Here is a 46,522-nt window from a genome sequence, read left to right as displayed (position 1 = left end):
TCCGTGGGCGGGTAAGCGATACCCCCAGCGTGAGGAAACCCCGGCGTTCACGCCGGGGAGGATGTCATTGCCAGCCGTCGACGCCGAGAGATCTGTGGCCGGCGAGCAGGCCAGCGCCGTCCACGAAACCATGATACCAGCCACACGCTCCCGCCCGCAGACGATGGCGGCTTTCTGACCGTCGCGACCCGCTCGCAGACATCCGAGCCCCCGCCGTCTCCGACATCCACCCGAACCTGATCGCGCCCAACGCCGCCCTGGAAGACCTCCCATCGGTCGATGGGACCGCCTGTGCCGGCGACATCGTGGGGTGAACCGCCTCGGGCAGTCGGTTTGTCCCGCCCGTACAGCCGGGGCCGCTCCGGCGGATCCGGGTCGCGGCCGCTCCGGAACTCGGCAGAGCCGTCCCAACGGCTCCCAGCCGGCTCAGAACTCGTTTTGCACGATATTGAGGGTCTGCTCGCGGTCGTCCCACGCGACGAAGACCGCGACCGACGTGGCGGAGGTGATGACGTCGTGGATGTTGATTCCAGCCTCCGAGATCGGCTGCACGATGTCGAGGATCACCCCGGGTCGGTTGGGGAGTTCCCCGCCGGTCACCCGAATGACCGCGATCCTGTCCTCGACGGTGACAGACGACAGCGTCTGGTCTTCGACCACCTTCGAGTGCAGCAGGTTCTCGGCTTCCTTCGATCGCTCCTCGCTCATGTAGAACGTCACCGAGTCCATCCCCGAGGCGACCGCGTCGATGTTGACCCCGGCGTCACGGAGCACCTGCGAGAGATCCGCAAGGATCCCGGGGCTGTTCCGGAGCGACCGCCCGGCGACGGTGATACACGACAGGGCGGCCTCCTGCATGTCGATGAGGTTCTCGAACTCGCCCTCGATGAGCGTTCCTCCGGTGAGGAGGTCGCCGTGCTGGTAGTGGACCACCCGGACGCCCAACCCGTCGTCCTTGTACGACAGCGCGGAGGGAGCGACCACCTCTGCCCCGCGGAACGAGAGGTTCCGCAGCTCGTCGACCGTGATCCGGCCGACGTTGCGCGCGCCCTCAACCACCCGCGGATCGCCGGTCATAACGCCCTCAACGTCGGTCACGATCACGACCTCGTCGGCGTTTATATACCGACCGAGCATGACCGCTGTCGTGTCGGAGCCGCCGCGGCCGAGCGTGGTGATCTCGCCGGCGTGGTTCTGTGCCAGGAAGCCGGTGATCACGGGGACGACCGCATCGAGGTCGGCCGCAAGCTCCTGTGTGCGTCGTGTGGTCGCCTCGACGTCGACTTCCCCGAGGTCGTTGGCGATGATCGGCCACCCGTCGCCGCCGGGTTCGACGAAGGCGGCGTCGATCCCCCGGGCGGCCAGCGCGGCCTTGAGCATCCGGACACTGGTGCGTTCGCCCATCGAGACGATCTCCGCGCGATCCCGATCCTCGGCCTCGAACTCGATCTCCTCTAAGAGTTCGTCGGTGGTGTTGCCCATCGCGCTCGCAACCACCGCGATCTCGTGGCCCGCTTCGACCGCCGCCGCGATGGAGTCGGCGGCGCGGTTGATCCGGTCCCCGGTCCCCAACGACGTTCCACCGAACTTCGCAACTACGCGCACTGGCCCCCCCATCGACGAACGGGTCCGCCCCGCAAGCGGTGCTGTGTCATGGCCGATGATAGCGCGGGGGGGGTGTAAAATCTTGTCTCCCGTCGCCGCCGTCGCCGACTGCCGATATTCGGCGTCGTCCCCGCAGTTCTCGCGGCTCCGCCCCGCCGCTCCGCCGTGACGTGGCAGCGAACCAACACCACCGCCGGCCGCCGGGGTCGAGTGGTAATTTAAGTCTCGTCGGCCGAATACACACGTATGGACGTAGCGGTACGGGACGCAGTCGAGGACGACGCCGAAACCCTGGGAGCCATCGCCGGCTTCCCCGCCGACGCGGTCCGGAACGTCATCCACGACCGGACGGTTCGGATCGCGGTCGACCGCCCCGGCGACCCGGGCCCCAACGCCGACACCCCGACCGACGACGACGCCGAGTCCGTTCTCGGGTTCGTGGCCTTCGACGTCAGGGACGCCACCGTCCACGTGACGCAACTCGCCGGTGACCCCGACGCGGCCGAACACCTCCTCGCCGAGCCCGTCCGGTTCGCGGTGCGCGAGGGGTTCGACGTGGCGTTCGTGGTCCCCGACGCCGACGCCGACGCCGCTGCGGCCGCCGAGGCCGCGGGGTTCACCGCGGTCGGGTCGGGGCCACGGTTCGACGGCGACTCGACCACGCGGTACCGGTTCGACCCGGACGAGTGAGCTGACACCGACTCACCCGGACGAGTGAGCTGACACCGACTCACCCGGACGAGTACGCGAACTTCCGGACCGTCATATCGAGGGTGTCGAGGTCGAGGATCGGCGCGTGTGCCACGTCGGGATCGATGTTCACCGACTTCTGGAAGTCGGTTTGGGCCTGCCAGCACCCGGAGTTGACCGCGAGAACGTTGTGGTACTTCCCCCACCCGAGCTTGTGGACGTGTCCGGTGTGGAACACGTCCGGAACCTCCTCCATCACGAGGTAGTCCCGTTCTTCGGGCGCCAGTCGCGTCTTCCCGCCGAACTGCGGCGCGACATGGCGCTTCTTCAGGAGCTGATACATAGCCTTGTGTGGTTCCTCGTAGCTGGCTTTCTCCTCCGGGAGTTCCGCGATGACCTCGTCGAGGGAGACACCGTGGTACATAAGCACGTTCACCCCCTCAACGGTCACCAGCGAAGGATTCCCCGTGATCCGGGCGTCGTGGGCGGACATGATGTCGCGAAGGGTCTCGTCGAACCCCGGCTGGGGTTCGGCGAGTCGGACCGCGTCGTGGTTCCCCGGGATCATCACGACCTCCATATCGCCGGGGACGTCCTTCAGCCGCTCGGAGAAGGCCTCGTACTGGTCGTAGATGTCGACGATGTCGAGTTCCTCGTCCTGGCCGGGATAGACCCCGACGCCCTCGACCATGTCCCCCGCGATCAGGAGGTACTCCACGCTGGCGGCCGCCTCGGAATGGAGCCACGACGCGAAGCGGTCCCACGCGCCGGCCTCGAACTCCCGGCTCCCGACGTGGAGGTCCGACACCAACGCGGCCTGGACGTGCCTGTCGGCGGTGTTCGGCGTGTGCGTCCGCGGCACGTCGGGGAAGTACATGGAATCGACGAAGACGATCTCCCCGTCGTCCGACAGCGTCCCCTCGACCGCGACGCACTCATCAAGCAGGAGTTCCTCAACCAGGCCAGCGAACTTGCGGTCCTTCATAACGAGACACGGGAACGTCCCGGTGGTGTCTTCGAGTTCGACGATCCAGTGGCCGTTCTTCGTCGACCGGATGTCGTTGACGAGCCCCACGATCGCGGCGTCGCTTCCCCCACTCATCGACCCGATCGCCTCCGTGGGCCGGTGGTTCACCCGCCCACGGAGCTGTTTCGAGAGCTTCTCGTAGCGGTCCCTGAACACCGTCACGAAGTCGCCGTACTCACCGGTTCCGGTACTCCGGCCGGTCACGTCGCCGACGATGTCGAGCGACCGGAGCGACGGGTCGGCGGTCCGGTCCACGGCATCTGCGGCGTCTGCGGCCGACCCGCGGGCGGCTTCCTCGACGGCCCCGGGTGGTATACTGTCGGCCGTCTCCGCCACGGTTTCTGATCCATCCCGGAGTCCGGTTTTGTCGCCGGCCCCGACCGTTTCAGACGACTGATCTCCAGTTGAAACGAAGGGGTGTTCGTCGGGGTCGGTCCGGGGTGCGGTCTCGCCTGACGCAGCCTCCGCAGCCGACCCGCCAGCCGTTCCGTTCGCGGACCGATCCTCGTCCGCACCCGACTCCGCGAGGGCGGCCCGAACGTCCGCGGCGGTGATCCGAAGCGCGTCGTCGGCAGCGTGGTCGACGACCGCCTCGACCGCGTGTTCGGGGACCCCGGCGCCCGAAAGCAGCGTCACCGCCTCCTGTTCGGCGTTGTACCCGCGTCGAGCGAGCTCTGTCACGATGCGAACCGGCGTCTCCAACGGCACACCGCTGCGAACGGGGCTGGCGTAGAAAAGCGTACTGCACCGGGCGACAGCCCAGAAGGTTGAAACGCGGCGGCGCAGAACAACCGCCTGATGACGGACGAGTCGGGCGACCCGAACGCCCCCTCCGACGACGACCGGGACGGCTCGCCGGAGCCCCGACCCGCCTCCGGCGACCGTCCCGACGGGTCGTCCCCACTGGGACACGACGGCGACGGGGTCCGTGGTCGCGACGTCGACGGGCACTCCGGCGATCACGGTCGCGACGGCCGCAGCCGTTCCACACGCGCTTCCGACTCCCACCGAGAGTCCGAGACGCCCCCCACTCCGGAGCCTGGATCACGGGCCGCCGGGCGCGAGGAACGTTTCCTCACACGGTTCCGGACGGCCCGCAGTGGGCCGCTGTTGTTCATCCGGGAGACGCTCTACAGCGCCATCGGGGTGCTCGCGGTCGGGCTCCTGTTGTTTGCGATCAGCGGAGTCTGGCCCCCGATGGTGGCCGTCGAGAGCGGGAGTATGGAACCCGAGATGCAGCGTGGTGACCTGATCTTCGTCACCGACCCCGAGCGGTTCACCCCCGGCTACGCCCAGGCGGGGATCGTCACCGTCGAGGTCGGCACCCAGGAGGGCTACCGGAGCTTCGACGGCAACGGGTCGGTGATCATCTACGACCCGCCCGACCGGGCGGGTTCGCCGATCATCCACCGGGCGCACTTCCGCGTCGAGGCGGGTGAAAACTGGTACGACCGGGCCGACCCGGCGTACCTGAACGCCGACGACTGCGAGTCGCTCTCGAACTGCCCCGCACCGCACGACGGGTTCATCACGAAGGGCGACGCCAACGCCCGGTACGACCAGGCGTCGAACATCGCCGGGCCGGTGCAACCCGAGTGGGTCCGCGGGACCGCGCGGCTCCGCATCCCGTATCTCGGCTACATCAGACTGCGGCTGGCGGGACTGATCGCGGCGTGAACCGGGAGCTGACCCCCGATCGGAGCCGCGTGCCGTTCACTCGTCGTACTCGAGCGAGTCGACCGCGTGCCGGGGCTCCTCGTCGTCGTCGTTCTCGTATTTGTACGTGACTCCATCCTCCTCGTCGGCGGTGACGGCGTGGGAGCCGTCGCAGAACGGCTCGTCGTCCGACAGCCCACACGAACAGACGTAGATGTCGCCGTCGTGGTCGTCGGGGTCGATCGGTGTCGGGCCGGTGGCGTCGTGGGTAACTTCGCGTGCCATACGTTCTTTCGGGACCGCACGCGGATATATTTCAGGCGACACTAGTGTCACCTAAACCGTCGCCCGCGACGCGGGATCGACGCCGGACGGAACCGACGGCGGTGGCGGCCGGCTACGACCCGTCGAGTTCCTCGAGCGCGGCCGCGGCCTCCCGCGCCGCCGTCAGGTGGTCGCTCGCTCGCTGCGGCTCGTCGGTGTCGGCCGCCAGCTGGGCGTGTCTGGTCAGCGCCGCGAGCAGCGACTCCCGGGCGGTCCGCCGGGTCGCCGGCGCACCCCCGTTCCCCGCCGCCGGTCGCTCGGTGGTCGCTGGATCACCGGCGGCCGGCGCGACGGCGGTTCCCCTCCCGACGGTGCGGTCCCGTCCGGGAGAGACTGTGGCACCCGCGTCGGCGACGCCGTTTGACGGCGTGCCCTCGGCCGTCACCCTCGTTTCCGGGCCCGCACCCGCTCCGGTTTCGGCGACCGAATCGGTTGCGCCCGCCCCGCCGGTTTCGGCGACCGAATCGGTTGCGCCCGCCCCGCCGGTGTCGGCCCCGCCACTCGCGGCTGCCGGGTCGGCGCCAGCCGGGTCCTCGGCGTCTATGCCCGCTTGGCTCCCGGCATCCGTTTCGCGTCCGTCCTTGGCGTCCGCTCCGGCTTCGGTCCCGGCGTCCGCCCCTGTCGCGTGCTGACAGTTCGGACAAAACTCCTGGCCCTCGTACTGGAAGATGGGCGACCCGCACTCCCCGCAGTGGCGGTTCGTCATCGTCGCCCCCTTCAGCAGGAGTTCGCTCATCTGCTGAGTCTGTTTTCGGCTCTCCTCCTCTGCCTCGTACTTCTCCCGAAGCCGCTCCCGCTCGGCCTCGGCGTCGAAGTCGCTCATACGCGGACTACAGGCGTCGTACCTCGAAAAAGCCTCCGGACGTCGCTCCGGGTGCCCCACAGCAGCGTCCCCACGTCGCTCACAGCAGCGTCCCCACGTCGCTCACAGCAGTGTCCCCGCGTAGAGGTACAACCCGGCCAGTGCGACCTCGAATATCAGTGTTCCGGCCGCCGACAGCACCACGAACCGTCGGTCGCCCATCCCCGCAAAGCCCGCCGGGACGGTGAGCATCCCGCGGGTGAAAAGCAGCGCGTTGCTCACGGGGACGACCACCGGTCCCCACCGCTGGAACCACCCGTCGAACCGGTCGAGCTTCGACTCCTCGATCCGGAACCAGGATTTTTGAAGGAGGTACTCCCGGCCGCCGCGCTTTGCGAGTTTGAACAGCGCGAACTGGCCCACCGTTGCGCCCAGTACCGCGACGCCGACCACGGGCACGAGCGCGCCGTCACCGAGCAACAACAGCGACCCCGGCACGATGAATTCGCTGGGCATGAAATACATCAGCATCGCGCCCTCGAGGACGAACACGCCGAAAAGCGCGAGGAAGGCCCACTCGGATTCGAGCAACGCGAGCAGCCGCGGGGGCATTGCGTCGACCTGGAGAGCGGGAGCGGGCCACATCGCTACGGAGTACCCTTGACCCGCACAAACCAGTTTCGCTCCGTGTTGTTGCGGTCACGCCGACAACGCGAGCCCCGCCGACACGAGCGACTTTTTTCCGCTCGCTCCCGAGTACGGGGTATGAACCTCACACACCGACCCCGACGGCTCCGCCGCGACGGCATCCGGGAGCTCGTCACCGAGGTCGGTCTCGACGCCGGTGACCTCGTCGCCCCGGTGTTCGTCGACGCCACCGCCGACGACCGCGTCCCGATCGAGTCGATGCCCGGACAGGAACGCGTGCCGGTGGACGAGGCGGCCGACCGCGTGGCCGAACTCCGGGCGGCCGGCGTCGAAGCGGTCATGGTGTTCGGGATCCCCGAGTCCAAAGACGAACGTGGGACGCGCGCGTGGGCGAATGACGGTGTCGTTCAGGCGGCGGTCGGCCGGATCACCGCCGAGACCGACGCGTACGTGATTACCGACGTGTGCTTGTGTGAGTACACCACCCACGGCCACTGCGGGGTTGTCGAATCCGCCGCCGCCGCCGACCCGACGCTGACCGTCCGGAACGACGAGACACTACGGCTGCTCGCGAAGACCGCGGTCTCACACGCCGAGGCGGGCGCGGACATGGTCGCGCCGAGTTCGATGACTGACGGGATGGTGGGCGCGGTTCGGGAGGGTCTCGACGACGCCGGGTTTGCCCATGTGCCGATCATGTCGTACGCCGCGAAGTACGAGAGCGCGTTCTACGGGCCGTTCCGCGACGCCGCCGACGGGGCGCCGGCGTTCGGCGACCGGAGGCATTACCAGATGGATCCCGGAAACGCCCGGGAGGCGCTCCGGGAGGTCCGACTCGACGTCGAGCAGGGCGCCGACGTCCTCATGATCAAACCCGCGCTGGCGTATCTGGACATCGTCAGCGCGGTCCGCCGGGAGTTCGGCCACCCCGTAGCGGCGTACAACGTCTCCGGGGAGTACGCGATGCTCCACGCCGCCGCCGAGAAGGGGTGGCTTGATCTTGAGGCGGCGGCCCTCGAGTCGCTGCTCGCGATGAAGCGAGCGGGTGCGGACCTGATTGTCACCTACTTCGCCGAGACGTTCGCCGACCGGCTGTAGCCGGGTCCGGCTGGCGGTCCACCGGCGCCGCCCCCACCGACCACGCGCCCACACCCACCCGCGCGCGACTGAACCCGACCGTACTGGCAGTATTTGCTTGAACGTTCGTCCACTAATCTCACACAGTCCGTGTGGCTGTTCGGCGATCGTTCACCTTATACACCTAATATTATTCACCAAATCATACGAACGTCTGGATACCCCAACGTATTTTGGACGAAATCAACTCCAAAATTTATATACTATCAGTACCTGGCGTTTCTCCGTGATTCGAACCACAAACCACTGCGGAATCGGCGCACCATCGGACAAACGTTCATCGGGTGAGGTGGCTGTATGGTGATTCCCTTACAGCTCGATCCGACCGCGGTTGCCAACGGCGTCAACAACGTCTGGATCCTCGTGGTCTGTTTCCTGATCTTCTTTATGCAGCCGGGGTTCGCGCTGCTCGAGGCGGGGCAGGTGCGGGCGAAGAACGTGGGGAACGTCCTCATGAAGAACATGACCGACTGGACGCTCGGCGTCCTGGTGTTCTTCATCGTGGGGGCGGCGTTCACGTCGATCGTCGGGATGCTGACCACCCCCGACGTCCCGCTCAGCATCGGCGGCGCGTTCGCGTACATCAACGACCCGACCGCCTACATCGGGTGGTTCTTCGGCGCGGTGTTCGCTATGACCGCGGCGACGATCGTCTCCGGCGCGGTCGCGGGCCGGATGAGCTACAAGGCGTACGTCTTCGTCGCGGCGGCCATGACCGCGATCATCTACCCCGCCATGCCGGGGGTAGCGTGGGGCGGCAGCGGTCTGGTCTCCGGCGCCGGCTACCTCGGTCAGATCATCGGCGTCGGCTACCTCGACTTCGCCGGCGCGACCATCGTCCACATGTGCGGCGGGATGGCCGGCTTGGTCGGCGCGAAGATGGTCGGCCCGCGGACGGGCCGGTTCGACTCGAACGGTGACTCACAGGCGATCCCGGGCCACTCTATGCTCTTGGCCGTCCTCGGCACGCTGTTCCTGGCGTTCGGGTGGTACGGCTTTAACGTCGGCACCCAGGCGACTGTGCTCGCGGCCAGCGACGGCGCGGTCGCGTTCAACGGCGGCGCGCTCGGACAGGTCGTGTTGAACACCACGCTCGGGATGGGTGCGGGCGGCATCGCTGCCATGCTCGTGTCCTCCGCCTGGCAGGGTAAGCCCGACCCGCTGTGGGCCGCAAACGGGCTGCTCGCCGGTCTCGTCGCGGTCACCGGCGCGGTCCCGCACGTCACGTGGTGGGGCGGCGTCATCCTCGGCGGCATCGCCGGCGCCCTGGTCCTGCCGACCTACCGGTGGGTGGTCGACTCGCTGAAGATCGACGACGTGTGTGGCGTCTTCGCGGTCCACGGCTCTGCGGGCGCGATCGGGACCATCCTGATCCCGTTCTTCGGCGTCACCGCCTCCGGCGGGTACACGTTCCTCGGCGTTGACCAGGTAGTTATGCAGGTCGTCGGCGTCGCGGTCGTTGGCACGTGGACGGTCCTCGCCACCATCGCGGCGTTCAAGATCGCGGATGTCCTCTTCGGGCTCCGCGTCTCCGAGGAGGAAGAGGAGGAAGGCCTCGACCAGAGCGAACACGGAGTGTCGGTCTACCCCGAATTCGTTCCGAACCAGAACCGCGAGGGTATCGCCACCGACGGCGGCGACGTCCAGACCGACGGCGGGGAGCCCGTCGCGGACGCGGAGGTGACCACCGATGAGTAACGACAGCACCGAAATCAAACTCGTGATGGGGTACATCCGGCCGGACAAACTCGCGGACGTCAAAGAGTCACTCGCGGAAGCGGGGGCACCCTCGCTGACGGTGACGAACGTATCGGGGCGGGGCTCACAGCCCGCGAAAAAAGGGCAGTGGCGCGGCGAAGAGTACACCGTTGACCTCCACGAGAAAGTAAAAATCGAGTGTGTGGTCGCCGATATTCCCGCCGAAGACGTCGTCGATGCGATCGCCGAGGGTGCCCAGACGGGGGAAAAAGGCGACGGGAAGGTGTTCGTGCTCCCGGTGGAGTCCGCACAGCAGATCCGAACCGGCAACACCGGCCCCGACGCGGTCTAACGCCCCGTCGGCCGTTTGAGAGGCGACACCCCGGCGCTCGGCGTCCGGACGCGCGGCACTGTTTTCTCACCGGTGACACCGTCGAGATCAACCCTGATACCGAGTACTCTCAGTGCGAGCGAACCTCGGAACCCTCCGCTCGCGGCTTGCTTCCCGGTCGGCGTCAGCGCAGCCGACCGCGATCGGACCCGCTTGCCGGAGGGCGACCACCTCCCGATTTTATGTATTATGGGCGGATAAATCGGTGGTATGGGACTCGACACAGTGGTTGTTGCGGTCGGGAGCGGCGACGAGGACAGACTGGAGGAGATCGTCGAGGCCGCAACCGACCTCGCGGGGCCGGCAGGGGCGACGATCAGGCTGGTTCACGTCTTCGAGACCGACGAGTACGACCGGATCCGCGGCCAACTCGACATCGACGCCGCCGACGAGGTCTCGCCCGACGAGGTCGCAAAACGACACGTGACGATCCGAAAACTCGGCGACGCCGTGGACGCCGCGGGGCTCACGCACTCTTGGCACGGCCGAATCAGCGACGCGGGCAACCAGGGCGGCGAGATCGTCACGGCCGCGTCGGACCTCGGCGCGGACCTGCTGGTGGTCGGCGGCCGCCGCCGGTCGCCCACCGGAAAGGCGGTCTTTGGCTCCACCGCCCAGGACGTGATGCTGAACGCCCCCTGCCCGGTCACCTTCGTCCGCGCGGAGTGACGCTGTCGGCGACAACCTCCTGGCGCGGTTCGACACCGCGGCAGCGTTCGGGCGATCGGTGGCCAACCGACCCGCTGCCGCCTGGCGAGAGCGCCCCCACGAGGGCGTCTAACCGACCCCGAGCCCGGATGGGCCACCCCTCCGGGCCGCCGCAACGACCGAGCGACACGGCCGAACGGCGGGACTGGGGGGCGCGCTCCCCAGCGTGACCGACCGCGCGCGGACGAACAGAAACAAACCACAGGGAGCCGCGACTCCCGGTGTGGAACTCACTCCGTTCACCGCCGCCGGCCTCGTGGTCGCGCTCGTCGGGTTCCGCCTGCTCAACCGCGCACGCCGGGCGATCCGGGCGCGGCGCCCCGACTCCGCGCGGTCCGCCGAGCGCACGCGCCCCGCCGCGACCGACCTCCGGGAACACGCCTGGAAGTGGGCAATCCCGGTGTGTCTTCTCGCCCTGCTCGCCGCCGAGGGCCGCTCGCTCGCGTGGATCGGGTGGCGGATCGAGTCGCCGGCGGTCGCGCTCCAACAGGTCGGGGTCGGGGTGGCTGTGCTGGTGGGGCTGAACGTCCTGTCGGCGCCCGTGTGGGCCCGCGTCGGCGACCGCGGCGACAGCCTCGCTGCGGGGCTGGGGGCGTTCGCGGCGCTATCGGTCCCCGAGCGCCTGTTCGTCGCGGTCACCGCCGGCGCGACCGAGGAAGCCGCGTTTCACGGGTACGCGATCGAGCGACTGCTCGCGCTCACCGGGAGCGCACCGCTCGCCGGCGGGGTGGGGTTTGCGGCGTTCGCAGTCGGCCACCTCGGCGACACCTGGGACCGCCACGCGGTCGCCCGGATCGCCCAACCCGCGCTGGTGACGACCCTGCTGTACCTCCAGTTCCGGTCGTTGCCCGTGCTGATCGCGATTCACGCGCTCCACGACGCCGTGGCCCTCCTGCTCGCCGACCGGTTCGCGTCGCGGTCGGGCGACGGCGACTCCGGCACGGACGAGGAGGCGTCGGCCGCGGTCCGGTGGCTCGACGGCGAGTGACCGGCCGGTATCGGGGTGTCCCATCCCCCCGTCCGAAGCAACAAGCCCTTTTGACGCTCGGTCGAACCACCGCGTATGAACCACAACGAGTCGCGGGCGCTGTACGATCGGGCGTTGTCGGTCATCCCCGGCGGTGTCAACTCCTCTGTGCGGGCAACACGCCCGTACCCGTTCTTCATCGACCACGGTGATGGCGCCTACGTCGTTGACGCCGACGGGAACCGCTACCTCGATTACGTGATGGGGTACGGCCCGCTGTTGTACGGTCACGACCCGCCGGACCCGGTCCAGGCGGCGGTCCAGTCGTACGCCTCCGAGGGGCCGATGTACGGTGCCCCGACCGAGGTCGAAGTCGAACTCGCGGAGTTCGTCGCTCGCCACGTTCCCTCTGTCGAGATGACCAGATTCGTGAACTCCGGGACCGAGGCGACGGTGTCGGCGGTGCGGCTCGCTCGCGGCTACACCGGCCGCGAAAAGATCGTGGTGATGCAGGGTGGCTACCACGGCGCCCAGGAGTCGACGCTGGTGGAGGGTGACCCCGAGGGGGCGATGCCGAGTTCTCCCGGCATCCCATCGTCGTTCGCCGAGCACACCATCCCGGTTCCGTTCAACGACGCCGGCGCCGTCGAGGACGTCTTCGAGGCCCACGGCGACGACATCGCTGCGGTCCTCACGGAACCGATCCTGGGGAACACCGGCATCGTCCACCCGGTCGCCGGCTACCACGAACGCCTCCGGGAGCTGACCGACGCCCACGGCGCCCTCCTGATCTTCGACGAGGTCATCACCGGCTTCCGGGTCGGTGGCCTCCAGTGCGCCCAGGGGAAATTGGGGGTAACCCCCGACGTGACGACATTCGGCAAGATCGTCGGTGGCGGGTTCCCCGTGGGCGCCATCGGCGGGCGCGCGGAGATCATTGAAGAGTTCACACCCGCCGGCGAGGTGTTCCAGTCGGGCACCTTCTCGGGGCACCCGGTGACGATGGCGGCGGGGTACGAGTATCTGAACTACGCCGCCGAGAACGACGTCTACGACCACGTGAACCGCCTCGCCGACCGGCTCCGCCGCGGGATCACCGACATCCTCGCCGACCGCGCGCCGTCGTACACGGTGGTCGGCACCGACTCGATGTTCAAGACCGTCTTTACTCGGCGTGGCGCGCCCGTCGACGGCGACAGCGGGAGCGACGCCGACAGCGAGGATCACTCCCTCGACGTCTGCGAGGCGGGGTGTCGCCAGCGCGAGTCGTGTGCGAAGTACGACCACTGCCCCAAGACGGGCGCGGACGTCGCCGACGCCGAAGCCGAACGGTGGGAGCGGATCTTCTGGCAGGAGATGCAAGAGCGGGAGATCTTCCTCACCGCCAACCAGTTCGAGTCGCAGTTCGTCTCCTACGCCCACACCGACGAGGACATCGAGGAGACGCTGGAGGCGTACAAAGAAGTGCTGTAGCGAGGCTGTCCGTACATCCCGCGACGCCACTCCCCCGAGTTTTTGTACGATACCGGCGAAACCGAACGTATGACCCGCCCTCCACGCGACGACCCGCCCGCCGCGCCCGACGGGGACGGCCGGGACGCCGACTCAACGCCGGGCGCCGACCCGACGCCGGGCGCCGACCGCGACGTTCACAAGCAGTCCGGGCGCGGCGGCCCCGCCGACCACACGGACACACCGCCCGGGGGCGGCGTCGGCGACGACGCCGGCACGTCCGAGTTCGACGACCCGCTCGGCGACCTGCTCCCCCGTCCGGGGGTGGACTCCCGGTGGTGGTACTGGATCGCCGCCGTGCCGGTGTACGTCGTTGTCGGCGTCGTGCTCGGGGTGCTGTTCGCGGTGGTCGCGCTGGCTGGCTTCGGGTTGGGGATCGACGGCGGCCTCATCGGGGTTGGGTTGCTGTTCGTGGTCGTGCTCGGCCTCGGACTCGTTGGGCTGGTGCTCACGCTCCTGTTTCCGATCGCGACGTACGTCGACGCCCGCGCGGTCGCAGCCTCCGACGCGTCGTGGACCCCCGACCCCTTGGTGTGGGGGCTGGCCGCGCTGGCGACGGTGGTGCTGAGCGCGTTCACGCTGAGTTTCGTGATGGCGATCTACTACCTCTACAAGCGCCACGCCGCGGTCGGGACGCCCTGAGGCGGCGACGTTGCGGCGCCGCGGGACCGGCGACCCCGAAGAAGTGGTCTTTTCACCCGTCGCCGCCGACACACTGCTAATGACTACTCGCGGGAGCCTCCGACTGGCGACGCGGGGTTCGGACCTGGCGCTTCGGCAGGCCGCAAGCGTCCGTGAGGCGCTCGTGGACCGTCGCTTCGAGGTCGAACTCCACGAGGTGGAGACGCGCGGCGACCGGATCACCGACGATCTCATCCACCGGCTGGGCAGAACCGGGGCGTTCGTCCGCGCGCTCGACGAGGAGGTGCTTGCGGCCGACGCCGACGCCGCGGTCCACTCGATGAAGGACATGCCCACTGACTTCCCGCCGGATCTCGTCGTCGCGGGTGTGCCCGAGCGGGCGGCGGCGGCGGATCTGCTCGTGACCCCGGGCGGCGCGTCGCTGTCGGAACTGCCGAACGGCGCGGTCGTCGGGACCTCGTCGCTCCGACGGAAGGCGCAACTCCTCGCCGAGCGGCCGGATCTGACCGTCGAGCCCCTCCGCGGCAACGTCGACACGCGGGTCGAGAAGCTGTTGGCGACGGGGTTGCAGGCCGAACACGAGCGGCGGATCGACGCCGAGGAAGCGGAGTCGGACGGCGACGAGGGCGACGACACTGACGACGCGCCCGAGTTCGACCAGTCGGTCGAGGCGTGGTTCGACGGACTGGCGGAGATCGAGCGTCGCGCGCTCGAACGCGACGCCGGGACCGAGTACGACGCGATCGTGCTCGCGGAGGCTGGGCTCCGGCGGTCCGGCCTCCTCCATCGACTCGAGTACGAGCGGCTCGACCCAACCACGTTCGTCCCGTCGCCCGGCCAAGGCGCGATCGCGGTCACAACTCGTGACGATGGCGACGCCGTCGACCGGGTTCGTGAGTCGGTGGATCACCCGCGAACCCGGGTCGAGACCACCGTCGAGCGGACGGTGCTCTCGGAGCTCGGTGGCGGGTGCATCGCGCCGATCGGCGTCTACGCCACCCTCCAGGGGTCGTACGTCCACGTGACCGCCCGAGTGCTCTCCGGGGACGGGGCGCGGGAGGTCGCCGACAAACGGGACCTCCCGGTCGACGACCACGTGAGTGCGGCCGCGTCGTTCGCAGCGTCGCTCGCGGATCGCGGCGCCGCCGACCTGATTGACGAGGCGCGCGAGGCCGCGGAGGAGTGACGATGGGCGACGATGCCACAGCGGACGACAACGCGGTCGGGGTGGTTTCGCTGGTCGGCAGCGGCCCCGGCGACCCGGAACTCCTGACGGTGAAGGCCCGGCGCCTGCTCGACGACGCCGACGTGGTGCTCCACGACAAGCTCCCCGGCCCGGAGGTCCTCGACACCATCCCCGACGAGAAGCGGGAAGACGTCGGCAAGCGGGCCGGTGGCGAGTGGACGCCACAGGAGTACACCAACCACCGCCTGGTCGAACTCGCCCGGGCGGGCAACCACGTCGTCCGGCTGAAAGGCGGCGATCCCTTCGTCTTCGGCCGCGGCGGCGAGGAAATGGAACACCTCGCGAGCGAGGGCATCCCCTTCGAGGTGGTCCCCGGGATCACCTCCGCCGTCGGTGGTCCCGGGGTCGCGGGGATCCCGGTCACCCACCGCGACCACGCTTCCTCGGTCTCCTTCGTCACGGGCCACGAGGACCCCACGAAGACGGAGTCGGCGGTCGAGTGGGACGCGTTGGCGGCCACCGGCGGCACCATCGTCGTCCTGATGGGTGTCGGCAAACTCCCCGAGTACACCGCCGCGCTCCGGGCGGCCGGGATGGATCCGGACACTCCGGTGGCGCTGGTCGAGCGCGCGACGTGGCCCGGCATGACGGTCGCAACGGGAACGCTTGACGACATCGTCGCGGTCCGCGACGCCGAGGGGATCAACCCGCCCGCGATCACCGTGATCGGCGAGGTCGCAGCGACCCGCAAGCGGGTGCTCGAGTTCCTGCGTGACCGCCCGGACGGCGACACGGGGGCGACCGACGCGTGACCCGGGATGTCCGCGTCGCGGTCTTTCGCCCCGACGATGAGCGGATGGCGGCGGCCGTGGAACTGCTCGACTCGCTGGGCGCGACGCCGGTCCCGGACCCGATGCTCGCGGTCGAGTCAACTGGTGCGGTCCCCGGTGACGCCGACTCCAGATCGGATCCCGCTGTCGTCGTCCTCACCAGCAAGACCGGCGTCGAACTCCTCGCCGACGTGGGGTGGTCGCCGGGTGACGCCACCCTGGCGTGTATCGGCCCCAAGACCGCTGCCGCGGCCCGAGACACGGGGTGGACGGTCGATCTGGTTCCGGAGGAGTACTCCTCGTCCGGACTCGTCGCGGCGCTCGACGACGACGTCGGCGGCAAGCGCGTCGCGGTCGCTCGCAGCGACCACGGCAGCGACACCCTGACCGACGGGCTCGCAGACGCCGGTGCCGAGGTCACCGAGACCGTCCTCTACCGCCTCGACAGCCCCGAGGGCGCCGGCCAGTCGACGGTGATGGCGGCGGGCGGCGAACTCGACGCAGTCTGTTTCACCTCCTCGCTCACCGTCGAGAACTTCCTCGACGCGGCCGACGAGCGCGGCGTCCGCGAGGAAGCCGTCGGGGGGCTGAACCGGGCGATCGTCGGCGCCATCGGCGAGCCGACCCGGGCGACCGCGGCCGACTACGGGATCCGGGTCGACGTCGTCCCCGAGAACGCGACGTTTGAGGCGCTTGCGACCGCGGTCGTGGAGGAAGCGGCGCCGACGTATCACGAGTGAGGCTCCGGGGCCAACCCGAACGTGGATTTAAATCCGAGAACGACCCACCGTCGGGTATGAGCGCGGACACGACGACCACCGACGGGCCCGTCCCGGCGCTCCGCGAACGGGCGGCGGCGTGCGCGGACCGGCTCCGTGACGCCGATTCCGTCCTCCTGGCCTCGCACATCGACGCCGACGGGTTGACGAGCGCCGCCGTCGCGGCGACGGCGCTCCGGCGGGCGGAGATCCCCTTCGAGACCGTGTTCGCGAAGCAGTTGGACGCCAGCGAGATCGAGCGGATCGCAGCGACCGACCACGGGACGGTACTCTTCACCGACTTCGGGAGCGGTCAACTCGACCTGATCGCCCCCTACGCTGACGCCGGGGCGTTCACGCCCGTCGTCGTCGACCACCACCAGCCCGCGGAGCTCCCCGACGGGAGCGACGACCCCGATCACCACCTCAACCCGCTGTTGTTCGGGCTCGACGGCGCGTCGGAACTCTCCGGGGCCGGCGCGAGTTACGCCCTCGCCCGCGCACTCGAACCCCCCGGCGGCGACAACCGCGACCTCGCGGGGTTGGCGGTCGTCGGGGCGACCGGTGACATGCAGGCCACCGACGGTGGGCTCTCGGGCGCGAACCAGCGGATCGTCGATGAGGGCGTCGCCGCCGGCGTCGTTGAGGAGGCGACGGACCTGCTCGTCTACGGTCGCCAGACCCGACCGCTCCCGAAGCTTCTGGAGTACGCCAGCGACGTCCGGATCCCGGGGATCACGAACGACCAAGCGGGCGCGGTGGAGTTTCTCTCTGGGTTGGATCTGGAGTTGCAAGATGACGGCGAGTGGCGCCGGTGGGTCGACCTCACGATGGCCGAGCGCCAGACCGTCGCGAGCGGGCTGGTGAAGCGCGCAATCGCCTCCGGCGTCCCCGCAGCCCGTATCGACGACCTGGTCGGCACCACCTATACGCTGACCGACGAAGAGCCCGGAACGGAGCTCAGAGACGTCAGCGAGTTCTCCACGCTCCTGAACGCGACCGCCCGGTACGAACGTGCGGACGTCGGTCTCGCGGTGTGTCTCGGCGACCGCGACGACGCGCTCGACCGGGCGCGGACACTCCTCCGGAACCACCGCCGGAACCTCTCGGAGGGCATCGAGTGGGTCACCTCTGAGGGCACGACCGTCGAGACCAACGTGCAGTGGTTCGACGCCGGCACGCGAATCCGCGAAACCATCGTCGGCATCGTGGCGGGGATGGCTGTCGGAACCTCCGAGATCCGGGGCGACATCCCGATCCTCGCGTTCGCCGAGACGTCCGACGACGAGGTGAAAGTCAGCGCCCGCGGGACCCACACCCTCGTCCGGAAGGGACTGGACCTGTCGGCGGTGATGCGCGACGCTTCCCGCGCGGTCGGCGGCGACGGCGGCGGACACGACGTCGCGGCCGGCGCGACCATCCCATCGGGGACCCGGTCGGAGTTCGTCGCCGAGGCCGACCGAATCGTCGGTGAACAGGTGTCCGACGGGTGAACTCCGGAGGCGGTTGGTGCACTCGACTCGGCTCCGCCGGCCCACCGACCTCCGAACGCCCGATTTAATAACTGTACTAGTATCTAATGGTAAGGTTATTATATCCACATCCAAATTTAATATCTACAGATGAAACTCTCCAGGCGGCAGCTGTTGTCTATGGCTGCGGGGACGGCGGGGACGGGGATACTCGCCGGGTGTACAGGCAGCAGAACCACTTCCGGGTCGGAGTCGGGCACGACGACAGCGCGGGCATCCTTCTTCGTGTTCGGCGATATCACCGATCGCGTCGCCGGCGAGGCGGCCGCGACGGATCTGCTCGTTCCGGTCGGCCAGCACGGCCACGGGTGGGAGCCCGGGCCGAGCGTCCGTGAGGACATCCGCGACGCCGACCTGCTCGTCCACGGAATGCCCAGCTTCCAGCCCTGGGTCGACGACATCAAAACCGACCTCGAAGCCGACAGTCCGGACGTGTCGGCGGTCGACGTGAGTGCGGGACTCGACCTTCTGGCGGCCGGTGGTGGTCACGACGGTGAGAATACCGAGAAAAGCCACGACGACGGCCACACCCAAGAGAGTCACGACGACGGCCACACCCAAGAGAGTCACGACGACGGCCACACCCAAGAGAGTCACGACGACGGCCACACCCAAGAGAGTCACGACGACGGCCACACCCAAGAGAGTCACGACGACGGCCACACCCAAGAGCACCACGACAGCGACCACACCGAAACGGGCCACGACCACGGCTCCGGAGCGGACCCCCACTTCTGGATGGATCCACTTCGGGTCGAGTCGGCAACGGGGAACGTCCGACAGGCACTCGCCGACATCGACCCCGACAACGCGGACGCGTACGCCGAGAACGCCGAGGCCTTCCGCGACGAACTCGACACCCTCCACAAGCGGCTCGAATCGGTCGTCGCCGACGCGTCGACGGGGGTCGTCCTCGTTGCGGGCCACAACTCGGTACAGTACTTCGGCGACCGCTACGGGGTGACAGTCGAGGCGCTGACGAACGTCTCGCCCGACGACCGTCCGACACCGCGGGACATCGAGCGTGCCCAGGACGTCATCGAGACGCACAATCTCCAGTACATCTGTGCGGATCCGCTCGAGTCACAGCAGGCCGCGGACCAACTCGTCGAGGCGACCGACGCCGAGGCGGTGCTGCCCCTGACTGCGATGCCGGGACTCACCGACGAGTGGGACGACGAGGAGTGGGGCTACGTCGAGGTGATGAAAAGCGTCAATCTCCCGACGATAACACGCGCGCTCAACGCACAATGGCACTCCTCGAAGTCAGCGACGCCACCTTCTCCTACGGCGACCGCCCAGTCGTCGATCGGGTCTCGCTCGACGCCGAGGAGGGCGAGTTCCTCGGCCTCGTGGGGCCGAACGGGTCGGGCAAGACGACGCTGCTCGAGCTGATGATCGGACTCCGCCGCCCCGACAGCGGGTCGGTGACGCTGTTCGGCGACCCCGCACACGAGTCGAGGCACAGCGGACGGATCGGATTCGTCCCACAGGACGTGGCGACCACGAACGGGGAGATGCCGATCACCGTCAGGGAGGCGGTCCGTATGGGGCGGTATCCACACAAACTGGCGAGCCGGTTCACACGAGCGGATCGCGACGCTGTCGACACCGCGCTCCAGCGGGTCGAGATCGGAGACCTCGCCGATCGCCGTATCGGCCGGCTCTCGGGCGGGCAGCGCCAACGGGCGTTCATGGCGCGGGCGCTCGCGTCGAAGGCTGACCTCCTCGCGCTCGACGAGCCGACCGTCGGCGTCGATGCCGAGTCTCGCGAGGCCTTCTACGACCTCCTCCACGACCTGAACCGCGAGGGCATCACCATCGTTCTCATCGAACACGACATCGGGGTCGTCACGACACACGCCTCGGAGATCGCGTGTCTCAACCGCGAACTGTTCTTCCACGGTGATCCCGAGACGTTCGTCGAAACCGACGCGCTGGCCGACGCGTACGGCGGCTCTCAGTCCCTCGTCCACCACCATCACTGATGACCACACTCCTCTCTCCCGGACCGGCCACTCCGTCCGTGTTCGGCCAGGTCGGCTCCGTCGACGGGATAGTGCGCTTCCTCCTCGACGACGTGTGGGGTGCGGGACTCGACCTCCTGGCCGGACTCAGCGGGATCGATATGCTGGCGTCCCCGTTCATGCAGCGGGCCTACCTGGCCGCGCTCTGCATCGCCGTGATCGGCCCCCTCGTCGGGAGCTTTCTGGTTCACCGGGAGGTGGCGATGATCGGTGATACGCTCGCACACTCGGCGTTCGCCGGTGTCGCTGCGGGACTGTTCGTGAACGCCACGCTCTCTGTCACCGTCGCGCCGTTACTGACAGCCCTGCTCGTGGCCGCCGTCGCAGCGCTGCTCGTGCAGACCCTCGTCGACTACGCCGGCGCGTACCGCGACACCTCCCTTGCCATCGTCCTGACGGGATCGTTCGCGGTCGGGAGCGTGCTCGTGACCGCGACCGATGGGGGGATCGCGGTCGGGATCAACGCCTACCTGTTCGGGTCGCTCGCGACGGTTTCGCGAACGAACGCCGCGATCCTGCTGGTGATGGGTGTGGTGGTGACGGCCGCTGTCACCCTCGCGTACCGCCCACTCGTCTACGTGACGTTCGACGAGGTCGGCGCCCGTGCCGCCGGCCTCCCCGTCACCCGCTACAACCAACTGCTGGCAGTGCTGACGGCGGGCGTCGTCGTCGGCGCGATGCAGATCATGGGTGTCATCCTGGTCGCGGCGATGCTGGTGATCCCTGTCGCCGCGGCGACGTCCGTCCGCGGGTTCAAACGCTCCATCGGGGCAGCGGCCTGTGCCGGCCTTCTCGCGACCACGACCGGGGTCACGCTCTCGTATCTGTACGATATCGCCGCCGGCGGAACCATCGTCCTCGTCGCGATCGGGATCTACGCGGCGATCAAAGCCGGCGTCCGGGGCCGTCGATACGTCTCCCGCCGGCGACGAACCCCCGACAGGGCCGTCTCGGCCGCGACGGCCGCGACATCCGACGGCGGAGACGACAAGTAGCGGGCGGCTCACGCGGTGTCGATGTCCCTCCTATGGTCGGTCCGCGTCCGCCTCACGGACTCCGTGGAATACGTCGAAATCGCTGTAGGCCTATTCTATATATCGAAATACGATTGATGGGGTCGCCGCCCCCGGGTACGGTCCCGATAGCGAAGACGACAGGCACCCCGGCGTTGGAGCCCCAGCCATAGACCGAGCCACCGCGCGGAGAGATTGGGGTGGTGGCGTCGGACAGCCTCATCGGCCGTGTTCGTCGCGCTCGACGCGTCCGTGGTCACGCTGGCTGCGACGCTGTCCGTTCTTCGGCGAATTCGGCATCAGCGACAGTGTTTCCGGGGCGTACCACTGGCTGGACTACGCTGACTGCCCTCGACAGCCGTAACGAGCGTGTCATAGAATGGCTCCCGCGGTTGTCCACGTACTCGGAGCCAGTAGCCCCGAGACGAGCGAAACCGCACCGTACAGCAACAGACCGTTGGAAGTACCTGATGATACACGCACAAATTGACATCCTCCTCCGGCTAAAGCTGGATGAACCCCGAGCGTTGGGATATTAAGCTTTGCAACTCGCCTGTTCGCTCGGTGCGAAACGCCCCGAGGTTTGGTTGAACGGGAAAGCTACTGGCCGTGCCAAACGACCGTTACTCATATCCTCCGTTGGAGGACTCTGAGTTATCTTTCTGCGGATAGTCACCGCTCCATCCACGTCTGCGTTCATCGTCGCACCACACGACTCACAGACGTACAATCCACGCTTCACACGATTCGCACCACGCTTTCGACCACAGCACGAACACGTCTTGCTCGTGTCCCGCTTGCTTGTACGGTCTACAGAATATCAAGGCGAGTGTCTCGGGGCTTGACCCCGAGGTACTTCACGAGGATGCCGTGTTCTTCCGCTTTGTATCCGAGCAAGCGGGTGAAGCGGTCGAATTCCCACCCGTGAAGTTTCTTGTTCCCACGCTTCCCCCAGTTCCGAGACTCGCCGTTCTCGTCCTCTCGAACATCGCTCAACTCACCGATGGCGATGCGACCATCCGTTCTAGTTTAGTGGAGAATCCTGTCGCTATCTGCTGATTAGATATCGTCGCAACTACCCGGTCGAGGAACCCGGTGGGAAGTGTGTACTCTCCACCGGACTCGGTAGTTGTTGACCGAATTCAAAGAGCGTTTCCCTCTGATGAGTTGCGCGAGCGCGCTCGCGCAACGAATCTCGTTGAGCGTGAGCGGAAGTTCGACATCGTTGCGCTGTTTTACACGCTCTCGTTTGGCTTCGCTGCTGGCTCAGACCGCTCTCTGCAAGCGTTTCTCGACCGCTACGTCGAGATGGCTGACTGCGACGAACTCTCTTACGCAGCATTCCACGACTGGTTCGAACCGGGCTTCGTTGCACTCCTTCGAGAGATTCTCGATGATGCCATCGAGAATCTCGATACCGGACGAACCGACTTGAACGGACGTCTCGAACGATTTCGAGACGTCCTCATTGCTGACGCGACCATCGTTTCGCTGTACCAGGACGCCGCTGATGTCTACGCAGCAACTGGCGAAGACCAAGCTGAACTGAAGCTCCACCTCACGGAGTCACTCTCGACAGGTCTTCCAACACGGTTCCGTACAACTGATGGAACAACCCACGAACGGAGTCAGCTACCCACCGGAGAGTGGGTAGCTGACGCCCTCATACTGCTTGATTTAGGCTTCTACGATTTCTGGTTGTTCGACCGAATCGACCAGAACGGCGGGTGGTTCGTCTCCCGCGTCAAGGAGGACGCGAACTTCGAGATCATCGAAGAACTGCGGACGTGGCGGGGAAACAGTATCTCGCTGGAAGGGGAGTCGCTGCAGGCCGTCCTCGACGACCTGCAGCGACAAGAGATCGATGTCCGCATCACGCTCTCGTTCGATCGCAAGCGAGGGTCGGGCGCCAGCTCGACCCGGACGTTTCGACTGGTCGGGCTGCGGAATGAGGAGAGCGAAGAGTACCATCTCTATCTGACGAATCTGGCGCGTGAGGAGTACAGTGCGCCCGATATCGCGCAGCTCTATCGGGCGCGCTGTGAGGTCGAACTGCTGTTCAAGGAGTTGAAGTCGCGGTTCGGCTTGGACGAGATCAAGACGACCGACGCCTACATTATCGAGGCGCTGATCATCATGGCGGCGATTTCGTTGATGATGAGTCGTGTTATCGTGGATGAGTTACGGTCGATTGAGACAAGACAGCATAAGGTAGAGGCTGCCGCGGACGCCGACTCGTCGGCGTCGCGGCTCCCTCGCCGTCGCTGTTCGCTAGCCGTTGAACGCCACGCTCATCTGATCCAGCTGTATCTTATGATTGAGCTGGGCTACGAACTGCCGGATTTGGACGAGCTGTTGCTGTGGGCATCACGAAATCCAAATCCACACAGAGATCGGTTACGTGAGCAGGTTGAACGAGGTGAGTTCGGCTTTGACCGCCACTAAACTAGAACGAATGGCGATGCGACCAACCCCGTGGGCGATGCACTGCTCAACGACGTGCTTGGCGAGCGCGTGTAACACCAACCGCGTCCCGCGTTCTCTACCGCTGATCGGCGTTTCACCGTCTGCCGGACCGCCGTATATACTATATCGCTATACAGAATCGGGATCTCGGGGGAACTGGAGGACAAACAAGCCACTGTCGGTCCCGGGTACCAAATCGGGGTTGTTCCACGCACTGTCACGCCTCGGGCAATGTCCATCTGTATCGGGACCAGACATCGAACGGGACGGGGTGATCAGCACTGGCGCTCCCTGCTGAGTACGGGTTTCCGGATGCAAGCGCACGGATTCCCCTCCTGATACTGTCGGCTATAACTACGTGAAGATTTTCGACACCCCGGGGTGTCGAAATACGTCACGCGACTATAGCCGACAGTATGAATCCTCGACGGCGCCAGCACCGACGGCGAACTGTACGGGGGACGACGCGTTCGTCCTCACGCCGCGGGGTCGGCGCCGCCTCCCCGCTGTGTTCCCAGTTCGGTGTCGAGCGGGTCCTCAAGGTCACCCACCACCGCCTCGAAGGCGTCTGTCGCGGTCACCAGCCCCGCCACCTCGCCGTCGTCAACGACCAAGGCGAGTTCCTGGTGTTCGACCTGGAACCGGTCGACCACCTCGCTGATCGGCGTTGAATCGGACAGCGTCATCGGCGGCGCCGCAATATCGCCGAACGTTGCGTCCCCTTCCCGGAGGTCGTCGATGTGGTCGATCACACTGGGGACGTAGACGATCCCGCGGAAGTCCGACGGTTCCGCCCCGACCAGCGGCAGCCGGGTGTGGGGGTTGGATCCGATTCGGCGGAGGTTCTCCGACATCGACTCCTGGGTGGACAGAAACACCACCTCGCCGACGGGTGTCATAACCTCCCGGACCGCCCGATCACCCACGGCCAGAGCATTGATAACCTCCTCGCGCCGGTCTTCTGGCACGTCGCCGCGGTCGAGTACCGACCCGAGTTCGTGCCGGAGGTCCGCCCGCGTCTCGATGGAGTCGGTCTCGGCGCCCAGCCACGCGCCAGTCATATCCACGCCGAACAGTTTGAGCGTCGCCTTCGCCACCCCGTCGCCGATCGCGATGATCGGGGCGATGGCTTTCGCGAACCAGTACAACGGGGTGGCGCCGTACCGGACCACGAATTTCGAGCGCTCAACGCCGAGGTATGTGGGCGTCTGTTCGCCGTGGGTGAGGTGGAGGAGGTTGATGATGAGGAAGGCGACGATCCCGCCGGCGCCGACCGACGCCAGTGCCGTTGCCTGGAAGTATGGCTCGAACAGCGACGCTAACGCGGGTTCGGCCACGATCCCGACCGCGATGCTAGAGGCGGTGATGCCCACCTGACAGCTCGTGAGGTAGATCTCCAAGTCGTCGGTCATCTCCCACCCTCGGCGGAGCCCCGGTTCGTCGAACTCCGATTCGGCGTACTGCCGCACCCGGGTGAGCCCGAACTCGATGGCGACGAAGAAGCCGTTCGCCAGAATCAATCCGACCCCGGCGAGAAGCCGGAGGGCGACTTCGAGGCCGTTCATACCCCGTTGATCAGCCGGCCGAATCAAGTATGCAGCGACGCGCACCGGGCCGCCCGGTCCGGCTCCCGGACAAAACCGGTTTGTACCGGCGCCGGCCACGTACACGTATGACCGAGTTCGACCCCGAGCGGTTTGAGGACAAGTACGTCCACTACTTTCCTGAGCTCCAGCGCGCGTACAAGAACGCCTTCGAGGCGATGAGCGAGCGGTACGGTTCGGAACTGATCCACGCGATCGACCAGCAGATCCTCAACGAGTCGGAACCGTTCTACGACGACGGGGCGTTCCGGATCGAACTCCCCGATGACCCCGCCGACCGGGTGACCGCAATCGTCGTTGACGACGAGAAGCTGTCGGCAGCACTCGATGCCTACGTCGAGGAACTCCGCGAACAGCTTCGGAACGTATTCGGGGTGGCCGACGGGGAGTGAGGCGGGATCACACCGGCAGTGTTCAGAGTAGGGCGGTGCGACTGGAGACACCTCGAGAGCCCCGGCCGGCGGCGGCCGGTTAGCCAGCCGATGTGGGCGGGACTGAACGGGGGCTTTCGAGGTGGTCACAGGGTCACCAGCTTATCCGAACACTACCGATCACACCGAACCAAAGGTCTAAGCCCGTTGCCGCCGAACTGTGTCGTATGAGTGCTGACACTGCACGTGGCGACGACGACCTCAAAGAGCGGATCACGAACTTCCTGCGCCGGAACTTCCCACAGATCCAGATGCACGGCGGCTCCGCCGCGATCCAGCACCTCGACCGCGAGGACGGCGAGGTCACGATCATGCTCGGCGGCGCGTGTTCGGGGTGCGGCATCTCCCCGATGACGATCCAGGCGATCAAAAGCCGGATGGTCAAGGAGATCCCCGAGATCGAGACGGTCCACGCCGACACCGGGATGGGCGGCGGTGGCGGCCACGACGAGGGCGGGATGTCCCCCTCGTTCCCCGGCGAGACCACAGATGATGCCGGCAGCGACGAAGGGCCGCAGGCACCGTTCTGAGCGGGACGCCAGCGCTCCCGAAGATCCCGTTCTTGCGACTCCTCCTCCCGTGAGTGTTTGACCTGTCGACTCGGGACCGGTGGCTCTTTGCCTTCGTCGCCGCGAGGGGTGGGTATGAGCACGGAGTCGCCCGAAAACGTCCTCTTCGTGGTGATGGATACGGTCCGGAAGGACCGGCTGACACCGTACGGGTACGACCGTCCGACGACGCCGAACCTCGCCGACTTCGCCGCGGAAGCGACGGTCTTCGACCAGGCGGTCGCGCCCGCCCCCTGGACGCTCCCGGTTCACGCCTCGCTTTTCACCGGCCGTTATCCGTCCCAGCACGGCGCCGACCAGGAGAACCCCTACCTGGAGGGTGCGACCACGCTCGCGGAGACGTTGTCGGCGGCGGGGTACGACACCGCCTGCTACTCCTCGAACGCGTGGATCACCCCGTATACCCACCTCACAGACGGGTTCGATGAGTATGACAACTTCTTTGAGATCATGCCCGGAGAGTTCCTGTCGGGGCCGCTGGCCCGCGCGTGGAAGACCATGAACGACAACGAGTCGCTCCGGGCGGTCGCGGACAAACTCGTGAGCCTCGGCAACACTGCCCACGAGTACCTCGCCGGCGGCGGCACAGCTGACTCGAAGACGCCCGCGGTGATCGACCGGACGATGGCGTTCGTCAACGACGCGGACCGATCCTTTGCGTTCATCAACCTCATGGACGCCCACCTGCCGTACCACCCGCCCGAGGAGTTCGCCGCGGAGTTCGCGCCCGGCGTCGATTCCGAAACCGTGTGTCAAAACTCCAAGGAGTACAACTCGGGTGCCCGCGACATCGACGACGACGAGTGGGACGCTATCCGCGGGCTCTACGACGCCGAGATCGCCCACATCGACGACCAGCTCGGGCGGCTGTTCGACTGGCTGAAGGCGGAGGGGAGGTGGGACGACACGATGGTTGTGGTGTGTGCGGACCACGGCGAACTGCACGGCGAACACGACCTCTACGGTCACGAATTCTGCGTCTACGACCCCCTGATCAACGTCCCGCTGCTGGTCAAACACCCCGACCTGGACGCCGACCGGCGCGGGGATCAAGTGGAGCTTCTGGACCTGTACCACACCGTTCTCGACGCCCTGGGCGTGTCGAGCGACGACCCCGCAACGGTCGACGGCGCGGTTCCGCCGGATCCGACACGGTCGCTGGTCGCCGACGACTACCGCGCGTTCGACGGCCTCCCTGCGTCCGACCGCGACCCCGGCCAGCGCGGCGACGGCGCGTACGCGTTTGTGGAGTACTCCCGGCCGGTGGTGGAGCTGACCCAACTCGAAGAGAAGGCCGCCGCTGCCGGAATCGACCTCCCGGCCGACTCCCGGTTTTACGCCCGGATGCGCGCGGCGCGCCGGGTCGACGCGAAGTACATCCGGATCGACCGGATCGACGACGAGGCCTACCGGCTTGACAGGGATCCGGGCGAGACCGACACCCTTGCGGACGGCGACGACCCCACGGTTGCGGAGACGGAGTCGGTGCTGTCGGCGTTCGAGTCCGCGACCGGCGGGGCGTGGACCGACGCACTCGCCGACGATGTCTCCGACGATGCGGTCGAGGAGATGGACGACGAGGCCCAAAAGCGGCTCCGGAACCTCGGTTATCTGGAGTGACCGGCTACTCGCAGACCACGTCGACGACCTCGGCCAACCCGTTGACCTCGACTGTCGGTTCGACGCCGAGTTCGACGTCGGTGTTGTGCTCTCGACGGACGAACACGCTGTCCAGCCCGGCGCGATGGGCCGCGACGATGTCGGTCTCGCGGTCACCGACGTATATGCCGTCCGTCGCACCGAGGTCCCCGAGCGCCTCTTCGAGGTAGTACGGCTCGGGTTTCCGCCGGCTGAACCCCACGGGGCCGAGTTCGCGGCCGCGGGCGATATCGAAGGCTGTGAGCCCGAAGGTGTCGACAACGAACTCAACCGTCCGGTGGTAGTTGTTGCTGACGAGGCCGACCGCCGCCCGCTCCGGGAGCCGACCCAGCGCGTCGACGTCGTCGAAGAGGTCGCGGCCGGCGGCGTGCTCGACGGTGCGCGCCGCACTGCGCTCTTCGCGAGCCGTGTAGAACACCCCAGGGTCGACGCCGACGTCCGTACAGGCCTCAACGAACGCGTCTGTGTACTCATACATTGACAGTGCCGCGCGGTGTTCCTCGGCGAGTTCCATCCCGCGCGCTTCGAGCACGTCGTCGAGCGCCCGGGCGTGGACCGCCGGATCGGTGCCACGGCCCCGCAGCAGGACGCCGTCCATGTCGAACAGCACCGCGAACTCCGCAGCGCTGCTGTCGGTCGCGGTGTCTCCATCCATCCCGCCGTCTCGACTTCCGGTCACTGCCCTACGATTCGGTGCCGAGGCGAATATATCCTCGCTCCGCGCGTCGGATACTGCGCAGTTCGGAGTGGAGTCGGTACACACGGAAGGGGAGACGACCTCCGAAACCCCCGCGGTCTCGACTCGAGGGGCCCGGTGTCGTTCGACAGACGCGGCGCGCCCATCGATGTCCCGCCCGCTCGTTTCACTCGCGGGACTCTCATCCGAGGGCGGCTTGCCGGCCGGCTATCGCGTAACGAAACACGCACTCGTGTCGGTCGGGAACTGCGGGCGGTCACTCGGTTGCCTCCCCGTCCCACGGGTTGAGCACGGCGCCGACCACCTCCAGGGCGGCCGTGCTCCCGTCGGCGTCACCCCCCTCGCCGCGACCCATCTCGGCCGTCACGCACGCGACACAGACCACCGGACGGTCCCGGCGCTCGGCAAAGGTGCACAGCCCGGCGGCCTCTCTCTCGACCGCGAGGACCCCCGCTTCAGGCGCCCGCTCGATCGCGGCCTCGATCTCCCGGAACGGAGCGTCGGTCGCGTCGGTCGTTGACGTCGCGTCGGTCGTTGACGTCGCGTCGGTGTAGACGGGCGCGGCGGTCGACTCACATGTAGTCTGCAAACGTCGTGGGCTTGTTTTTGTCGTTCTCGAAGACCGACTCGAGGCTGCGTTCTAAGACCTCCAGACGCTGTTTGGTGTACTCTCGACACCCGAACTCGTCGGCGACGCGGATCGCGGTGTCCATGTACTTGTTCACTGACCCCTGGTGGACGGTGAGGTTCACCCGACCGCCGCACTCTCGACAGTCGCCGGTCAGCGGCATCCGCCGATACTTCGCCCCGCAGTCGAGACACCGGGTCTCCTGTCTGGAAAACGCCCGGAGGTTCCCGATCAGGTCGGGGAGGAAGTGGTATTCGATGATCCGCTCGGCCACGTCGGTCTCTTCGACCGCGCGGAGCTTCCGGGAGAGCTCCAGTTGGGCGTCCATCTTGTCTTTCATGGAATCCAGGGTCTTGTACGCCGAGAGGTCCGGACCGAGCGCGATGTCGGAGGTGTCGTGGGTGTGGTCGAATCCCCGATACTCGTCGTCGGTACCGACGCTCTCTTCGGCCAACCGGATCACCTCCTCGACCCCGTCGGGGTCGGCCATCTCCTGCGTCGACTCGTAGAACTCTCGGGGGTACTGCCGGACCACGTCCATGTTGTGCGCCTCGTCGTCGATCTCGCTGGGGTCGATCCGGGAGGACATCACGAGGGGCGCGTCCATCCGACCGCCGCGTTGATCCGGCAAATATTGCTTCGAGAAGTTCAGCAGGCCGTCCATGAGCAACATCACGCAATCCTCGTCGCCGTCGCATTGACGAATTGACATATCATTCGCAACGAGGGAGTGGGTATCTTCGACGGTGAGACAGTAGACGTGCTCAGGTGTGTCGCTGACGTACTCGATTCCGTCGACCGGGTCGATAAAATAGTTGTCCGTCCCACCGTCGTAGCAGTACGGAATTCGCCCATCCGCTTCTCTATCGAACGTGTGCCCGCGAAGCGTCCGATCCTTCCGGGTGAGGTGGAATCCGACTTGTCTGGCAAACTGGACAACGTCGTCTCCCGAGACGGAGATTTCGAAACCAGGACGTGATAGTGACTCGTCGTCCTTGTCGTAGCATTCGGGGAACTGCTCCCGAAGGAGGACTTGAGGACGGTCATTCACCTGTCCGCTGATCCCGAGACGGGTGAGCAGCGCGAGCAGGTCCGATTTGAGTTCCGGGCTCACTGTGTTCGCGGTGACTCGTGGGGTTGCCTTGTCAGCGGAGCCGTCACCGCTGAAGTAGCCGCTCAGATACGCGCCAATGATGTACTCCGGTGCATCGAAGATGCAGTCCGGAACCCGTTTGGTGTGCGCGTACACCCCGGCGTTGAGGACGGTGTCGAAGAACGCGTGGAGCAGTCGACTCGACACTGTCACTTTCGCGTGATCCTCGCGATATGGTTCGACGCCGAACTCCTCCCCGAGCACGTCAACGTAGAAGTCTCGCGCCTCCGCCTCCGTTCCGCGTATTGTCGCCTGGTGGATAGTCCCCTTCGGGGTGTCCTGTTTGCGGGCGAACCCCTCGGCCGCGTAGTATCCGAGCAGCGTAGCAACGTGCTCGGTCAGTTGAATCGTCCTGTCGATCTCGGACGAATCGCGTTTCACACCGAGTCGCACGTCGGAGGGGACGAACTCCAGCATCGCCTCGGCCGAATCGAAGAACTCCAGCAGGATCTCTGCGGGGATGCTCCCGCGATAGAGGTGGTTGCTCAGCCCTTTCTTCGTGAGGTCGAGATGTTCGGCGGTGCTCTGTAGCGGGTAGAAGCGGCCATCCCAACCGTCGGCCAGTCGATCAGTGAACAGATCGTAGAGTGCCTCTTTTTCAAGCCCCTTGATCATCAGTCGATCATTGCCGATCACCGGTGAGTCGACGAACTCCGACAGCAGGTCGAACGTTTTCGGTTCGCTCGCCTCGATACTGTCGAGGTGGGCCGGTTTGATCACGTGATCGTCCTCGTCTATCTCTCTCGCCTGTTTCGATCGGATCCCGCCACCGTCGAAAACGTGTAGCTCGTGGTCCGGTGTCACCGTGATCGACCGTCCGCTCCGCGTCGTTATCTCCAGCATATGCTCCGGCGCGACGTGCTTCGACACGGCCTCAACGGGCCGAAGCACCTCCTCGCCGTCCTCGGTGATGGAGGGAACCATCACGTCGCCGTTGAGTTCCTCTACGAGCGTCCCGAAGTCGTCTTCGTCAGCGGATTCGGGATCGAGACGGTCCTCAACGAGCGAAGCGATCTGGTCGTGGCGCCACTCCCCGGATTCGTCCCGGTACCACACCTTCGTCTCGGGGTGGAAGCAGTTCCGCCGCTTTGCGGCGTGGAAGTACGGATGTGCGTACCCGACCGCCGCCGAGGTAAAGCCGACCACGCGGCCGACCACCGCGGCGGAGGTGTGCGGCGCCATTCCGAAGACGAGTTTCCCCACGAGGTCGTCGCGCTCGTCGACCTCGTAGAAGGGGGGGAGGTGGTAAAACTCCGTGAGCAGGTCGTCGACGAAGTCCGCCGTCTTGAGCATGTGCTCGGCGGCGCCGTCGGAGAGCACGACATCTTGGACCTTCAGTTCGACCAGCTGGTCGTCGAACTCCAGCGGCTCGCCGTCCACGTCGGTCTCGTACCCGAGTTCGCGGAAGTCGTCGGCGGTCGCGTCGAGCTCAGAGGGCCGGACCGACGTGACCGGGAGGTCGGTCATGTCGTACCGGACGGTGCCGTCCTTGAACGCGGTCACGCCGTTTTTCGCCCGTAACGCGCCTTTCGCCATCGGTTCGGGGGTCTTGTCCGCGGAAGTGAGCCCCTTCACACCCTTCATGATCTCGTAGGCGGACTCCCGCTCGCCGACGGCTTCCAGTGCGTCGCGGTACTCCTCGCCGATGTCGATCGAGACCCACTCGGGGCTCTCGACCGCACGATCACACCGGTCGCAGTGGACCCGCCCGGACTCGTCGGGGCGGACGACCTGCCCGCACTCGTCGCACTCGTAGTGGGGTTCGGTGTGGGTCTCGCAGTCGGGACACCGCGTCCGGTAGGTGTGGGTGCCGCAGTTCGGGCACACCCGATCGCCCGCCCGCACGTCAACGACGCCGCGCCGCCCCTCGTCGTCGCGGGCGCGGGCGGCCTTCCCCACGTCGCGCTGGCTGCCGCCGGCCTCGCCGATGGGAAAGAGGGTGTGGACTGCGGGCGAGAGGTCCCGCGACTCCGACTTCTCGGGGCGGCCCATGCGGTTGCCGATCCGGGTGGGCGCGCGCTCCCGGAGTTCGTAGGGCGCGACCTCGTTGACCGCCCGCAGCGCGCTGTCGCCGTCGTCCCACCCGCGCGCCTCGGCCGACAGCGCGGACTCCGTCCACGCCCGTTCGAGCCGGGCGCTGTCGCCGGCGACCTCGAACCCCAGCGACCGCACCACCGGTCGCCACTCGGGGATCCGGATGGTCTCCCCGCGCTGGGTGTGCTCGACGAGCAGGCGTTCGAGCGTGCGCGCGGTCGCGTCGCCGTTCGGGAGTTCCAGCGCGTCGTCGGTCGCGCCGGGGTCGTCGTCCGCGCCGTTGTTCGGTCCGCGCTCGCTTGCTCGCTCCCCCGCAACCCCGCCGTCGGCTTCGGGTGCGACCACCCGCCCGTTCTCGACGGCCGCCGCGAGGCCGACGAACTGGTCGACCGATACGTCGTGCCAGAGGTAGGTGTACTCGGGGTGAAGCGGACAGTCGTACGCAGTCGCCCACTCGTGGGCCTCCGCGGGCGTCGGCGCTTCGAGGTCGACCGCGGGGTCGTCTTCGAGCGCCTGGACGGGGCCGCCCGCCGCCGAAAAGTCCTGGATCCACCACTCGAAGACGTACGACGCGGGCGCGAGCGGGTGGTTGTTCTCGACGAACTCCCCGACGTTCACTAGGTACTCACCCAGATCCAGGATCTCCTCGACGCCGTTCCGGACCGCGAGCGCCGCTTCCGGATCATCGATCCGGCGCACGTCGCCGTTTGCGAGTCGGACCGTCGGCCCCTCGATTGAATCGACCGGGACGACCCCCGCGGCCTTTCCGGGCCGTTCGGTCTTGATCTGGGTCCCCGTCGCGAGGAAGTCGTCGACGAGGTGCATTGTCGCGGGGTGGACCCCCGCGGTCGCGAAGCCGTGGTTCCGCGCCCGGCCATACCGAAGCCGGAACCCCCCGGAGGCGCTGGGGTGGCCGAACACCGGTCGGCCGGCGATCAGGTCCCGGAGGTATTTCTCGGAGGCATCGGGGCGGCTGGGGCCTGCCGGCGTCGACACCTCGGTGTCGGCAGCGTCGCCGTTGCTCCCCTCCTCGCCGTCGCTGTCGGCGTCGCTCCCTCGGTCCCCGTGGCCGTCCTCCCCCGATTCCCCCCCGATCGTGCCGTCGATGAGGTCCTGGAGCCACGGCCACTCCACCTCCTCCAGCTCGCGGGTGTACCGCTGGATCTTCGGCGCCTTCAGCGCGATTCCCTCGGCGAGCACCAGACACATGCCACCCCGGGCCGAATTGGTGTCGACCCGTTCGAGATCACGGAACCCCGAGACCTCCTCGTCGCCGGTGGCCTCGCCGTCGAGCATAATCGGCATGTGTTCGGCGATGAACGTCGTCTCCTTGTTCTTCGGCGTGTACTGGAGCCCGGTCTCCTTGTCGTAGAGGGCCACCTCCTCGGCGTACCGTTCGATCTCGTCGCCGCGGGCGCGGTACTCGTCGATTCCCAGGAGCGAGCGGGCGTAGTCCGCGACCAGCACGGAGAGCGCCTGGGCGGTCCCGCCCGCCGACCGGATCGGGCCGGCGTAGTAGACGTTCACGAACTCGGTGCCGCCGCCACCGTCCACGACCTCGACCCGGTCGATCCCCTCGATCGGGGCGGCAACAACGCCCTCGGTCAGGAGCGCGACCGCGGTCCGCACCGCGCCCTCGATTTTCCCCGCTCGACCATCGTAGTCGCCGACAGCGCCCTCCACGAAGTCGGTGACGAGCTCGAGGGCGGCCTCCTCGCGGGACATCTGGCCCTCGAGGTCGCGGACGCGGTCGGCGACACCGTCGATCCCGAGGATGTTCTCGACGCGGTCGGCCATGTCCCTTGCGACCGGGATCTCCACCTCCGGTTCGGGGTCGTGGCCCTGCCGCTTTGCGCGCTCGGCGCGGTCGAACGCCTTGTCGAGGCGGTCTTCGATCCGCTCGAAATACCGCTCGTCGTCGGCGTGCATCAGAGCCAGAGGTCCAGGTCGGTGGTCTCGTCGTGGTCCCGGGTCAGCGGTTCCTCGAACGCCCGGAGGTACACCTCGCCCGCAAACACGGTGGCGGCGTTGAGGTGGCCCGCAAGCGACTGGCCGCTGGGGCGCGAGAGGACCGCGTGGGTGTGGGCGAACCGCTCTCCCCCGAGGTCTGCGACGTTGCCGACGCAGGCTGCCACCTCCAGTGGTTCGTCGAACCGCACTGACTGGTACTCCGTGTCGTCTTGGTCGTAGAACCAGACCTCGGCGTCCTGGACCGCACCCATTGCCTGGAACCACGCCGCGTCGATGTCTTCGAGGTCGGCGAACTCCTCGATCTCCGTGCGCCAGTCGGCGCCCGTTTCGAGTCGAAGCAGGAACTCCCGGGTCGCGTCAACCTCGCGGTACTGCATACCCGCCCACTCGGGAGACGCGAACAAAAACACTGTGTTCGGGGTGAGTCGGTGTGGGAACCCGCCAAGCGTACAAGTACCACGGGTGCGTCGTTTGGGGGTGACTCCGAACCTATGACCGACGCAGACGACGCGGACGACAGCGGCTTTATCGACCGGGCGAAATCAGTGGGTGTTGAGGTTCTCGGAACGGCCGTCGACGTCGTTCTCGACGCGCTGTGAACGGCCTACGCGCCGGTTGTTGCTGCCAGTCGGACGAACGCGATCACGCCCACCGTCCACCCCACGAACGCGACCGTCGCAGTCCCGCCGCCGTAGTGCTGTGCGAACGCGAGCGGACTCACGCTCACCCCGAACACCCCGATCGCGTAGCCGACCCGGTCGATCCGATCCTCGAACCGGGGAGACGATCCCAGGAGCGGACCGTCGGACGCGAGATACAGGTACGCTGCGCCGGCGTAGACGGTCGCGGCTCCGAGCGCGACGAACCAGTCCGGAACGAGCAGCCCGAAGTACGCCGCCCCCACGGCGACGCCCACGCCGATCGCGACCACGAGCCTCCGGTTCACGCTGGCGTGTCGGCCAAGCGGCCAGTCGGCGTTTCTGCCGGGTCGGATGCGTCGTTGCGTCGGACGGGGTGTGCCGAACCAGTCGGTGTCGGGATCGGGACCGACGGACGCGAGGCGGGAACGCGGTTCGACGGCTGAGTCGGCGTCAGATCCACTCGTGAAGCGACGCCGCTTCCGACGCCGGCATCGATACCCACGCCTCGTCGCGGGAGATGTCCGCAATGACGAACTCCGGCTGCGCGGGTGAGGGGTCAACCGAGGCCATAACCTCGGCGTGCGACGCGTCCGTCACCGCCGTCACGTTCTGCGTCATGTTTGGTAGTGTGTCTCACTCATACATAAACCCGTCGGAACGCCACGGCGAGCTGAAGAACGAACGTGTGGTATTACTCAAAAAAATGCCAGAGTAGGACTATATATCCCACAAAGAACTACATATGTCTCACGCGACCGGTGTTCTGCGAAACGTCGTGCCGTCGGCAACGCCATCGCCGAATCTACAAAAGAGCGAGGTGAGTGCCTCGGGGCCCGGCCCCGATACAATTCCCGCGTCTGCGCTCACCCGGTCACACGCCAGCCCCCGTCAACGCCGTTGAGGCCGCGGCCGCTTCTATTCCCGCCCGGCGACGATTCTCCGGTCGGTCGTCGCTCACCGAAACACGACCGTCTGGGGCTTCAAAGGGTACAAGAGGTGTGGCGGAGTATGGCGCGTATGAACGTTGCCGACGCGATGACGCCCCGCGAGGAGCTGGTCACTGCCGAACTCCCGGGGACCCGCGACGACGTGCTGGAGTATCTCCAGGAGCGGGGCTTCTCCTCGGTTCCGGTCGTCAAGCAGACCGACGACGGGGAGGCGTACCGCGGGCTGGTCTCCCGGCAGGAGCTGATCGAACGCCCCGACGAAGGCCAACTCGCGGTGCTGATGCGTGAGGTCCCGACGGTCTCGGCCGACGCCACCGTCGAGGAGGCGGCACGGCTGATGGTCGACGCGGGCACCCGACGGGTCCCGGTGGTCGACGGCCGACTCGACGGCATCATCACCATCACCGACGTGATCCGGACCATCGCTCGCGAGGAGGTCGTGGTCGACACCACCGCCGGCGACGTCGCCACACGAGACGTGAACACCACCCACCAGGAGACACCGCTGCCGGTCGCCGAACGGGAGATCTACTACGCGAACGTCCCCTACACCGTCTGTCTCGACAGCGAGGGGTCGATGGCGGGCATCCTCACCGAAGTCGACATCATCAACGTCGCCCGCGTGGTCGAGGGCGAAGACGACACCGGCGACTCGGTCGCCAGCCAGGACGACGACTGGATGTGGGAGGGAATCAAGGCGGTGGGTAAGCGGTATATCCCCACCCGGAACGTCGAGATCCCCGCCGAGCCCGCTTCGAGATTCATGTCCGACGACATCACCGCAGTCTCCCGGACAAAGCCGGCGATGGCGGTCGCACAGACGCTGATCACCGAGGACATCGAGCAGATCCCGCTTGTCGCCGGCGACGAACTCGTAGGTATCGTCCGCGACGTCGACCTCGTGGAGGCGGTGTGATGAGCGGGGAGGGCGAACGGCTCGCGGAGCTCGCAAAGCGCCGCGGCTACTTTTTCGGCGCCACCGAGGCGTACGGCGGCGCGGCGGGGTTTTACACTTTCGGCCCCCAAGGCGCGGCGCTGAAAGCCAACGTCGAGGACGCGTGGCGCGACCGGTTCACCGTCCGGGAGGGCAACTTCGAGATCGAGGCTCCCACGATCATGCCCGAGCCCGTTTTCGAGGCGTCGGGCCACCTCGACGGCTTCGACGATATGCTCGTGGCGTGTCCCGACTGCGGGGAGTCCCACCGCGCGGACCACCTGCTTGAGGACAACACGCCGATCGAGGACGCCGAGTCGCTTCCGCTCGCGGAGGTCGAAGACCTGGTGGCCGACCACGACATCCGGTGTCCCACCTGCGGCGGCGACCTCGCCGACGAGGCCGTCACGCAGTTCAACCTCATGTTCGAGACGAATATCGGGCCGGGGTCGTCGACGCCGGGGTATCTCCGACCGGAGACCGCCCAGGGCATCTTCGTTGAGTTCCCGCGGATCAAGGAGTACGCCCGCAACAGCCTCCCGTTCGGCGTGACCCAGATCGGCCGCGCCTACCGCAACGAGATCTCGCCGCGGAAGAGCATCGTCCGCACCCGGGAGTTCACCCAGGCGGAACTCGAGCAGTTCGTCGACCCCGAGCGCGACGACCCCCACCTCGACAGCGTCGCCGACGTTGAGGTCACGCTCTACCCCGCGACCGAACAGCACGATGACGGCGGCGAGTACGTCGAAACGACGGTCGGGGAGGCGGTCGCCGCGGGGACGATCGGCGACCCGTGGATCGGCTACTTCGTCGGGATCGCCCAGGAGTGGTACGAGACGCTGGGCGTTGACATGGATCGGTTCCGGTTCCGCCAGCACCTCGCGGGCGAGCGGGCCCACTACGCCGCGGACTGCTGGGACGCCGAGAGCGAGGTCGACGGCGACTGGATCGAGATCGCGGGGTTCGCCTACCGGGGCGACTACGACCTCTCGAAGCACGCCGACCACGCTGACGACGACTTCACCATCTTCCGGGAGTTCGACGAGCCGAGGGACGTAGAACGGGCGGTCGTCGACCCGGACATGAGCGTGCTCGGCCCCGAGTACGGCAGCGAGGCGGCGGACGTCGCCTCGGCGCTCGAAGAACTCGCCGACCGCAACCCCGCGGCGTTCGACGGCGAGACGGTCACTGTCTCCGTCGGCGGCGAGACCCGGACCGTCGACACCGACGTCGCCGGCTTCCGGATCGAGGAGCGGACGATCAACGGCGAGCACATCACCCCCCACGTGATCGAGCCCTCCTTCGGCGTCGACCGGACGGTGTACACACTGCTGGCGCACGCGTACAACGAGGACGAGGTCGACGACGAGACGCGCACGTACCTCTCGTTGTCGCCGACGGTCGCGCCCACTGACGTCGGGGTGTTCCCCCTGGTCTCGAACGTCCCCGAACTCGTCGACCGCGCGGAGGCGATTGTGGACGACCTCCGGCGGGCGGGGTTCAGCGTCACCCACGACGACTCCGGCAGCATCGGGCGCCGGTACCGCCGGCAGGACGAGGTCGGCACGCCGTTCTGCGTCACCGTCGACCGCGACGGGCTGGAGGGCGACGGTCCCGACACGGTGACTGTCCGCGAGCGCGACTCCGGGCGGCAGGTCCGGCTCCCGGTCGAGTCGCTGTCGACCGAACTCGACGCCGTGATGGACGGCGACACGTCGTTCGACGGACTCGTCGCGGCGTACGACGCCGTCACGACCGACGCGGGCTCGTAGCGGTGCTTCTCGCCACGCTCTCGGAGGTGCTCAAACGCGGCGAGTTCAAGCGGCGTCTCGTCCACGCCAGCGGCACAGGGCTGCCGCTTCTCTACGTCCTGGAGTTGGTTACGTGGCGGGAGTTCGGGCACGTGATGCTTGCGTGTTCGGCGGTCGCGGCGACCCTGGAGTTCGTTCGGCTGGTGGTCGGGTTCGAGTGGGCCGTCTACGACGAACTCACCCGCCCGTACGAGCAGGACAACGTGGCGGGGTATGGATTATACATGTTCAGCATCACCGCGGTGGTGCTGACGTTCGCGCCGCACGTCGCTGTCCCGGCGACGCTGATGCTGACGATCGGCGACCCGATCTCGGGGCTCCTGTCGACGACCCGCGAGGCGGGCGAACCCAAGCGGCTGCGGACGCTCGGAGCGATGTTCGCGGTCTGTCTCGCGGTTTCGGTGCCGATTTTGGTTCCCGAAGCGGGCGCTCCGGCCGGCGTCGCGGCGTCGGTCGCGGCCGCGCTGGCGGCGACCGTCGCCGACGGGTTCACGCCCGTGATCCGGGGGTATGTCGTCGACGACAACGCGTCGATCCCGCTTGCGGCGGCCGTCGCCGGAAGCGTGGTGCTGGTGGCGACCGGGACCGCGTCCGTGGTGGCGTAGCGCTTCGCCACGTGCCCGTGGTGGCATCACACGTCGCGGGAGCGTATCGTCCCGGCGCGTCGCGACCGCGTCGACTGCTGTGACCGACCCTCGAGCCGGGACCCCAGCGGTCACCGCTCCGCCGTCGGGAGGAGCCAGGCAAACCCGGCGACCGAGACCAGGAAGGCGCCGGTGGCCAGCGGATACTGCGCGTGTGAGACCGTCGTAGCGACGGTCCCGGCGCCGAGCGACCCCGCAACCCCGCCGATCAGGGGTGCTGTACACGACACGCAGGCGAACAGCCCCAGCACGCCCGGGCCGGAGGCGCTCCACGTCCGGTCGAGGGCGACGGCCGCGAGCGCCCCCAGGGTGAGGTAGCCGATCGTGAGAAACGGGATCAGCCTGACCGACACCAGCGACCCGGTGTGGACGACGGCGGGCCCCCACCCCGGAAGCGCCAGGTGGACGCTGGTCGACGACGGCGCGGACCCCGGACCGAGCAGCCCGGCGGTGTACTGCAACACGACCGTGTACCCTCCGCCGACCGCGAGCGCGGGGAGCGACGACGACGCGATCGCCGGCACGACGTACCGCGCGAGCGCCGCTCCGCTCACGACGACCCACACCAGTGGGTACGCGACCTGCGCGGGTGTCCGGACGACCGGATCGACCGCAGCGGTGTACCCCACCAGAAGCCCGACACCGACCGCGGCCACGATCAGCCCCGACGGAAGCCCCTCCCGCACGGTGTGTGCGCTCACCTCACCCCTCCTTCGACCCGACGCTCCGGAGCGCGTTCTCGGCGACGAGCAGCCCCACGAGGACGGCCAGTGCCACCGGGAAGTAGACGACCCCGGAGACGTCGATCCCGAACAGCATGCCCAGAACCGTCCTGAGCTCGAAAACGACGACGGCGAGCACCACGAACCCCACGAGAACGCCGCCGCTCGTCTCGATCCGGAGGGGGTTCCCGGTCATCGGATCACCTCCAGCACGCCGCCGACGTCGGCGAGTGTGGCACCCACCGAGGCCGTCAGGCGCTCTGCGGTGACCGCGACGGAGTTGAGGACGACCGTGACGGGATAGGCGTCACCGCCCGGACCGAACAGGCCGCTGTCGGCGACGATCGCGCCGAGCGGCAGCGCGTACGCCAGCGCGACGAGCACCAGGGCGATCGCGGCCCAGAGCCGCATGTTGTCGAGGACCCGCGGGCTGTCGTCGGGCCCGGAGAGCGCCGGCGGGAGCGTCTGGCCCAGCCCCGAGGTCGTGGGATTGCCCCACGAGAACGCGAGGTTGGCCAAGAACAGGAGCGCCGAGACGAAGAGTAGCGTCCCGCCGATCGCGAGCTGGACGTTGAGCTCCGCGACGCTCCCGAACGCGGTGGAGAAGTCGAACCCCTGATACTGGGGTTCGGCGGTTCGCCGCGGGATGCCGTACAGCCCGGAGACGTGCATCGCGTTGGACATGAGCGCCATACCGCCGAACCAGACGACCACCTGGAGCAGCCCGATCGGCCGGGAGTAGAGCCGCCGGTTGGTGAGCTGTGGCCACAGCCAGTAGGTCCCCGCCATCATCGTGAGCGCGACCGCGGTCCCGACGGTGAGGTGGAAGTGGCCGGGCACCCAGAGGGTGTTGTGGACGAGGTAGTTGATGTTCATGCCCGCGTTGATCATGCCGGAGAACCCGCCGGCGGCGAACATGAGTCCCGCGAGCATCATCCCGGTGAACGCCGGATCCCGCCACGGCAGCGCGCGAAGCCACCCGAACAACCCCGTCCCGCCGCGCTGTCTGGCTCCGTGTTCGACGCTCGCGACGACCGTGAACGCGGTCAGCAGGCTCGGCAGCAGCAGGAACATCGTGTTGGTCATGGCGATGAACTTGAAGCTCTCAGCGATGCCGGGGTCGAGATACTGGTGGTGGATCCCCACCGGCGTCGACAGCAGCAGGAAGAGCACGAACACGACCCGCGCGAGCGGGTCGCTGAACAGCCGTCCGCCGGCGATCTTCGGCAACACGGTGTACCACAGTAGGTACGCCGGCATGAGCCAGAAGTAGACAACCGGGTGGCCGAAGAACCAGAACAGCGTCCGGGTCAACAGCGGATTCACGGTTTCGATCAGCCCGAGCGACCACGGCAGCAGGAAGAACAGCACCGCGACCGCGACGCCGATGGTCGCGATGTACCACATCAACATGGTCGTCAGGACCACGAACGCCTGGAGCGGGATTCGGTCGTCGGGGTGCTCCGCGTTCCACGCCAGCCACGACCGGAACCAGTCGGCGCCGGCGATCCACGTCCCCACCAGGAAGACCGCCAGCCCCGCGTAGAACAGCGGATGCGCCTGCAGCGGCGCGTAGAACGTAAAGAGCACGTCGGCGCTGATCCCGACCTCGTCGACGAACCCAAGCAGGATCGTGACCCCGGTGACCACCGACCCGACCGACATCAGCGCCAGCCACGCCTTGGTGATCCGGATGTCTTCGACCGGCCGGTCGAAGCTCCGGGTGATCGCCCACTGGAACAGGCCGACGAGGAAGAAGATCGTGAACACGATCACGAGCAGGACGCCGTGAGCGGTGAGCACGGTGTAGTAGTCCGTCGACGGAATGAACCGCAGGATGTCGGTCCGGTGGAGCGCCTGGATCACCCCGAACAGCGCCCCGAGCCCGAACGCCACGAACGCGACGAAGAAGGCCTGCCGGACGATCGACGCCTCCTCCGGGTAGCGATCGACGAACGTCGCGGCGCCCGAACCGGTGCTCATTCGGCGTCACCCCCGTCGTACTCGTCCGCCGGAACGACCTTCAACAGCCCCTCCATGCCGTGGTGGCCGTTCCCGCAGTACTCGTGACACACGATACCGTACTCCCCGGGGTCGTTGATTTCGACGGTCAACTCGGCGACTTCACCGGGGATGACCATCGTGTTCGCGTTGGTACCGACAACGCTGAACCCGTGAATCACGTCGGCCGAGGTGACGTAGAACGTGACGGTGGTGTTGGCGGGGACGACGATCGGGTCCGGCTGGAACATGAACTGTCGGGCGACGACGTACGCCGCGTACTCGCTTTCACCCACCTTCTCGACGCCCGGGTCACCGAACTCCGGGTGGTCGTCGATCGCGTTCGGGTTGAGGGTGTCACCGTCGTCGCCGATCATACTGATCGCCGGCGTGCCGACGGCCCCGTACGTGACCGTCGCGACGAACCCGACGATGAGAAGCAGCGACAGCCCGAGCCAGAGCTTCTCGTACTGGTGGATGTGCATCCGCAATCACCCCACCACCGTCAGCCCGTTGCCGAGGAACTCGACGAAGTACATGAACACCCACATGCCCACCAGGATCGCGAAGTACACCAGGATCAACGCGAGCGTTCCCTTCGGGTCGAACTCCTCGTGTGACAGGGTCCGATCGACGTCGGCTTGATCCGGCGGCGCCGAGACGCTGCGTTCGAGGTCGCCGTGTGTCGCCCCGTCGTCGGCCGAAACCATCCCCTCGTTCATACACGACGCTCACTTGTTTGCGTGATTTATACGCGGCTCACGTTCCAAGAATCTGAGAACGGCACGACGATTCAAGCAACAGTCGGTGTATCACTCCCGTATGGAACTCACGCCACGGGCTGTCAGCCTGCTCGCGCTGCTCGCGCTGGTGCCGGCGGCCGTGTTCGTCGTGCTCGGCTCCGAACTCGTCGCGGCGGTGACCGTCGTCAACGTCGTCGTGATCGCGGCGAGTCTCGCGGTCGCGCTGTCGCCACACGACCCGCCGGCCGAAGAGCCCGACGATCCGGCGCCCGGCGGCGCGTGACGATGCCGTTCCCGACAACCGCGGCCGCCACGCCAGCGGTTGAGGCCCTCGGGAGTGACGCCGACCTGCTGCTATTCCTCGTGATCGGGCTCCTCGCGGGGGCCCACTGCCTCGGGATGTGTGGCCCGCTGGTCTCGACGTACGCCGAGCGGCTCACCGCCGACCGCGACCCGCGGAGGCGCGACCGGATCACCGTCGCCGACGTCCGCCAGCACGGGCTGTTCAACGTCGGGCGCACAATCGGCTACGCCGCCGTCGGCGGCGTGTTGGGGCTGGTTGGCGGACTCGTCGCCGGGGCGACGGCGATCACACCCGTCGCCTCGGCGATCCGCGGGAGCGTCGGGATCGTCGTGGGCAGCCTGATCGTCGCCGTCGGGGTCGGCTACCTCGTTCGCGGGACGGCGATCACCGGCGCCGTCACGGGGCTTCCGCTCGTCGGCCGGGGGTTCCGGGTCGTGACGGGCGTCCTCACCGCGCGGGTCGACCGGCTCGTCGGATCGCCGAAGATCATCGGCCTGGGCGCCGTTCACGCGCTGTTGCCGTGTCCGATCCTCTATCCGGCGTACCTCTACGCGCTCGTTGTGGGCGACCCGGTCCGCGGCGCGCTCGTCCTCGGCGTCCTCGGAGTGGGGACGATCCCGACCCTACTCGCCTACGGGCTCGCGATCGGCTCGATCTCGGTGGGGCACCGCACGACGCTCCACCGGGCGCTCGGAGCCGTGTTCGTCGTCCTCGGCTACCTCCCGCTCGCCCACGGGCTGATGCTGTTCGGCGTCGCGCTTCCGTATCCGAACGTCCCCTTCTACCAGCCGCTGTGACCGTGTCCGGGTGCACCCTCTGCGATCTGGCGCTGCCGGCCGACCCCGTCACCCACGCGGCTGTCGACGGCGAGTACTGCTGCTGTGGGTGTCTCGAAGTCGCACGAACACTCGACGACGCGGACCCGGCGGAGACCGATCCCGAGGCCGTCGAGCGGGAGACCACAGTCGCGGACGCCGACGGCGAGGTCGCGTACCTCTCGGTTGACGGGATGCACTGTTCGACCTGCGAGGTGTTCTTAGAGTCGACCGCGACCGAGTGTGACGGGATCGAGGCCGCCGCCGCGAGCTACGCGACCGACACGATGCAGGTCGTCTACGACGAGGACGCGCTGACAGTCTCCGAACTTGCCGACCGGCTGTCGGTCGCGGGGTATGACGCGAGCCAGCGCTCTGTCACGGATCGGCAGGAGGCGGCGTCGCCCACCGCCGCGTTCCTCGTCGGGGGCGGGTTCTTCGGGATGATGACGATGGTGTGGTACGTCCTGTTCATCTACCCGCAGCACTTCGGGTTCGCGCCGGTCGTGGAGTTCGGGGCGTTCGGCCGGCTCTACCTCTTGGGACAGCTCTGGCTGTTCGCCTCGATCGTGCTGTTCTACACGGGGTTCCCGCTGCTCCGCGGCGCCTACGTCAGCCTGCGGGCCGGACAGCCCAACATGGACCTGTTGGTGTCGCTTGCGGCCGTCAGCGCGTACCTCTACAGTTCCGCGATCACGGTCCTCGGCGGGATCGACGTCTACTTCGACGTGACCGTCGCGATCGTGCTTGCGGTCACGGCGGGCAACTACTACGAGCGCGGGGTCAAGCGCGAGGCGGTCGACCTCCTGTCGGACCTCACCGGCGCGAGCGTCGAGACGGCCCGCACCCGGGACGGCGAGCAGCGCCCGGTCGACGCCGTCACGCCCGGGACCGAACTGCTCGTCCGGCCGGGCGAGCGGATCCCGCTCGACGGGACCGTTGTTGAGGGGGTCGCGGCCGTTGACGAGGCGCTGGTCACCGGCGAGTCGCTGCCGGTGACCCGGCGCCCCGGCGACGAGGTCGTCGGCGGGGGGATCGTCACCGACGCGCCGCTGGTGGTCGAGGTCGGCCCGGACGCCACCAGCACGCTCGACCGGATCGTCGGCCTGCTCTGGTCGGTCCAGACCGCCCGTCCCGGCGTCCAGCGGCTCGCCGACCGGCTGGCGACGGTGTTCGTCCCGGTCGTGGTGACCGTTGCGGTGTTCGCGGCGGGAGCGACGCTGATCCTGGGTGGCACGCCGACGAGCGCGTTGCTGGTCGGGTTGACGGTACTGGTGGTGTCCTGCCCCTGTGCGCTGGGGCTCGCCACGCCGCTCGCGGTGGCTGCCGGCGTCCAGCGCGCCGCCGAGGACGGCATCGTCGTCGCGAGCGGGACGCTGTTCGAGACCCTGCCCGAGACCGACGTGGTCGCGATCGACAAGACCGGGACGCTCACCAGCGGCCGTATGACCGTCCGCGAGACACTCGTCGACGACGAGGCGGCGATCGAGCGGGCCGCGGCGCTGGAACGGTACGCAACCCACCCGGTCGCCGACGCCATCGTGGCCGACGCCGCGGCGACGGCCGAAGACGAGGGAGTGGCACCGGCCGAAGACGAGGGAACGCCGACCCCGCGCCGGGAGTCGGTCGCGAGCGACGGGGGCTCCGTGGCCCGGCCCGAGACGGAGAGCCCCGCGCTCGACGCCGAGTCGGTGACAGTCGAACCCACCGGCGTCGTCGGGCCGATCGACGGCCAGCGGACGGTGGTGGGTCACCCCGGCCTCCTCGCGGAGGCGGGGCTGACGATCCCGGACCGGTACGCCGAGCGGGCCGCCGAGGCGACCGCGTCCGGGGCGGTCCCGGTCCTGATCGGATGGAACGGCCGGTGTCGGGGGCTGTTCGTCGTGGCCGACGAACCGCGGGCTACCTGGCAGGACACTGTCGCGGCGCTGTCGGACGGCGACCGCGACGTGGTCGTGCTCACGGGCGACGACGAGGCCGCGGCCGCCGCCTTCGGCGACCACCCCGACGTCGACGAGGTGTTCGCGGGCCTCCCTCCCGACGGGAAGGTGGCGGCGATCCGCCGGCTCCGGGACCGCGGCCGGGTGGCGATGATCGGCGACGGCGCGAACGACGCGCCGGCGCTGGCCGCCGCCGACGTGGGGGTCGCGATCGCGGGGGGCACCTCCCTCCCCGCCGACGCTGCGGACGCGGTGGTGGCCGACGGCCGGCTGGCGCCGGTCCCGACGCTGTTCGCCCTCGCGACCGGAACCCGCCGGCGGGTCCGCCAGAACCTCGTCTGGGCGCTCTGTTACAACGCTGTCGCGGTCCCGCTGGCCGCCGCGGGGCTTCTGAACCCCCTTTTCGCGGCGCTCGCGATGGCAGCGAGCAGCACGCTGGTCGTGCTCAACTCCGGGCGGCGCCTCGTTCCCAGGAAGTAAACTACCCCACCCTACTCCCTCGGCGCATACGCGCCTCGGTCCTTGAGGGTGGGGCTTTGATGTGGACTCCCGGCAATCAGTCACCAGCAATAGGCCGGTGACTCTCGCCGTTCAACATCCCACCATTCACACGCAGGTCTACTTCTGCGTCTCCGCTCCCCGACTTGGGCGAGGA

At 67.6% G+C, this 46,522-nt stretch carries 42 protein-coding genes and 3 pseudogenes; 26 read left to right on the top strand and 19 right to left on the bottom strand.

Annotation, left to right across the window (positions count from 1 at the left end; all coding sequences use genetic code 11):
- Positions 1–426: 426 nt before the first annotated feature.
- Complete coding sequence (locus IEX72_RS12770; protein WP_188787948.1) at positions 427–1,605, bottom strand: aspartate kinase; 1,179 nt, start codon at positions 1,603–1,605, stop codon at positions 427–429.
- A gap of 246 nt (positions 1,606–1,851) precedes the next feature.
- Here IEX72_RS12770 and IEX72_RS12765 point away from each other — a divergent pair, with 246 nt between their 5' ends.
- Complete coding sequence (locus tag IEX72_RS12765) at positions 1,852–2,295, top strand: hypothetical protein (RefSeq protein ID WP_188787946.1); 444 nt, start codon at positions 1,852–1,854, stop codon at positions 2,293–2,295.
- A 40-nt stretch (positions 2,296–2,335) separates the two neighbouring features.
- Here IEX72_RS12765 and IEX72_RS12760 read toward each other — a convergent pair whose 3' ends face one another.
- On the bottom strand, positions 2,336–4,030 hold the full coding sequence (locus IEX72_RS12760) for a DNA-directed DNA polymerase II small subunit (RefSeq protein ID WP_188787944.1): 1,695 nt from the start codon (positions 4,028–4,030) through the stop codon (positions 2,336–2,338).
- A gap of 90 nt (positions 4,031–4,120) precedes the next feature.
- On the opposite strand from IEX72_RS12760, the gene IEX72_RS12755 reads away from it, so the two are divergent.
- The gene (locus IEX72_RS12755) at positions 4,121–4,999 is read left to right on the top strand and encodes a S24/S26 family peptidase (protein ID WP_394354612.1); all 879 of its coding nucleotides are present in this window, start codon (positions 4,121–4,123) and stop codon (positions 4,997–4,999) included.
- A 36-nt stretch (positions 5,000–5,035) separates the two neighbouring features.
- Here IEX72_RS12755 and IEX72_RS12750 read toward each other — a convergent pair whose 3' ends face one another.
- The 3 genes from IEX72_RS12750 to IEX72_RS12740 form a co-directional block, all read right to left on the bottom strand.
- Positions 5,036–5,263 (bottom strand): CDGSH iron-sulfur domain-containing protein, encoded by a 228-nt coding sequence (locus tag IEX72_RS12750; protein ID WP_188787942.1) that lies wholly within the window; start codon positions 5,261–5,263, stop codon positions 5,036–5,038.
- A gap of 112 nt (positions 5,264–5,375) precedes the next feature.
- Positions 5,376–6,125: an Sjogren's syndrome/scleroderma autoantigen 1 family protein gene (locus tag IEX72_RS12745; protein WP_188787939.1), complete on the bottom strand. Its 750-nt coding sequence runs from the start codon at positions 6,123–6,125 to the stop codon at positions 5,376–5,378.
- A 102-nt stretch (positions 6,126–6,227) separates the two neighbouring features.
- A complete protein-coding gene (locus tag IEX72_RS12740) occupies positions 6,228–6,749 on the bottom strand; it encodes a DedA family protein (RefSeq protein ID WP_188787937.1) in 522 nt (173 codons plus the stop codon).
- Between the two features lie 120 nt (positions 6,750–6,869).
- Here IEX72_RS12740 and hemB point away from each other — a divergent pair, with 120 nt between their 5' ends.
- The 14 genes and pseudogenes from hemB to IEX72_RS12670 all read left to right on the top strand — a co-directional run bounded on the left by hemB (position 6,870) and on the right by IEX72_RS12670 (position 21,135).
- Positions 6,870–7,850: a porphobilinogen synthase gene (gene hemB, locus IEX72_RS12735; RefSeq protein ID WP_188787935.1), complete on the top strand. Its 981-nt coding sequence runs from the start codon at positions 6,870–6,872 to the stop codon at positions 7,848–7,850.
- Positions 7,851–8,186: 336 nt separating this feature from the next.
- Positions 8,187–9,587 (top strand): ammonium transporter, encoded by a 1,401-nt coding sequence (locus tag IEX72_RS12730; protein ID WP_188787933.1) that lies wholly within the window; start codon positions 8,187–8,189, stop codon positions 9,585–9,587.
- On the top strand, positions 9,580–9,939 hold the full coding sequence (locus IEX72_RS12725) for a P-II family nitrogen regulator (protein ID WP_188787931.1): 360 nt from the start codon (positions 9,580–9,582) through the stop codon (positions 9,937–9,939). Before IEX72_RS12730 ends, IEX72_RS12725 begins: the two co-directional genes overlap by 8 nt.
- A 249-nt stretch (positions 9,940–10,188) precedes the next feature.
- Entirely contained in the window at positions 10,189–10,647 is a 459-nt protein-coding gene (locus tag IEX72_RS12720; protein ID WP_188787929.1) for a universal stress protein, read from the top strand.
- 262 nt (positions 10,648–10,909) lie between these two features.
- A complete protein-coding gene (locus IEX72_RS12715; RefSeq protein WP_188787927.1) occupies positions 10,910–11,674 on the top strand; it encodes a CPBP family glutamic-type intramembrane protease in 765 nt (254 codons plus the stop codon).
- 75 nt (positions 11,675–11,749) lie between these two features.
- Positions 11,750–13,126 (top strand): glutamate-1-semialdehyde 2,1-aminomutase, encoded by a 1,377-nt coding sequence (gene hemL / locus IEX72_RS12710; protein ID WP_188787925.1) that lies wholly within the window; start codon positions 11,750–11,752, stop codon positions 13,124–13,126.
- A 69-nt stretch (positions 13,127–13,195) separates the two neighbouring features.
- A complete protein-coding gene (locus tag IEX72_RS12705) occupies positions 13,196–13,807 on the top strand; it encodes a hypothetical protein (protein WP_188787923.1) in 612 nt (203 codons plus the stop codon).
- Between the two features lie 79 nt (positions 13,808–13,886).
- Positions 13,887–14,993 carry a hydroxymethylbilane synthase gene (hemC, locus tag IEX72_RS12700; RefSeq protein ID WP_188787921.1) on the top strand — a complete coding sequence of 369 codons (1,107 nt, stop codon included), beginning with the start codon at positions 13,887–13,889 and terminating at the stop codon, positions 14,991–14,993.
- A 2-nt stretch (positions 14,994–14,995) separates the two neighbouring features.
- Positions 14,996–15,805, top strand: coding sequence for a uroporphyrinogen-III C-methyltransferase (cobA, locus tag IEX72_RS12695; protein ID WP_188787918.1), 810 nt, complete (start codon positions 14,996–14,998; stop codon positions 15,803–15,805).
- On the top strand, positions 15,802–16,563 hold the full coding sequence (locus IEX72_RS12690) for a uroporphyrinogen-III synthase (protein WP_188787916.1): 762 nt from the start codon (positions 15,802–15,804) through the stop codon (positions 16,561–16,563). Before cobA ends, IEX72_RS12690 begins: the two co-directional genes overlap by 4 nt.
- A 56-nt stretch (positions 16,564–16,619) precedes the next feature.
- Entirely contained in the window at positions 16,620–18,074 is a 1,455-nt protein-coding gene (locus IEX72_RS12685) for a DHH family phosphoesterase (protein ID WP_188787914.1), read from the top strand.
- Between the two features lie 129 nt (positions 18,075–18,203).
- A pseudogene (locus IEX72_RS12680) lies at positions 18,204–19,286 on the top strand (metal ABC transporter substrate-binding protein); the annotation flags it as partial.
- A 77-nt stretch (positions 19,287–19,363) separates the two neighbouring features.
- Entirely contained in the window at positions 19,364–20,101 is a 738-nt protein-coding gene (locus IEX72_RS12675; RefSeq protein WP_188787911.1) for a metal ABC transporter ATP-binding protein, read from the top strand.
- Positions 20,101–21,135 carry a metal ABC transporter permease gene (locus IEX72_RS12670; protein ID WP_188787909.1) on the top strand — a complete coding sequence of 345 codons (1,035 nt, stop codon included), beginning with the start codon at positions 20,101–20,103 and terminating at the stop codon, positions 21,133–21,135. Before IEX72_RS12675 ends, IEX72_RS12670 begins: the two co-directional genes overlap by 1 nt.
- 553 nt (positions 21,136–21,688) lie before the next feature.
- On the opposite strand, the pseudogene IEX72_RS12665 reads toward IEX72_RS12670, so the two are convergent.
- A pseudogene (locus IEX72_RS12665) lies at positions 21,689–22,170 on the bottom strand (zinc ribbon domain-containing protein); the annotation flags it as partial.
- Between the two features lie 78 nt (positions 22,171–22,248).
- Between IEX72_RS12665 and IEX72_RS12660 the strand changes: the two are divergent.
- Positions 22,249–23,598, top strand: a complete 1,350-nt coding sequence (locus IEX72_RS12660; RefSeq protein WP_188787906.1) for an IS4 family transposase — start codon at positions 22,249–22,251, stop codon at positions 23,596–23,598.
- Between the two features lie 497 nt (positions 23,599–24,095).
- Here IEX72_RS12660 and IEX72_RS12655 read toward each other — a convergent pair whose 3' ends face one another.
- Entirely contained in the window at positions 24,096–25,184 is a 1,089-nt protein-coding gene (locus tag IEX72_RS12655) for a CNNM domain-containing protein (protein ID WP_188787904.1), read from the bottom strand.
- Between the two features lie 107 nt (positions 25,185–25,291).
- Here IEX72_RS12655 and IEX72_RS12650 point away from each other — a divergent pair, with 107 nt between their 5' ends.
- The 3 genes from IEX72_RS12650 (at position 25,292) to IEX72_RS12640 (ending at position 27,843) form a co-directional block, all read left to right on the top strand.
- Positions 25,292–25,615 carry a DUF5783 family protein gene (locus IEX72_RS12650; RefSeq protein WP_188787902.1) on the top strand — a complete coding sequence of 108 codons (324 nt, stop codon included), beginning with the start codon at positions 25,292–25,294 and terminating at the stop codon, positions 25,613–25,615.
- 206 nt (positions 25,616–25,821) lie between these two features.
- Positions 25,822–26,184 carry a NifU family protein gene (locus IEX72_RS12645; protein WP_188787900.1) on the top strand — a complete coding sequence of 121 codons (363 nt, stop codon included), beginning with the start codon at positions 25,822–25,824 and terminating at the stop codon, positions 26,182–26,184.
- Positions 26,185–26,298: 114 nt separating this feature from the next.
- Positions 26,299–27,843 (top strand): sulfatase, encoded by a 1,545-nt coding sequence (locus IEX72_RS12640; RefSeq protein WP_188787898.1) that lies wholly within the window; start codon positions 26,299–26,301, stop codon positions 27,841–27,843.
- A gap of 4 nt (positions 27,844–27,847) precedes the next feature.
- Here IEX72_RS12640 and IEX72_RS12635 read toward each other — a convergent pair whose 3' ends face one another.
- The 6 genes from IEX72_RS12635 to IEX72_RS12610 form a co-directional block, all read right to left on the bottom strand.
- A complete protein-coding gene (locus IEX72_RS12635; RefSeq protein WP_229663833.1) occupies positions 27,848–28,561 on the bottom strand; it encodes an HAD family hydrolase in 714 nt (237 codons plus the stop codon).
- 274 nt (positions 28,562–28,835) lie between these two features.
- Positions 28,836–29,168: a phosphorylase family protein gene (locus IEX72_RS12630; RefSeq protein ID WP_188787896.1), complete on the bottom strand. Its 333-nt coding sequence runs from the start codon at positions 29,166–29,168 to the stop codon at positions 28,836–28,838.
- Entirely contained in the window at positions 29,152–34,323 is a 5,172-nt protein-coding gene (gene polC / locus IEX72_RS12625; RefSeq protein WP_188787895.1) for a DNA polymerase II large subunit, read from the bottom strand. Before polC ends, IEX72_RS12630 begins: the two co-directional genes overlap by 17 nt.
- Positions 34,323–34,742 carry a PPC domain-containing DNA-binding protein gene (locus IEX72_RS12620; RefSeq protein WP_188787893.1) on the bottom strand — a complete coding sequence of 140 codons (420 nt, stop codon included), beginning with the start codon at positions 34,740–34,742 and terminating at the stop codon, positions 34,323–34,325. The genes polC and IEX72_RS12620 overlap by 1 nt, the downstream gene beginning before the upstream one ends.
- Before the next feature lie 227 nt (positions 34,743–34,969).
- Positions 34,970–35,311 carry a hypothetical protein gene (locus IEX72_RS12615; RefSeq protein WP_188787891.1) on the bottom strand — a complete coding sequence of 114 codons (342 nt, stop codon included), beginning with the start codon at positions 35,309–35,311 and terminating at the stop codon, positions 34,970–34,972.
- Positions 35,312–35,456: 145 nt separating this feature from the next.
- Positions 35,457–35,624 carry a DUF7556 family protein gene (locus tag IEX72_RS12610; protein WP_188787889.1) on the bottom strand — a complete coding sequence of 56 codons (168 nt, stop codon included), beginning with the start codon at positions 35,622–35,624 and terminating at the stop codon, positions 35,457–35,459.
- A 399-nt stretch (positions 35,625–36,023) separates the two neighbouring features.
- Between IEX72_RS12610 and IEX72_RS12605 the strand changes: the two genes are divergently transcribed.
- The 3 genes from IEX72_RS12605 to IEX72_RS12595 are packed head-to-tail and all read left to right on the top strand — an operon-like array spanning position 36,024 to position 39,303.
- Positions 36,024–36,869: a CBS domain-containing protein gene (locus IEX72_RS12605; RefSeq protein WP_188787887.1), complete on the top strand. Its 846-nt coding sequence runs from the start codon at positions 36,024–36,026 to the stop codon at positions 36,867–36,869.
- Positions 36,869–38,659, top strand: coding sequence for a glycine--tRNA ligase (gene glyS, locus IEX72_RS12600; RefSeq protein ID WP_188787885.1), 1,791 nt, complete (start codon positions 36,869–36,871; stop codon positions 38,657–38,659). The genes IEX72_RS12605 and glyS overlap by 1 nt, the downstream gene beginning before the upstream one ends.
- A gap of 2 nt (positions 38,660–38,661) precedes the next feature.
- Positions 38,662–39,303: a diacylglycerol/polyprenol kinase family protein gene (locus IEX72_RS12595; protein WP_229663832.1), complete on the top strand. Its 642-nt coding sequence runs from the start codon at positions 38,662–38,664 to the stop codon at positions 39,301–39,303.
- Positions 39,304–39,413: 110 nt separating this feature from the next.
- On the opposite strand, the gene IEX72_RS12590 is transcribed toward IEX72_RS12595, so the two are convergent.
- Genes IEX72_RS12590 through IEX72_RS15575 form a run of 5 tightly spaced genes read right to left on the bottom strand, consistent with a single transcriptional unit; the run spans position 39,414 to position 42,775 of the window.
- Positions 39,414–40,043 carry a DUF7546 family protein gene (locus IEX72_RS12590; protein ID WP_188787883.1) on the bottom strand — a complete coding sequence of 210 codons (630 nt, stop codon included), beginning with the start codon at positions 40,041–40,043 and terminating at the stop codon, positions 39,414–39,416.
- A gap of 1 nt (position 40,044) precedes the next feature.
- Entirely contained in the window at positions 40,045–40,260 is a 216-nt protein-coding gene (locus tag IEX72_RS12585; protein WP_188787880.1) for a hypothetical protein, read from the bottom strand.
- Positions 40,257–42,047, bottom strand: a complete 1,791-nt coding sequence (locus IEX72_RS12580) for a b(o/a)3-type cytochrome-c oxidase subunit 1 (protein ID WP_188787878.1) — start codon at positions 42,045–42,047, stop codon at positions 40,257–40,259. Before IEX72_RS12580 ends, IEX72_RS12585 begins: the two co-directional genes overlap by 4 nt.
- Positions 42,044–42,550, bottom strand: a complete 507-nt coding sequence (locus tag IEX72_RS12575) for a cytochrome c oxidase subunit II (protein ID WP_188787876.1) — start codon at positions 42,548–42,550, stop codon at positions 42,044–42,046. The genes IEX72_RS12580 and IEX72_RS12575 overlap by 4 nt, the downstream gene beginning before the upstream one ends.
- Positions 42,551–42,556: 6 nt before the next feature.
- Positions 42,557–42,775 carry a hypothetical protein gene (locus IEX72_RS15575; RefSeq protein ID WP_345782313.1) on the bottom strand — a complete coding sequence of 73 codons (219 nt, stop codon included), beginning with the start codon at positions 42,773–42,775 and terminating at the stop codon, positions 42,557–42,559.
- A 112-nt stretch (positions 42,776–42,887) separates the two neighbouring features.
- Between IEX72_RS15575 and IEX72_RS12565 the strand changes: the two genes are divergently transcribed.
- The 3 genes from IEX72_RS12565 to IEX72_RS12555 are packed head-to-tail and all read left to right on the top strand — an operon-like array spanning position 42,888 to position 46,347.
- Entirely contained in the window at positions 42,888–43,091 is a 204-nt protein-coding gene (locus tag IEX72_RS12565; protein ID WP_188787874.1) for a cytochrome-ba3 oxidase subunit, read from the top strand.
- 2 nt (positions 43,092–43,093) lie between these two features.
- On the top strand, positions 43,094–43,909 hold the full coding sequence (locus tag IEX72_RS12560; protein ID WP_188787872.1) for a sulfite exporter TauE/SafE family protein: 816 nt from the start codon (positions 43,094–43,096) through the stop codon (positions 43,907–43,909).
- Between the two features lie 2 nt (positions 43,910–43,911).
- A complete protein-coding gene (locus IEX72_RS12555) occupies positions 43,912–46,347 on the top strand; it encodes a heavy metal translocating P-type ATPase (RefSeq protein ID WP_188787950.1) in 2,436 nt (811 codons plus the stop codon).
- Between the two features lie 76 nt (positions 46,348–46,423).
- Here the strand turns inward: IEX72_RS12555 and IEX72_RS15260 are convergent.
- Positions 46,424–46,522 (bottom strand): annotated as a pseudogene (locus IEX72_RS15260) (RNA-guided endonuclease InsQ/TnpB family protein); the annotation flags it as partial.

The organism is Halobellus salinus, from assembly GCF_014646875.1.
In the GTDB taxonomy this organism is placed as follows: Archaea; Halobacteriota; Halobacteria; order Halobacteriales; family Haloferacaceae; genus Haloquadratum; species Haloquadratum salinum.
This window is presented reverse-complemented; position numbering and strand designations above follow the sequence as displayed.

Excerpts from the sequence above, each read along its gene's own strand:
- IEX72_RS12580 (WP_188787878.1), bottom strand. The coding sequence starts at position 42,047 with ATGAGCACCGGTTCGGGCGCCGCGACGTTCGTCGATCGCTACCCGGAG.
- cobA (WP_188787918.1), top strand. The coding sequence starts at position 14,996 with ATGGGCGACGATGCCACAGCGGACGACAACGCGGTCGGGGTGGTTTCG.
- IEX72_RS12740 (WP_188787937.1), bottom strand. The coding sequence starts at position 6,749 with ATGTGGCCCGCTCCCGCTCTCCAGGTCGACGCAATGCCCCCGCGGCTG.
- IEX72_RS12640 (WP_188787898.1), top strand. The coding sequence starts at position 26,299 with ATGAGCACGGAGTCGCCCGAAAACGTCCTCTTCGTGGTGATGGATACG.
- glyS (WP_188787885.1), top strand. The coding sequence starts at position 36,869 with ATGAGCGGGGAGGGCGAACGGCTCGCGGAGCTCGCAAAGCGCCGCGGC.
- IEX72_RS12670 (WP_188787909.1), top strand. The coding sequence starts at position 20,101 with ATGACCACACTCCTCTCTCCCGGACCGGCCACTCCGTCCGTGTTCGGC.
- hemC (WP_188787921.1), top strand. The coding sequence starts at position 13,887 with ATGACTACTCGCGGGAGCCTCCGACTGGCGACGCGGGGTTCGGACCTG.
- IEX72_RS15575 (WP_345782313.1), bottom strand. The coding sequence starts at position 42,775 with ATGGTTTCGGCCGACGACGGGGCGACACACGGCGACCTCGAACGCAGC.
- IEX72_RS12605 (WP_188787887.1), top strand. The coding sequence starts at position 36,024 with ATGAACGTTGCCGACGCGATGACGCCCCGCGAGGAGCTGGTCACTGCC.
- IEX72_RS12675 (WP_188787911.1), top strand. The coding sequence starts at position 19,364 with ATGGCACTCCTCGAAGTCAGCGACGCCACCTTCTCCTACGGCGACCGC.
- IEX72_RS12610 (WP_188787889.1), bottom strand. The coding sequence starts at position 35,624 with ATGACGCAGAACGTGACGGCGGTGACGGACGCGTCGCACGCCGAGGTT.
- IEX72_RS12720 (WP_188787929.1), top strand. The coding sequence starts at position 10,189 with ATGGGACTCGACACAGTGGTTGTTGCGGTCGGGAGCGGCGACGAGGAC.
- IEX72_RS12745 (WP_188787939.1), bottom strand. The coding sequence starts at position 6,125 with ATGAGCGACTTCGACGCCGAGGCCGAGCGGGAGCGGCTTCGGGAGAAG.
- IEX72_RS12645 (WP_188787900.1), top strand. The coding sequence starts at position 25,822 with ATGAGTGCTGACACTGCACGTGGCGACGACGACCTCAAAGAGCGGATC.
- IEX72_RS12765 (WP_188787946.1), top strand. The coding sequence starts at position 1,852 with ATGGACGTAGCGGTACGGGACGCAGTCGAGGACGACGCCGAAACCCTG.
- IEX72_RS12650 (WP_188787902.1), top strand. The coding sequence starts at position 25,292 with ATGACCGAGTTCGACCCCGAGCGGTTTGAGGACAAGTACGTCCACTAC.
- hemL (WP_188787925.1), top strand. The coding sequence starts at position 11,750 with ATGAACCACAACGAGTCGCGGGCGCTGTACGATCGGGCGTTGTCGGTC.
- polC (WP_188787895.1), bottom strand. The coding sequence starts at position 34,323 with ATGCACGCCGACGACGAGCGGTATTTCGAGCGGATCGAAGACCGCCTC.
- IEX72_RS12750 (WP_188787942.1), bottom strand. The coding sequence starts at position 5,263 with ATGGCACGCGAAGTTACCCACGACGCCACCGGCCCGACACCGATCGAC.
- IEX72_RS12620 (WP_188787893.1), bottom strand. The coding sequence starts at position 34,742 with ATGCAGTACCGCGAGGTTGACGCGACCCGGGAGTTCCTGCTTCGACTC.
- IEX72_RS12575 (WP_188787876.1), bottom strand. The coding sequence starts at position 42,550 with ATGCACATCCACCAGTACGAGAAGCTCTGGCTCGGGCTGTCGCTGCTT.
- IEX72_RS12730 (WP_188787933.1), top strand. The coding sequence starts at position 8,187 with ATGGTGATTCCCTTACAGCTCGATCCGACCGCGGTTGCCAACGGCGTC.
- IEX72_RS12725 (WP_188787931.1), top strand. The coding sequence starts at position 9,580 with ATGAGTAACGACAGCACCGAAATCAAACTCGTGATGGGGTACATCCGG.
- IEX72_RS12585 (WP_188787880.1), bottom strand. The coding sequence starts at position 40,260 with ATGACCGGGAACCCCCTCCGGATCGAGACGAGCGGCGGCGTTCTCGTG.
- hemB (WP_188787935.1), top strand. The coding sequence starts at position 6,870 with ATGAACCTCACACACCGACCCCGACGGCTCCGCCGCGACGGCATCCGG.
- IEX72_RS12755 (WP_394354612.1), top strand. The coding sequence starts at position 4,121 with ATGACGGACGAGTCGGGCGACCCGAACGCCCCCTCCGACGACGACCGG.
- IEX72_RS12565 (WP_188787874.1), top strand. The coding sequence starts at position 42,888 with ATGGAACTCACGCCACGGGCTGTCAGCCTGCTCGCGCTGCTCGCGCTG.
- IEX72_RS12560 (WP_188787872.1), top strand. The coding sequence starts at position 43,094 with ATGCCGTTCCCGACAACCGCGGCCGCCACGCCAGCGGTTGAGGCCCTC.
- IEX72_RS12655 (WP_188787904.1), bottom strand. The coding sequence starts at position 25,184 with ATGAACGGCCTCGAAGTCGCCCTCCGGCTTCTCGCCGGGGTCGGATTG.
- IEX72_RS12705 (WP_188787923.1), top strand. The coding sequence starts at position 13,196 with ATGACCCGCCCTCCACGCGACGACCCGCCCGCCGCGCCCGACGGGGAC.
- IEX72_RS12685 (WP_188787914.1), top strand. The coding sequence starts at position 16,620 with ATGAGCGCGGACACGACGACCACCGACGGGCCCGTCCCGGCGCTCCGC.